Origin of the sequence: Bradyrhizobium sp. ERR14 (assembly GCF_014198235.1) — a bacterium.
In the GTDB taxonomy this organism is placed as follows: Bacteria; Pseudomonadota; Alphaproteobacteria; order Rhizobiales; family Xanthobacteraceae; genus Bradyrhizobium.
In genome coordinates, this window is the sequence record NZ_JACIHD010000026.1 from 1 (window position 1) to 56,037 (window position 56,037).

The 56,037-nt window shown below is 64.9% G+C and carries 52 protein-coding genes (1 of these 52 only partly in view); 25 read left to right on the top strand and 27 right to left on the bottom strand.

What is annotated here, in order from left to right; genetic code table 11:
- Nucleotides 1–364 precede the first annotated feature (364 nt).
- From GGD62_RS36225 to GGD62_RS36235, 3 genes are all read right to left on the bottom strand, one after another.
- Entirely contained in the window at nt 365–1,468 is a 1,104-nt protein-coding gene (locus GGD62_RS36225; protein ID WP_183713237.1) for a murein L,D-transpeptidase family protein, read from the bottom strand.
- A gap of 45 nt (nt 1,469–1,513) precedes the next feature.
- On the bottom strand, nt 1,514–2,191 hold the full coding sequence (locus GGD62_RS36230; RefSeq protein WP_092261356.1) for a nitroreductase: 678 nt from the start codon (nt 2,189–2,191) through the stop codon (nt 1,514–1,516).
- Nucleotides 2,192–2,361: 170 nt separating this feature from the next.
- Nucleotides 2,362–3,300, bottom strand: a complete 939-nt coding sequence (locus GGD62_RS36235; RefSeq protein ID WP_183713240.1) for a LysR family transcriptional regulator — start codon at nt 3,298–3,300, stop codon at nt 2,362–2,364.
- Nucleotides 3,301–3,399: 99 nt separating this feature from the next.
- On the opposite strand from GGD62_RS36235, the gene GGD62_RS36240 reads away from it, so the two are divergent.
- From GGD62_RS36240 to recQ, 6 genes are all read left to right on the top strand, one after another.
- A complete protein-coding gene (locus tag GGD62_RS36240) occupies nt 3,400–4,581 on the top strand; it encodes an MFS transporter (RefSeq protein ID WP_183713243.1) in 1,182 nt (393 codons plus the stop codon).
- Between the two features lie 120 nt (nt 4,582–4,701).
- A complete protein-coding gene (locus GGD62_RS36245) occupies nt 4,702–6,264 on the top strand; it encodes an amidase family protein (protein WP_183713246.1) in 1,563 nt (520 codons plus the stop codon).
- A gap of 392 nt (nt 6,265–6,656) precedes the next feature.
- Nucleotides 6,657–7,958, top strand: a complete 1,302-nt coding sequence (locus GGD62_RS36250; RefSeq protein ID WP_183713249.1) for an O-acetylhomoserine aminocarboxypropyltransferase/cysteine synthase family protein — start codon at nt 6,657–6,659, stop codon at nt 7,956–7,958.
- 12 nt (nt 7,959–7,970) lie between these two features.
- Nucleotides 7,971–8,969 carry a homoserine O-succinyltransferase gene (locus GGD62_RS36255; protein WP_183713252.1) on the top strand — a complete coding sequence of 333 codons (999 nt, stop codon included), beginning with the start codon at nt 7,971–7,973 and terminating at the stop codon, nt 8,967–8,969.
- A 102-nt stretch (nt 8,970–9,071) separates the two neighbouring features.
- Nucleotides 9,072–9,815 (top strand): polysaccharide deacetylase family protein, encoded by a 744-nt coding sequence (locus GGD62_RS36260; protein WP_183258364.1) that lies wholly within the window; start codon nt 9,072–9,074, stop codon nt 9,813–9,815.
- Between the two features lie 220 nt (nt 9,816–10,035).
- A complete protein-coding gene (recQ, locus tag GGD62_RS36265) occupies nt 10,036–11,901 on the top strand; it encodes a DNA helicase RecQ (protein WP_183713255.1) in 1,866 nt (621 codons plus the stop codon).
- 126 nt (nt 11,902–12,027) lie between these two features.
- On the opposite strand, the gene GGD62_RS36270 is transcribed toward recQ, so the two are convergent.
- Nucleotides 12,028–13,044: a 1-aminocyclopropane-1-carboxylate deaminase gene (locus tag GGD62_RS36270; protein WP_183713258.1), complete on the bottom strand. Its 1,017-nt coding sequence runs from the start codon at nt 13,042–13,044 to the stop codon at nt 12,028–12,030.
- A 158-nt stretch (nt 13,045–13,202) separates the two neighbouring features.
- Between GGD62_RS36270 and GGD62_RS36275 the strand changes: the two genes are divergently transcribed.
- The 3 genes from GGD62_RS36275 (at nt 13,203) to GGD62_RS36285 (ending at nt 15,540) form a co-directional block, all read left to right on the top strand.
- Nucleotides 13,203–13,667, top strand: coding sequence for an Lrp/AsnC family transcriptional regulator (locus tag GGD62_RS36275; RefSeq protein WP_179732232.1), 465 nt, complete (start codon nt 13,203–13,205; stop codon nt 13,665–13,667).
- Nucleotides 13,668–13,710: 43 nt separating this feature from the next.
- On the top strand, nt 13,711–14,856 hold the full coding sequence (locus tag GGD62_RS36280; protein WP_183713261.1) for a PLP-dependent cysteine synthase family protein: 1,146 nt from the start codon (nt 13,711–13,713) through the stop codon (nt 14,854–14,856).
- 123 nt (nt 14,857–14,979) lie between these two features.
- Nucleotides 14,980–15,540 carry a carboxymuconolactone decarboxylase family protein gene (locus GGD62_RS36285; RefSeq protein ID WP_179732228.1) on the top strand — a complete coding sequence of 187 codons (561 nt, stop codon included), beginning with the start codon at nt 14,980–14,982 and terminating at the stop codon, nt 15,538–15,540.
- Between the two features lie 16 nt (nt 15,541–15,556).
- Here the strand turns inward: GGD62_RS36285 and GGD62_RS36290 are convergent, their stop codons facing one another.
- The gene (locus GGD62_RS36290) at nt 15,557–17,140 is read right to left on the bottom strand and encodes a diguanylate cyclase (protein ID WP_312014323.1); all 1,584 of its coding nucleotides are present in this window, start codon (nt 17,138–17,140) and stop codon (nt 15,557–15,559) included.
- Between the two features lie 233 nt (nt 17,141–17,373).
- Complete coding sequence (locus GGD62_RS36295; RefSeq protein ID WP_018320519.1) at nt 17,374–18,246, bottom strand: hypothetical protein; 873 nt, start codon at nt 18,244–18,246, stop codon at nt 17,374–17,376.
- A gap of 213 nt (nt 18,247–18,459) precedes the next feature.
- Between GGD62_RS36295 and GGD62_RS36300 the strand changes: the two genes are divergently transcribed.
- Entirely contained in the window at nt 18,460–18,705 is a 246-nt protein-coding gene (locus GGD62_RS36300) for a hypothetical protein (protein ID WP_018320520.1), read from the top strand.
- 9 nt (nt 18,706–18,714) lie between these two features.
- On the opposite strand, the gene GGD62_RS36305 is transcribed toward GGD62_RS36300, so the two are convergent.
- Entirely contained in the window at nt 18,715–19,650 is a 936-nt protein-coding gene (locus GGD62_RS36305; RefSeq protein ID WP_183713264.1) for an alpha/beta hydrolase, read from the bottom strand.
- 219 nt (nt 19,651–19,869) lie between these two features.
- Between GGD62_RS36305 and GGD62_RS36310 the strand changes: the two genes are divergently transcribed.
- Nucleotides 19,870–20,757, top strand: coding sequence for a branched-chain amino acid aminotransferase (locus GGD62_RS36310; protein WP_183713267.1), 888 nt, complete (start codon nt 19,870–19,872; stop codon nt 20,755–20,757).
- A gap of 127 nt (nt 20,758–20,884) precedes the next feature.
- On the opposite strand, the gene GGD62_RS36315 is transcribed toward GGD62_RS36310, so the two are convergent.
- Together GGD62_RS36315 and phaR are read right to left on the bottom strand one after the other, a co-directional pair.
- Complete coding sequence (locus tag GGD62_RS36315) at nt 20,885–21,502, bottom strand: trans-aconitate 2-methyltransferase (protein ID WP_183713270.1); 618 nt, start codon at nt 21,500–21,502, stop codon at nt 20,885–20,887.
- A gap of 188 nt (nt 21,503–21,690) precedes the next feature.
- Nucleotides 21,691–22,287, bottom strand: coding sequence for a polyhydroxyalkanoate synthesis repressor PhaR (phaR, locus tag GGD62_RS36320; protein ID WP_018320524.1), 597 nt, complete (start codon nt 22,285–22,287; stop codon nt 21,691–21,693).
- Between the two features lie 320 nt (nt 22,288–22,607).
- On the opposite strand from phaR, the gene GGD62_RS36325 reads away from it, so the two are divergent.
- The 3 genes from GGD62_RS36325 (at nt 22,608) to GGD62_RS36335 (ending at nt 25,749) form a co-directional block, all read left to right on the top strand.
- A complete protein-coding gene (locus GGD62_RS36325; RefSeq protein WP_026202376.1) occupies nt 22,608–23,786 on the top strand; it encodes an acetyl-CoA C-acetyltransferase in 1,179 nt (392 codons plus the stop codon).
- Nucleotides 23,787–24,039: 253 nt separating this feature from the next.
- Entirely contained in the window at nt 24,040–24,765 is a 726-nt protein-coding gene (phbB, locus tag GGD62_RS36330) for an acetoacetyl-CoA reductase (protein WP_018320526.1), read from the top strand.
- 114 nt (nt 24,766–24,879) lie between these two features.
- Complete coding sequence (locus GGD62_RS36335) at nt 24,880–25,749, top strand: DMT family transporter (RefSeq protein WP_183713273.1); 870 nt, start codon at nt 24,880–24,882, stop codon at nt 25,747–25,749.
- 48 nt (nt 25,750–25,797) lie between these two features.
- On the opposite strand, the gene GGD62_RS36340 is transcribed toward GGD62_RS36335, so the two are convergent.
- Together GGD62_RS36340 and gloB are read right to left on the bottom strand one after the other, a co-directional pair.
- A complete protein-coding gene (locus GGD62_RS36340; protein WP_018320528.1) occupies nt 25,798–26,220 on the bottom strand; it encodes a cupin domain-containing protein in 423 nt (140 codons plus the stop codon).
- An 80-nt stretch (nt 26,221–26,300) separates the two neighbouring features.
- Entirely contained in the window at nt 26,301–27,068 is a 768-nt protein-coding gene (gloB, locus tag GGD62_RS36345) for a hydroxyacylglutathione hydrolase (RefSeq protein ID WP_183713275.1), read from the bottom strand.
- A gap of 108 nt (nt 27,069–27,176) precedes the next feature.
- Between gloB and GGD62_RS36350 the strand changes: the two genes are divergently transcribed.
- A complete protein-coding gene (locus GGD62_RS36350) occupies nt 27,177–27,923 on the top strand; it encodes a methyltransferase domain-containing protein (RefSeq protein ID WP_018320530.1) in 747 nt (248 codons plus the stop codon).
- Nucleotides 27,924–28,013: 90 nt separating this feature from the next.
- Here GGD62_RS36350 and GGD62_RS36355 read toward each other — a convergent pair whose 3' ends face one another.
- On the bottom strand, nt 28,014–28,802 hold the full coding sequence (locus tag GGD62_RS36355) for a DUF4167 domain-containing protein (protein ID WP_018320531.1): 789 nt from the start codon (nt 28,800–28,802) through the stop codon (nt 28,014–28,016).
- A gap of 462 nt (nt 28,803–29,264) precedes the next feature.
- The gene (prmC, locus tag GGD62_RS36360) at nt 29,265–30,161 is read right to left on the bottom strand and encodes a peptide chain release factor N(5)-glutamine methyltransferase (RefSeq protein WP_183713278.1); all 897 of its coding nucleotides are present in this window, start codon (nt 30,159–30,161) and stop codon (nt 29,265–29,267) included.
- A 90-nt stretch (nt 30,162–30,251) separates the two neighbouring features.
- On the opposite strand from prmC, the gene GGD62_RS36365 reads away from it, so the two are divergent.
- Nucleotides 30,252–30,677, top strand: a complete 426-nt coding sequence (locus tag GGD62_RS36365) for an HIT domain-containing protein (RefSeq protein WP_018320533.1) — start codon at nt 30,252–30,254, stop codon at nt 30,675–30,677.
- Between the two features lie 26 nt (nt 30,678–30,703).
- Here the strand turns inward: GGD62_RS36365 and GGD62_RS36370 are convergent, their stop codons facing one another.
- The 4 genes from GGD62_RS36370 to GGD62_RS36385 all read right to left on the bottom strand — a co-directional run bounded on the left by GGD62_RS36370 (nt 30,704) and on the right by GGD62_RS36385 (nt 35,563).
- The gene (locus GGD62_RS36370; RefSeq protein ID WP_018320534.1) at nt 30,704–31,402 is read right to left on the bottom strand and encodes an ABC transporter ATP-binding protein; all 699 of its coding nucleotides are present in this window, start codon (nt 31,400–31,402) and stop codon (nt 30,704–30,706) included.
- Nucleotides 31,399–33,237 (bottom strand): ABC transporter permease subunit, encoded by a 1,839-nt coding sequence (locus GGD62_RS36375; protein ID WP_183713281.1) that lies wholly within the window; start codon nt 33,235–33,237, stop codon nt 31,399–31,401. The genes GGD62_RS36370 and GGD62_RS36375 overlap by 4 nt, the downstream gene beginning before the upstream one ends.
- Before the next feature lie 11 nt (nt 33,238–33,248).
- Entirely contained in the window at nt 33,249–34,124 is an 876-nt protein-coding gene (locus GGD62_RS36380) for a branched-chain amino acid ABC transporter permease (RefSeq protein ID WP_026202378.1), read from the bottom strand.
- A gap of 104 nt (nt 34,125–34,228) precedes the next feature.
- Nucleotides 34,229–35,563, bottom strand: coding sequence for a substrate-binding protein (locus GGD62_RS36385; protein ID WP_018320537.1), 1,335 nt, complete (start codon nt 35,561–35,563; stop codon nt 34,229–34,231).
- A 390-nt stretch (nt 35,564–35,953) separates the two neighbouring features.
- Here GGD62_RS36385 and GGD62_RS36390 point away from each other — a divergent pair, with 390 nt between their 5' ends.
- Together GGD62_RS36390 and GGD62_RS36395 are read left to right on the top strand one after the other, a co-directional pair.
- Nucleotides 35,954–36,433, top strand: a complete 480-nt coding sequence (locus GGD62_RS36390; RefSeq protein ID WP_246800427.1) for a hypothetical protein — start codon at nt 35,954–35,956, stop codon at nt 36,431–36,433.
- A gap of 121 nt (nt 36,434–36,554) precedes the next feature.
- Nucleotides 36,555–37,025: a MarR family winged helix-turn-helix transcriptional regulator gene (locus tag GGD62_RS36395; RefSeq protein ID WP_018320539.1), complete on the top strand. Its 471-nt coding sequence runs from the start codon at nt 36,555–36,557 to the stop codon at nt 37,023–37,025.
- 8 nt (nt 37,026–37,033) lie between these two features.
- Here the strand turns inward: GGD62_RS36395 and prfA are convergent, their stop codons facing one another.
- The 3 genes from prfA to GGD62_RS36410 all read right to left on the bottom strand — a co-directional run bounded on the left by prfA (nt 37,034) and on the right by GGD62_RS36410 (nt 42,075).
- Nucleotides 37,034–38,119: a peptide chain release factor 1 gene (gene prfA / locus GGD62_RS36400; protein WP_018320540.1), complete on the bottom strand. Its 1,086-nt coding sequence runs from the start codon at nt 38,117–38,119 to the stop codon at nt 37,034–37,036.
- Between the two features lie 57 nt (nt 38,120–38,176).
- Entirely contained in the window at nt 38,177–40,444 is a 2,268-nt protein-coding gene (gene ptsP, locus GGD62_RS36405; RefSeq protein WP_018320541.1) for a phosphoenolpyruvate--protein phosphotransferase, read from the bottom strand.
- 374 nt (nt 40,445–40,818) lie between these two features.
- Nucleotides 40,819–42,075 carry an aspartate kinase gene (locus tag GGD62_RS36410; protein ID WP_018320542.1) on the bottom strand — a complete coding sequence of 419 codons (1,257 nt, stop codon included), beginning with the start codon at nt 42,073–42,075 and terminating at the stop codon, nt 40,819–40,821.
- Nucleotides 42,076–42,224: 149 nt separating this feature from the next.
- Between GGD62_RS36410 and GGD62_RS36415 the strand changes: the two genes are divergently transcribed.
- From GGD62_RS36415 to GGD62_RS36430, 4 genes are all read left to right on the top strand, one after another.
- Nucleotides 42,225–42,692, top strand: coding sequence for a PH domain-containing protein (locus tag GGD62_RS36415; RefSeq protein WP_018320543.1), 468 nt, complete (start codon nt 42,225–42,227; stop codon nt 42,690–42,692).
- Between the two features lie 14 nt (nt 42,693–42,706).
- Nucleotides 42,707–43,480, top strand: coding sequence for a bifunctional 2-polyprenyl-6-hydroxyphenol methylase/3-demethylubiquinol 3-O-methyltransferase UbiG (gene ubiG / locus GGD62_RS36420; RefSeq protein ID WP_018320544.1), 774 nt, complete (start codon nt 42,707–42,709; stop codon nt 43,478–43,480).
- A gap of 100 nt (nt 43,481–43,580) precedes the next feature.
- Complete coding sequence (locus GGD62_RS36425; RefSeq protein ID WP_183237823.1) at nt 43,581–43,862, top strand: GIY-YIG nuclease family protein; 282 nt, start codon at nt 43,581–43,583, stop codon at nt 43,860–43,862.
- 461 nt (nt 43,863–44,323) lie between these two features.
- The gene (locus tag GGD62_RS36430; RefSeq protein WP_018320546.1) at nt 44,324–45,223 is read left to right on the top strand and encodes an EamA family transporter; all 900 of its coding nucleotides are present in this window, start codon (nt 44,324–44,326) and stop codon (nt 45,221–45,223) included.
- Here GGD62_RS36430 and GGD62_RS36435 read toward each other — a convergent pair.
- Genes GGD62_RS36435 through GGD62_RS36450 form a run of 4 tightly spaced genes read right to left on the bottom strand, consistent with a single transcriptional unit; the run spans nt 45,220 to nt 47,694 of the window.
- Nucleotides 45,220–45,702, bottom strand: a complete 483-nt coding sequence (locus GGD62_RS36435; protein WP_018320547.1) for a DUF1178 family protein — start codon at nt 45,700–45,702, stop codon at nt 45,220–45,222. The two genes, GGD62_RS36430 and GGD62_RS36435, sit on opposite strands and share 4 nt — an antisense overlap.
- Nucleotides 45,699–46,577, bottom strand: coding sequence for a carbon-nitrogen hydrolase family protein (locus GGD62_RS36440; RefSeq protein WP_018320548.1), 879 nt, complete (start codon nt 46,575–46,577; stop codon nt 45,699–45,701). The genes GGD62_RS36435 and GGD62_RS36440 overlap by 4 nt, the downstream gene beginning before the upstream one ends.
- Nucleotides 46,574–46,849, bottom strand: coding sequence for a glutaredoxin 3 (gene grxC, locus GGD62_RS36445; protein ID WP_018320549.1), 276 nt, complete (start codon nt 46,847–46,849; stop codon nt 46,574–46,576). The genes GGD62_RS36440 and grxC overlap by 4 nt, the downstream gene beginning before the upstream one ends.
- A 35-nt stretch (nt 46,850–46,884) precedes the next feature.
- Complete coding sequence (locus GGD62_RS36450) at nt 46,885–47,694, bottom strand: ComF family protein (protein WP_179732200.1); 810 nt, start codon at nt 47,692–47,694, stop codon at nt 46,885–46,887.
- A gap of 145 nt (nt 47,695–47,839) precedes the next feature.
- On the opposite strand from GGD62_RS36450, the gene GGD62_RS36455 reads away from it, so the two are divergent.
- A complete protein-coding gene (locus GGD62_RS36455) occupies nt 47,840–48,709 on the top strand; it encodes a methyltransferase domain-containing protein (RefSeq protein ID WP_177237385.1) in 870 nt (289 codons plus the stop codon).
- 95 nt (nt 48,710–48,804) lie between these two features.
- Here GGD62_RS36455 and mutT read toward each other — a convergent pair whose 3' ends face one another.
- On the bottom strand, nt 48,805–49,215 hold the full coding sequence (mutT, locus tag GGD62_RS36460; RefSeq protein ID WP_018320552.1) for an 8-oxo-dGTP diphosphatase MutT: 411 nt from the start codon (nt 49,213–49,215) through the stop codon (nt 48,805–48,807).
- Nucleotides 49,216–49,352: 137 nt separating this feature from the next.
- Between mutT and GGD62_RS36465 the strand changes: the two genes are divergently transcribed.
- Nucleotides 49,353–50,678: a TadE/TadG family type IV pilus assembly protein gene (locus GGD62_RS36465; RefSeq protein ID WP_018320553.1), complete on the top strand. Its 1,326-nt coding sequence runs from the start codon at nt 49,353–49,355 to the stop codon at nt 50,676–50,678.
- Nucleotides 50,679–50,869: 191 nt separating this feature from the next.
- On the opposite strand, the gene argJ is transcribed toward GGD62_RS36465, so the two are convergent.
- Both argJ and GGD62_RS36475 read right to left on the bottom strand, forming a co-directional pair.
- A complete protein-coding gene (gene argJ, locus GGD62_RS36470; RefSeq protein ID WP_183713287.1) occupies nt 50,870–52,111 on the bottom strand; it encodes a bifunctional glutamate N-acetyltransferase/amino-acid acetyltransferase ArgJ in 1,242 nt (413 codons plus the stop codon).
- A gap of 130 nt (nt 52,112–52,241) precedes the next feature.
- Nucleotides 52,242–53,156, bottom strand: coding sequence for a peptidylprolyl isomerase (locus tag GGD62_RS36475; RefSeq protein ID WP_092261324.1), 915 nt, complete (start codon nt 53,154–53,156; stop codon nt 52,242–52,244).
- 352 nt (nt 53,157–53,508) lie between these two features.
- Here GGD62_RS36475 and secA point away from each other — a divergent pair, with 352 nt between their 5' ends.
- Nucleotides 53,509–56,037: the 5' portion of a preprotein translocase subunit SecA gene (secA, locus tag GGD62_RS36480; RefSeq protein WP_092261323.1), read on the top strand. 312 nt of this gene lie beyond the right edge of the window; only the first 2,529 of its 2,841 coding nucleotides appear in the window; the start codon lies at nt 53,509–53,511; the stop codon falls past the right edge of the window.

A 56,037-nucleotide genomic window follows, 5' to 3' on the forward strand; every position in this document is an offset into this window, starting at 1 on the left:
TCGCGGCAGACCTCGGACATGGCTTCTCCTTCCAGAAGCCGGGCGACAAAGCGAAGGCGTTCTTCCATGACCGAACTCGCTCTCCACGGCATCGCAACCTCCCGCAGAACAAAAGCGGAAAGTGTAACCCATGTGTCCGGTACGTTCTGTCACCTATGTCTCGGGCCGCTCACAAACAAAGTTTGCGCAAGGCTGTCGCGCCGAAGCCCGCGGGGCGGAGGCGGACTCGTTGCCGTTTGCTTTGGTTCAGCAAGCCGGGACGAACTTTTTTCAAGGTCTCGCTCCGACGCCGCCAGCATTCCCTGGACGGAATGCCGGTGCCAGTCATTGTCTACCGATGATCCATCGGACGCCGCGAGAGCGTTCAGCACCGACCTGACGGGAAGCCGACACGCGTCGGATTACACTCCGGCGGCTTGTCCAGTGAGCTGCCAAACCATCTACTCGTCAACGATCCGTCATTGTCGATCCAGGGGATCGGTGGCAATTGTGGCAGGTAGGATGCATACGGCATGACTTTCGCAAGCGTCACTCTGCCCGGAAATTGTGTGAGAAATGCCTTGTTCATTCCGCCGTCCAGTCCGCTGTATATCGGGGCAGCCGGCAAATTGTCTTCGAGCAATCGCGCGTATTCGAGCTCGTCGGAGCGCCTCTTCTCCAGCGCCCGCCGCGCGATTTGCGGGTTGACGACGAAGGGGGGACATTTTTCGGCAGGGTTGAACACTGGAGGCGACGGCGAATTCGGGGGAGGTTGCGCATCGAACACATAGCGGCGGTCGCACACATCCACCCTTGGTTCGAGTCGCGTCGTCTCGAAATGATCGTTGCCGATCTTGAGCATTTTCCAAAAGGCCAGGTTGGGACTATTTCGATGCCGCGCCAGGTTTGCCGGCGTCAGGCGGAACGGATAGGCCTGGACCTGGAACGAGGGCCGGCCGCCGAGGAATGAGTCGCGTGCCAGCGAATAGATTTCGCTGATCTGTTCGTCGGTCATGGCATAGCAGCCGCTCGACCAGCAGTCGCCGTGGATCATGAGGAAGCTGCCGTTGCGCTTGTTCGCCCTGTCGAACGTGTTGGGGAAGCCGAGGTTGATCGAAAGATGGAAGTTGGAGTTCGGATTCATCAGCTCGGGCGTAATCGTATAGAACCCTTCCGGAGCCTGTCGGTCGCCCTCGTACAATTTCGGCCCGAGATCGCCCGACCACCGACAGATCGGATAGGTCTTGAGGATCTGGAAAAGGCCGGTCGCGTCCTGCTTCCAGACCTCGAGCTCGGCCTCCTCCTTGAACACGCGCACGACGATAGGTGAATATTTCGGCATCTTCTTCTGTTCGAGCAGCGAGAGCAGCTCGGCAGGTAGTTCCCTCGTTGCCTTGGCCGGCAACGGCTTGCTGCTTTCGCCGAGACAAATGACCGGCGTCAAGGCAGTGGCAAAAGCCGCCACCAGCACGAATACACGTCGGACCATGGCGCGGATCACTGCTGTGCCTCCAGCCCTTCCGACCGCGCGCCGCTACGTCTCGAACCCGACGAACACCGTCGCTTCCTCGATGGACTTCCGCTCCGACACCACCGCATTCGCCGGAAAAGATTCATCCGGCCAGCCCAGCGCGATGCTTTTCATGATGACTTGATCGTCGGCTATGCCTGCGTGCTCGCGCACCACGGGGGATTGCATGATGCCCTGGCTGTTGATCACGGCGCCGAGCCCGCGGGACCACGCGGCATTGACCAGGGCGGTCGCCACGGCGCCGCAGTCGAAGGGCGTATCGTCGCTGCCGTCAAGCACGCGGTCATAGGTGATGATCACGCAGACGGGCGCGTCGAACTGGCGGAAGCCGCGCAGCACCCAGTCCTGGCGTTTTTCCATGTTGTCGCGCTCGATTCCCATTGCGGAGAATAATTGCTTGGCGACGCCGACCTGCCTGTCGCGGTGCTTGCCCGCAAAGGCCTGGCCCGTGCGGAACTCGCGCGACTGCGGGATGCCCGCCACCATCCGTTCGGTGTTGCCGGCGCGGATCCGATCGAGCGGTTCGCCGGTGATGACATAGAAATTCCAGGGCTGGGTGTTCATCGACGACGGAGCGCGCATCGCCAAGCCAATGATTTCCGCAATCAGCTCCTTGGGGACCGGATCGGGTTTGTAGCCTCGGATACTCCGGCGACCGAGGATGACGTCATCGAACTGCATGTGTGTGGAATTCCCTGACAAGTTCTGAAACAGTTGGGACTTTCGCGGTTTCGGCACCCTCGCGCAAGCGCCGGCGGCGTGTCCTCAACGGTCCAGCCACGCGAAACACGATCGCATCAGTCTGGATTGACTGACGCTCTCTCGGCCATCACGCCTCACCCCACCAATTTTCACCTCCCGTCCGCCGCCCGCTTCAGCGCGGGATCGCTCACCCGCACGTGCTCGGCGAGAAAGTCGATGAACGCGCGGACGCGCGCGGGCAGGGGGGCGGTATGGCCGACATAGACGGCGTGGATGTCTTCGCGGTCGCCGGGATTGTAGCCTTGCAGCACCGGCACGAGCCTGCCGGATTCGATGTCGGCGCCGATATGGAAGAGGGCGAGGCGCGCGAGGCCGACGCCGCCGAGGCAGAGGCGTCGGGCGGCTTCGCCGTCGCTGGCGCGCGCGACCGGCGGCGGCACGGCTTCCTCGGTGCGATCGCCGCGCTTGAACGGCCAGCCGCCGCGGATGCGCGGAAAGGTCCAGCCGATGCCGCGGTGATCGGCGAGATCCGCCGGCGTTCTGGGTGTGCCAAAGCGCGCCAGATAGTTGGGGGTGCCGACGACCACCATGCGGCTGCTGCCGAGCTTGCGGGCGATCAGGCGGGACGCTTTCAGAGGTCCTACCCGGATCGCAACGTCGGCGCGCTCCTGCATCAGGTCGATCGTCGTGTCCGTCAGCACGAGATCGAGCGTCACGTCGGGATGCTCTTTCAGAAAGCGCGGGATCAGCGGCATCAGATGCAGCATGCCGAACGGGATGTTGCTGTTCACCGTGAGGCGGCCGCGCGGCGCCGCGCCTGACGCCGCCTCGCGCTCGGCTTCCTCCATCTCCGCGAGGATCCGCACGGCCCGCTGATAGAACGCCTGGCCTTCCTCGGTCAGGGTCAGCTTGCGCGTGGTGCGGTTGACGAGCCGCGAGCCGAGCCGTGCCTCCAGCCGCGACATCAGCTTGCTCACGCCCGATGGCGTGAGGCGCAGTTTTCGCGCGGCCTGGGTGAACCCGCCGAGATCGACGACACGGACGAAGACCTCCATCTCGGCGGAGCGGTTGGTGTCGAAGCGAGCCATGTTGAATTCACGTCACAAATGATTGGATTGCGGACATTCTAATGATTTTGCGCGGGCACGGCTATCTGCGTGGCTCGTAATCATCCATCGGAGCTACGCATGCCTCCCGCCGTTCTCGCGCTCACCGCCGGTGCCTTCGGCATTGGCACCACTGAATTCATCATCATGGGCCTCTTGCTGCAGGTCGCGGCCGACATGCATGTCACGGTACCGGTCGCGGGCCTGCTCATCTCCGGTTATGCGCTCGGCGTGTTCGTCGGTGCGCCCGTCCTGACGCTGGCGACGCGGCGGATGCCGCGCAAAACCGTGCTGCTCGCGCTGATGGCGATCTTCACGCTCGGCAATGCGGCCTGTGCGCTGGCGCCGAACTACGAATTGCTGATGACGGCGCGCGTGCTGACCTCGCTTGCCCATGGCACTTTCTTCGGCGTCGGGTCGGTGGTGGCGACGAGCCTCGTCGCCGAGGACAAGCGGGCCTCCGCGATTTCCACCATGTTCATCGGTCTCACCGTCGCGACGCTGCTGGGCGTTCCCTTCGGTGCCTGGTTCGGCCTGATGCTCGGCTGGCGCGCAGCGTTCTGGGCCGTGACGGTCATCGGCGTGATCGCCTTTGCCGTGGTCGCAGCCCTCGTGCCCGGCCATGTCGGCAACGCCGACAAGCCGGTCTCGCTTGCCGAGGAAGTATCGGTGCTCGGCCGCCCGCAAGTGCTGCTGGGTCTTGCCATGACCGTGTTCGGCTTTGCCGGCCTGTTCGTCGTCTTCACCTACATCCAGCCGATCCTGACGCGCTTTACCGGGTTTTCGGAAGCAGCGGTCTCGCCGATCCTGCTGGTGTTCGGCGTCGGGCTCGCGATCGGCAACGTTGCCGGCGGCAAGCTCGCCGACCGTGGCCTCGCCGGCGCGTTGATCGGAACGCTCGCCGCGCTCGCCATCGTGTTGCTTGGCCTCGCCGCCGTGCTGCCGGTCAAGATCCCGGCGATCGTGCTGATCCTGCTGCTGGGCATCGCGGCCTTTGCGACTGTCGCCCCGCTCCAGCTTCGCGTGTTGGAAGCGGCCGGTCCCAGCGGCCGCACGCTCGCCTCGAGCCTCAACATCGCCGCGTTCAATCTCGGTAACGCTCTCGGTGCCTGGGCGGGTGGGGTCGCCATCGACCGCGGGCTCGGCCTCTCGGCGCTGCCTCTGGTCGCAGCCGGCATCACTGCTGTCGGTCTGTTGCTGGCGCTGTGGAGCTTGCGGCTCGACCGCGCTCCGGCGGCCGTCGTGGCCTGCCCCGCGGAATAGCGCAAGCGGCGCGACCGCGGACAATTCGCCGCGTCGCGCCGTTGGCCCATGCATAAAACGCACCTGTACACTTCCTTTCGCCATCCGTAACTTCCTCGGCGCAATTCTAGGAGATGCGACGTGGCGAAGAAGACGGCCAAGAAGACAGCCAAGAAGAAGACTGCTTCGAAGAAACCGGCGAAAACCTTGAGCAAGACCAGCGCAAGCCGCAAGGCCGTCGTTGCGAAGAAGGCCGCGGGGCTCAAGCCGGCTTCATCGCGCCGCCCCAAGGGACCGGCCTGGCAATGGTCGGCGGTGGAGACCGCGGCTGCAATCCGCTCCGGCGCAATCTCCGCCGTCGAGACCGTCGAGGCGCATCTCGAACGGATGCGCGCCGTCAATCCGAAACTGAACGCGGTCGTCGTCGATCTCTCGGAAGAGGCGTTGAAGGCCGCGCATGCCGCGGACAAGCAGCGCGCAAAGGGCGGCGAGCTCGGCCTTCTGCACGGCGTGCCGATCACCATCAAGGAAAACGTCGACTACGAGGGCCGGCCGAACTTCAACGGCGTGCCCGCCAACAAGGACCTGGTCGCGCCGTCGGATGCGCCCGTGGTGCGCAACCTGAAGAAGGCCGGAGCGATCGTCATCGGGCTGACCAACACACCGGAATTCTCCTTTCGCGGTTTTACCGACAATCCCCTGCACGGGCTGACGCTCAATCCGTGGGATCCTGACATCACCTGCGGCGGGTCGTCGGGCGGTGCGGGTTCGGCGGTCGCCGCCGGCATTGGCACCATCGCCCATGGCAATGACATCGGCGGCTCGCTGCGCTGGCCCGCGCATTGCAATGGCGTTGCCACCATCAAGCCGACGCAGGGACGCATCCCCGCGTTCAACGCAAGCGCAACGGCCGAGCGGCCGATGCTGGCGCATCTGATGTCGGCGCAGGGGCCGCTCGCCCGCCATGTCGGCGACGTTCGCCTTGCGCTCGAGGTGATGAGCCGGCGCGATCCGCGCGATCCCTGGTGGGTGCCGGCGCCGCTGGTCGGCGAGAGGCCGAAGGGGCCGATCAAGGTGGCGCTGGCCAAGATCCCCGAAGACATGGACGTCGATCCCTCCGTAGGCGCTGCGCTGCGCCAGGCCGCGGACCATCTCGAACGTTCCGGCTATCGCGTCAGCGAGGTCGAGGTGCCCGACATCAACGGCGTCTGGCAGACCTGGTGCGACATCATCACCAACGAGACCGTGGTGATGCAGGAGGCCGGCATGCTGAAGGTCACCTCCGAGGATTTCCACAAGGCCTGGGGCGGCATGAAGGGCAAGGCCAACGTGCTTGATCTCAAGGCCTGGATGCAGGCGACGGCCGCGCGCAACAGCCACATTCGCGCCTGGCAATTGTTCTTCGAGGAGTATCCGGTCGTGCTGGCGCCGACCACGGTGAAGCCGACGCCGGGCCCGCGCGAGGATACCGTCAGCCCCGAGCGCGTGCGCGAGATCTTCTGGGGCGAGATCCGTTTCATCTCCGCGATCAACGTGCTGGGCCTGCCCGGCGCCGTGGTGCCGGTGGCCCTCCACGACGGCAAGCCGATCGGCGTGCAGCTCATTGCCGGGCGCTATCGCGAGGACCTCGCGCTCGACGCAGCGGCCGCGATCGAGAAGCGCGCCGGCGTGCTCGCGCATCGGCTGTGGGAGAGCATGGCCTAGTCCAAGCCGGTTATCGCCGCATTGACAGTCTCACCCTCTTCCCTTGTGGGAGAGGGTGGCTCGCAGCATAGCGGCGAGACGGGTGAGGGGTCTCTCTCCGCGAACTCTATGGAAATTACTTCGCGGAGAGAGACCCCTCATCCGGCGCTTCGCGCCACCTTCTCCCACAAGGGGAGAAGGAAGGGACCTCGCGAGGCGCACCAAAGCAGCACTTCGTTAATCGGCTTTAACCCGGATTCCGGCCAATTCGCCGACAAGCATTAGGGTTACTTCCTCGATCTCTAGGCGAATTATTGTCCGCTTTACCACCCGGCTCTAACACGGGGCGGCGGACAACGCACATGCCTCATACAGGCCAATAAGTGCGGCCCGCCCCACGCGGAGGTGGCCCGATGCGCAACGAGACGATCGCTATTCACGCCGGCTACGAACCCGAAGCGACCACGCACGCGGTCGCCGTGCCGATCTACCAGACCGCGGCCTACGCTTTCGACAGCGCCGATCACGGCGCGGCGCTCTTCAATCTCGAGGCCGAGGGTTTTCGCTACAGCCGCATCGCCAACCCCACCAGCGCGGTGCTGGAGAAGCGCATCGCGCAGCTCGAAGGCGGCGACGGTGCACTCGCGGTCGCGACCGGCCAGGCGGCGCTGCATTTCGCCTTCGTCAACGTCGCCGATCACGGCGGCAACATTGTTTCCATGCCGCAGCTTTACGGCACCACGCATACGCTGCTCTCGCACATCCTGCCGCGGCAGGGCATCACCGGCCGCTTCGCCGAGAGCGACAAGCCGGAGGCGGTCGAGAAGCTAATCGACGAGAATACCCGCGCGGTGTTCGCCGAGACCATCGGCAATCCCGCCGGCAATGTCTGCGACATCGAGGCGCTGGCCAAGGTCGCGCATGCGCATGGCGTGCCGCTGATCGTCGACAACACCGTCGCAACCCCGATCCTGCTGAGGCCGTTCGACTACGGCGCCGACATCGCCGTGCACTCGTTGACCAAGTTCCTCGGCGGTCACGGCACCACGCTCGGCGGCGCGATCGTCGATTCCGGGAACTTCCCGTGGGCGAAATACGCCGACCGTTTCCCGGCCTACAACAAGCCGGATGCCTCCTATCACGGCCTCGTCTATGCCGAGCGCTTCGGTCGCACCGCCTATATCGAGCGGGCGCGCAGCGTCTATCAGCGCACCATGGGCTCGGTGCTGTCGCCGTTCAACGCCTTCCTGCTGCTGCAGGGCATCGAGACCGTGGCGCTGCGCATGGAGCGCCATGTCGAGAACGCGCGCAAGGTCGCCGAATTCCTCCGCCAGGATCCGCGCGTCGCCTGGGTCAATTACACCGGCTTTCCCGACAGCCCGTATTATCCGCTGGTGCAGAAATATCTCGATGGCAACGCCTCCTCGCTGTTCACCTTCGGCATCAAAGGCGGGATGGAGGCGGGCAAGTCCTTCTATGATGCGCTGAAGCTGATCACGCGCCTCGTCAATATCGGCGATGCCAAGTCGCTGGCCTGCCATCCGGCCTCGACCACCCATCGGCAGATGTCGGCAGAGCAGCAGCGCGTCGCCGGCGTGCTGCCGGAGACGATCCGTCTGTCGATCGGCATCGAGCATGTCTCTGACATCATCGAGGACATCGACCAGGCGCTGGACAAGGCCTGCCGGTCAGCGCGCCTCGAGGCCGCGGAGTAGGCGACGGCGCCAATGACGATCTTGATCGACAGGGATCAAGTCATCTCGAGCCCGGCGCTGGTGCCGGCCGAGCGCGATCTTGCGCGCGATCACGGCGGCGAGCTCACGATCGGGCTCGTCAACAACATGCCGGATCCGGCGCTGAAGGCGACCGAGCGTCAGTTCTTGAAGCTGCTTCAGGCTGCGGCCGGTCCGCGCCGCATTCGCTTCCACTGCTTCTCGCTCCCCAGCGTGAAGCGCTCGCCGGAAGCGAAGTGGCATGTCGAGAGCGAATATTCCGACCTCTCCGATCTCAAGCGCCATAAATTCGACGGGCTGATCGTGACGGGCGCCGAGCCGGTCGCGCCCGGGCTCGACCAGGAGCCGTACTGGCGCGACCTCACCGACCTCATTGACTGGGCCAAGGCCAACACGCGCTCGACGATCTGGTCGTGTCTTGCCGCGCATGCGGCGGTGCTGCATCTCGACGGCATCGAGCGGCGGCGGCTGCCAGCCAAATGTCACGGTATCTTCGATTGCGACGCCGTGACGAGCGATGCGCTGACGCGCGCCGCGCCGGCGCCTTTGAAGGTGTCGCATTCGCGCCTGAACGAGATCGCGGAGAGCGACCTGGTGCAGGCCGGTTATCAGGTGCTGACACGCTCGGCTGAGGCCGGCATCGACGTTTTCGTGCGCCAATATGCCAGCCGGTTCGTGTTCTTCCAGGGGCATCCGGAATATGACGCGCTGTCGCTCCAGCGCGAATATCTGCGCGACATAGGTCGCTATCTTGCGCGGGAGCGTGAGAGCTATCCGCGGCTGCCCGTGAGCTATTTTGACGCAGCGACGGAAGAGAAATTGGTCCGCTTCGAGAAGAAGGCGGCGCACCAGCGCCATCCGGCGCTCACCAACGAGTTACCCGGGCTGAGTTTGCGCGCCGACATCGGCGCCGGCAGCGCCGCCGCGGTGCTTTTTCGCAATTGGTTGCAATATCTCAGTATGGAAGCCGAAGCGCCGGTCCTTGCGCGTTAGCCGATATTGGTGCCGCGTTAGGATTACCCAAGCGTTAGGCTTGCCTGGACCAGCGCGCGAATGTTTCAGTACAGACATACGTCAATCACGGGAAACGCAGTCGTGTGGTCGGCACTCCAGGGACGCGTGAGCAATCGGCTGGCCCGGCATTTCCGCGCCGCGCCGCATCGGCTGCCCGCGCATGCGCCGATCGTGAGCTTCACCTTCGATGATGCCCCGGATAGCGCTGCAGGCGAAGGCGCCGCGCTCCTGGAAGAGCATGGCGGCCGCGGTACGTTCTATCTCGCCGGCAGCCTGATCGGCCAGCCGTCAGATCATTGGCACGGCCTGTCGGATGACGCAATCGTGCGGCTTCACCGCGCCGGTCACGAGATTGCCTGCCACACCTTCTCGCACCAGAGCTCGGCCAAGCTCGACGAGGCCGCGATGGCTCGCGAGATCGAGCGGAACCGCACTTATTTTCGTAGTATCGATTCCTCGATCAATCTGGAGAACTTCGCCTATCCCTATGGGATTGCCTCTGTCTGGCGCAAGCCGCAGCTCGCCAGGGCCTTCCGTTCGGCGCGCGGCATCCTTCCCGGCGTCAACAGCGACGTCATCGATCTCCAGTTCCTGCGTGCGTCGCCTTTGGTCGATTGCGAGATCGACACGGCAGGCGTCGATCGCTATTTCGACGAGGCGGTGGCGAGCGGCGGATGGCTGATCTTTTACGGCCATGACGTCGCGGATGCGCCGAGCCCCTATGGCTGCACCCCCGATCTGATGCGTCATGCGCTGGAGGCGGCTGGACAGCGCAACATGCCGATCGTGACGGTCGCGGAAGCGCTGCGCAGGATCGGGGCGTAGCTTTCTTTTCACCTCTCCCCGCTTGCGGGGAGAGGTCGGATTGTATCGAAGATGCGATCCGGGTGAGGGGGACTCTCCGCGAGTCCTCCCTTGCGGAGACTCCCCCTCATCCCAACCCTCTCCCCGCGAGCGGGGAGAGGGAGAAGATGGGCTTGCCACGCCCGCGCCGCCATGCGACTGGCCTTGTGACGAATCTCACGGCCCTGGTTCCAGCCCTCTCATGTCAGCCCCTTCCACCGCTCCGCGACCTGCGCCGGCCAACGGCCGTGACGCGCTGTCGGTGCTGCATTCGGTATTCGGCCTGCCGGGTTTTCGTGGCGCGCAGGGCGAGATCATCCGGCACGTCACCGACGGCGGCAATTGCCTGGTGCTGATGCCGACCGGCGGCGGCAAGTCGCTGTGCTACCAGCTGCCGTCCCTGCTGCGCGAAGGCTGCGGCATCGTGGTGTCGCCGTTGATCGCCTTGATGCGCGACCAGGTCGCGGGCCTGATCGAGGCCGGCGTCAACGCCGCTGCGTTGAACTCGTCGCTGAGCTTCCAGGAAGCCTCCGACATCGAGCGGCGCCTGCTCGCGGGCGATCTCGATCTGCTCTATGTTGCGCCGGAACGCCTGGTGACGCCGCGCTGCCTCTCGATGCTGGCGCAGGCCAAGGTGGCGCTGTTCGCGATCGACGAGGCGCATTGCGTCTCGCAATGGGGCCATGACTTCCGCCCCGAATATGTCGGCCTCTCCATCATCGCCGAGCGCTTCCCGGACGTGCCGCGCATCGCGCTGACCGCGACCGCCGACGAGTTGACGCGAAAGGAGATCGTGGCGCGGCTTCAGCTCGCGGACTCGCCGCAATTCGTCTCCAGCTTCGACCGGCCCAACATCCGCTACGAGATCGTCGACAAGCGCAGTGCGGTGTCGCAGCTGAAGGAGTTCATCCGGGAGCGCCATGCCGGCGACGCCGGCGTGGTCTATTGCCTGTCCCGCAACCGTGTCGAGGAGGTCGCCGCCGCGCTCGACGAGGCCGGCATTGCCGCGCTGCCCTATCACGCCGGGCTCGACAGCGGCGTGCGATCGCGCAACCAGGACCGCTTCCTCAACGAGGACGGCATCGTCATCGTCGCGACCGTCGCGTTCGGCATGGGCATCGACAAGCCCGATGTGCGCTTCGTCGCCCATCTCGACCTGCCCAAGAGCATCGAGGCCTATTACCAGGAGACCGGCCGCGCCGGCCGCGACGGCAAACCGTCGGCGGCCTGGATGGCCTACGGTCTCTCCGACATCGTGCAGCAGCGCCGCATGATCGACGAATCCAGCGCCTCCGATGAATTCAAGCGGGTCTCGATCGGCAAGCTCGATGCGCTGGTCGGCCTTGCCGAAACGCCGCACTGCCGGCGCCGGCGGCTGCTCGCCTATTTCGGCGAGATCGTGATGGGCGAAAGCTGCGGCAATTGCGACAACTGCCTGACGCCGCCGAAGATGCGCGACGGCAAGGTGCTGGCGCAGAAGCTGTTGTCCTGCGTCTATCGCACCGGGCAACGTTTCGGCGCGATGCACCTGATCGATGTGCTGGTGGGGCGCCTGACCGAGAAGGTGACGCAGTTCGGCCATGACAAATTGTCCGTGTTCGGCATCGGGCGCGAGCTCAACGAAAAGCAGTGGCGCACCGTGCTGCGGCAGCTGGTGGCGATGGGCCATTTGCAGAGCGACAGCGAAGCCTTTGGCGCGCTGAAGCTGACCGAGACCGCGCGCGGCGTGCTGCGCGGTGAGACCGAAGTGTGGCTGCGCGAGGAAGCGCCCGGCACGCGCATTCGCGCAAGCCGCGGCAAATCCCGCCGCGGCGACCTTGCGCCTGCGACCGGCGCCCCGGAAGGTGATGTCGATCCTGAACTGCGCGCGCGGCTGCGCTCATGGCGCTCGGAGGTCGCGCGCGAGCGCGGCGTGCCGGCCTATGTGGTGCTGCACGATGCCACCATCGACGGCATCGTCCGGGCCTGGCCGACGACACTCGACGAGCTCCGCAACGTGCCCGGCATCGGCGACAAGAAGCTTGAGCATTACGGCGACGAGCTGCTGCAGATCGTCAGGACAAGGTAGGAATAGATGACGTAGCCCGGATGGAGCGTAGCGCAATCCGGGGCAGTCTTTCCGCATTCGCGAGTCCCGGATTACGCTGCGCTCCATCCGGGCTACGAAGATAGCGGGCGAGAGCTATGTCCTCACTCACCCATTCCGGAACGCGTAAGCGTACCCGTTCAGTGCCGGCGCGCCGCCGAGATGCGCGTACAGGATCTTCGCGCCCTTCTCGAAATAGCCCTTCTGCGCGAGGTCGATCAGGCCCTGCATCGACTTGCCCTCGTAAACGGGGTCGGTGATCATGCCCTCGAGACGCGCGGTCAGGCGGATCGCTTCCTTGGTCTCTTCCGACGGCACGCCGTAGGCGGGGTAGGCGTAGTCCTCGATCAGCACGACGTCGTCAGCGACGAGCTCCTTGCCGAGTTCGACGAGTTTTGCGGTGTTCTGCGCGATCTCGAGCACCTGCGCTTTCGTCTGCGCCGGCGTGAACGAGGCATCGATGCCGATCACTTTGCGCGCACGGCCGTCGGCGGCGAAGCCGACCAGCATGCCGGCATGGGTGGATCCGGTGACGGTGCAGACGACGATGTAGTCGAACTTGAAGCCGAGCTCCTTCTCCTGCTTGCGCACCTCTTCGGCGAAGCCGACATAGCCGAGGCCGCCGAACTTGTGCACGGAGGCGCCGGCCGGAATCGCGTAAGGCTTGCCGCCCGCGGCTTTCACTTCCTCGATCGCCTGTTCCCAGCTCTTGCGGATGCCGATGTCGAAACCGTCGTCGACCAGGCGTACGTCGGCGCCCATGATGCGCGAGAGCATGATGTTGCCGACGCGGTCATAGACGGCGTCCTCGTGCGGCACCCAGGCTTCCTGTACCAGGCGGCACTTCATGCCGATCTTGGCGGCGACGGCGGCGATCATGCGGGTGTGGTTCGACTGCACGCCGCCGATCGAGACCAGTGTGTCGGCGTTGGAGGCGATCGCATCGGGGATGATGTATTCGAGCTTGCGCAGCTTGTTGCCGCCATAGGCGAGGCCGGAATTGCAGTCCTCGCGCTTGGCATAGACCTCGACATTGCCGCCGAGATGTTTTGACAGCCGCTCCAGCTTCTCGATGGGCGTGGGGCCGAAGGTCAAAGGATAGCGCGGAAATTTGTCCAGCTTCATGGGTCATCCCGATTGGCGTTGGCGTCGGCAGCTCCCTAGCATCGCGTCGGAAAAATGTGCTCTCGAATATTGCGCACATATTACGCGACTTCTTGCGGAAAGAGGGCCAAGTGCTAAGAATTCTTCCAGAATATCGTCCGTTAATGGAAGCTCCTTTCATGGCTGCCAGGCTCGACCGCACCGATCTTAAGATCTTGAGATTGCTGCAGAATAACGGTCGGCTCAGCAATGCTGAGCTGGCCGAAAATGTCGCAATCAGCCCTGCCACCTGCCACCGCCGCACCCAGCGGCTGTTCGAGGATGGCTTCATCGCCGCCGTGCGCGCCATGATCGCGCCGAAGAAGGTGGCCAAGGGCACGCTGGTGATGGTCGGCGTCGTGCTCGACCGCTCGACGCCGGAGAGCTTTGCCATCTTCGAGCAGGCGATCGCCAGGCTGAAATTCGTGCTGGACTGCCACCTCGTCGCCGGCGACTTCGACTATTTCCTCAAGATCCGCGTCGGCGACATGGAGGATTTCAACCGCATCCATGGCGAGCAGCTGATCGCGCTGCCCGGCGTGCGCCAGACCCGCACCTTCTTCGTGATGAAGGAGGTCGTCGACAACGCGCCGCTGGAGTTTTGAGCGCGCCCTTGATGCGCAATGCGTGTCGTGAGAGATTCGCTTGATGCAGACATTTCCCTTCCGCCAGCACAATCCGGCCGGGCCGGCCTATCGGCGCGGCTGGGTCGACGAGGCCGTGGCCGCGATCGAGGCCGACCAGTGCCGCACCGCCGACACCCATCTGATCCGGCTGATCGTGCCGGCGCTATCCGGCATCGACATCTATCTGAAGGATGAGTCCACCCATCCGACCGGCAGCCTGAAGCACCGCCTGGCGCGCTCGCTGTTCCTCTACGCGCTCTGCAATGGCCACATCCGCGAAGGCACGCCTGTCGTCGAGGCGTCGTCGGGATCGACCGCGGTCTCGGAGGCCTATTTCGCGCAGATGATCGGCGTGCCCTTCTACGCCGTGATGCCGCGCACGACCTCGGCCGAGAAGATCGCCGCGATCGAGCATTATGGCGGCAATTGCCACCTGATCGACGACGGCCGCGCGCTCTATGCGGAAGCAGCCGCGCTCGCCGCGCGCCTGAACGGCCACTACATGGACCAGTTTACCTTCGCCGAGCGTGCAACGGACTGGCGCGGCAACAACAACATCGCCGAATCGATCTTCACGCAATTGCAGGGCGAGCCGCGGCCGTTGCCGGATTGGATCGTGATGGGCGCGGGCACCGGCGGCACCTCGGCCACCATCGGACGCTATCTGCGCTACCGACAGTATCCGACGCGGCTGTGCGTCGCCGATGTCGAGCATTCCGCCTTCTTCGATTGCTTCCGCTCGCAGGACCGCTCTCGTGTTTGCGACCGCCCGTCGCTGATCGAGGGCGTCGGCCGTCCGCGCTGCGAGCCCTCCTTCGTGCCTGGTGTGGTCGACCGCATGATGAAGATCCCGGATGCGGCCACGATCGCGGCGATGAACGTGCTGTCGCGTCGGCTGCGCCGCCCGGTGGGCGGGTCCACCGGCACCAATTTCCTGGCGCTGTGCCGGCTCGCCTCGGAGATGCGGCAGGCGAACGCGACAGGGTCGCTAGTGACGCTGATCTGCGATTCCGGCGAGCGCTATCGCCAGACCTATTACGAGCCCGCTTGGCTGAAGGCGCGCGGGCTCGATCCGGCGCCGTTCGAGGCCAGTTTGTCGTCGTTTCTCGAGACAGGTGAGCCGCTGACGCTCGCCGTCGACGATTTCGCAAATCCCCAGAGCGCGTAGGGCCGATACGACATAGTCGAATTTTGTCGGAATGCCCGCTTGGCGTGCCATGTCACGGCAACTTCACTTGCGTTGCGCGCACCTGCGGGCAAGCCTCACCCCTTCTCAACGAGGAGATCTCCCGTGCGCCTTCCCATTCTCGATCTCAAAGATCTGACAGACGAGCAGAAGCCGCTCTATGACGACATGCGAGCGGGCATCAAGGACCACTTCAAGGGTTTTGTGAACATGCGCGACGACGGCGCGCTGCTCGGGCCCTGGAATCCCTGGATCCGCGAGCCGCGCTTCGGCAAGCCGGTGTGGGAGCTGGTCAAGGCGATCGCGTCGAACCCGCTGCTGCCGGCACCGGTGCGCGAGGTCGCCATCCTCGTCACCGGCTCGCATTTCCGCTCCGGCTACGAGCTCTATGCCCATGTGCTGGTCGCCGAGCAGCGCGGCCTGTCCGACGAAAAGCTCGCGACCATCGTCGCCGGCCAGCGGCCGGTGGATCTCACCAGGCAGGAGGCCATCGCATATGACGTGGCGTCCGCGCTGGTCGGGGGTGGCGTGCTGCCGGAATTGACCTGGCGCGCCGCGGTGAAGGAGTTCGGCGAGCACGGCGCGGCCGAGCTCTCCTATCTCGTCGGCGTCTATTGCATGGTCTCGGTCACGCTCAACACCTTCGACGTGCCGGTACCGGACTAAAAGCTGCGTCCTTCGATCACTCCGCCGCCTTGCTTGCGGGCGGCGGGGGCGCGAAGGCGATGCAGCGGTTGCGGCCCTCAGCCTTGGCTTGATAGAGCGCGTGATCGGCCGCGCCCATCAGCGCGTCGATGCCGGACATGCTGACCGCGGCCTCGGCGATGCCGACGCTCACGGTGAGGCCGAACTGAATCTGGCCGGCGACGATTTGCGCGCTCATCACGCGCTTGCGGATGCGATCGGCGACAGTCCTCGCGCGCGACAGGCTGGTCTCGGGCAGCAGAACGGCAAACTCTTCACCGCCGATGCGACCGACGATGTCCGACTTGCGCTTGCCGTCGAGGCATGCTGCCGCAACCGCCCTGATCGCGGCGTCGCCCACGGCATGGCCGTAGCGATCGTTGACCGACTTGAAGTGGTCGATGTCGAGCATCAACACCGAGACGGAGCGATAATAGCGCTGAAACCGGCTCCATTCCGCATCGAGGTTCTCGAGGAAGTGGCGGCGGTTGTAGAGGCCGGTGAGCGGGTCGGTGGTCGCGAGCGTCTCCAGCATCGCAGCCTTTTCCGTCAGGTCGGTGATGTCGACATAGGTCAGCATGCGGCCGCCGTTCGACATCGTGGTGCAATGGGCCCTGATGCGCCTTCCGTCCGGCGTCTGCAAATCGCGCACATGGTCGCCGGCCATGACCTCTGCGACGCGCCGCGCTGGAAATCTCGCGAGCTCGTTGGTCGGAAGATTGGGCGCGCTGGCACGGTGCAGGCGTCGGACAAGCGACGAATAGGCCGGCCGGTCCGTCGCCTCGGCTTCACTGACCTCCCAGAAGCGCCGCATGCGCCGGTTCATGAAGGTGGCGTGCAGTTCGGGGTCGAGAAGCAGCACCCCGTCCTGAACATTCTCCAGCGCGTCCCGCAGCAGCTTCAGCTCGTCCGAAGCGCGAACGATGTCGGTGACGGGGGTATAGGTCAGCATGCGTCCGCCATCGGGCAGGGGCGTGACCTGGACGCGCACGACATCGCCATTGGTCCGGCGCAGATCGATCGGCGTTGGATCGCCCGCCTCGATCACCCGGACGCGTTCCGCCACCAGGGCATCAAGCTCGGGGTCGGGCACCTCATAGGCGCCGGTGTCACGACCGTGATGGAGCAGCGTGAGGATGGATGGATTGCTGTCGGCGACCTCGTCAGGCAGGCGCCACATCTGGCGAAACGACCGGTTGATGAGGCGCGCCCTGAGGCTGGAATCCAGCAACACGATGCCGGTCGGCACATGATCGAGCGCGGCGCGCAGCGCCAGCATTTGGCTGCGCATCAGCGCATCGGACGAGCGCCCGCGCTCCTCGCCGGCGATGCGCTCGACGCTGCCCGATTGCTCGAAGGCGACGCCGGCCTGACGATCCGATCGCCAGATCACGCGGCAGGTCAGGACATCTCGCCCCGCGAGCCTGAGCTGGAAGCGCTCGGGCACGCCGAGGCCGCTCTCCATTTCGAGCGTCGCCGCCTCCTCGGTCAGCCGGCGCACGACGCAATCGATCGACGACTGGCCGAAATTGAAGAAGATCTTTCCAGCAAGCAACGTCCGTTCCGGGACCAAATGGGACACTCGCAGCCTCCCGCGTGACTCCGGCCCAGTCTGTCGCAAGCATATTGCCGAGAGGTAACTGGATGGGCACTCTGACGAGAGGACCGACGTGTAGCCCATGGCCCGGGAGGACCGCGGGCGGCCCCGCGGCGAATGCGAAAGTCCTTCATCGTCAATGCCGGGCTATTGCGACCGCTGTACCGATGTCGGGAAAACGGGAGATTCGGTTTACCTCCTATCCACCATGATCCCAGTCAGTTCCGGACCGCATAGAGCGGCGTTCGCAAGGTCACCTGGTAGGACGGCTTCGGCGTCCAGGCGATCTGCGCGGTGATGCCGAACAGGCGGTTGTCGTTGTCGTCCATGCGATCGAGGTCGAGCCGCAGGAACGGTTGCGTGAAGGGCTCCGCCAGCGTCCGGCCCGCGAGCTGCGCGCCTCCGAACGATTGCATGCCGAGGCGTCCGGTGAACTTCCAATTGCTCGGCCATTGGTAATAGCCGCCGGCATAGAGGATCGTGTTGGGCCGGATGCTGGCGAACGGGCTGGCGATGGTGGTGTAAGTGTATTGCATGCCGGCGAGCCAGCCCCGCGTCTCGTCCTCGTCGAGCGCGTAGTCGAATTCCAGGATGTTGTTCAATGAATTCGTCATGCCCTGATCGTTCGGCACCGACTGCGTCAGGGTCGATTGCAGCGTGATGGTCGGGATCGTTCCGCCATTCTGCTGATAGAGGTCGGCCTGCACGCCGATGTTCCAGCTCGTGACGTCGAACGTCGACCAGCCGCCGCCAATGTCGGTCGTCGAGCCCGACACGCCGCCATAAAGCGAGACGCGGTCGTTGACGTCGACGGTCAGCGGCAGATCGACAGCCATCGATTTGGTGGCCGGCAGGCCGTTCGGCAGCGTTGCGCCGCTGCGCACCGCCAGGGCTTCGAGCGCAGCCGACAATGACGTGGTGCCGAAGCCGAGCCCGAGCGTGCCTGCCGGGATCGACGCATAGGTCGTGCGCAGATCCAGATAAAGGTTCGGGACCGCTGGCTTCGCCGGCCCGTCCTCTTCATCTTCGGCGGCGAAGACGGCGCTGGCCGAAACCATCAGGCAGGCCAGTCCCATCGCGACAGCGCGCAAGGTCGGGCGATACGATGGGCTGCGATGGGACACGTGACAATCCGGCGCGCGGGGACTGTATGGCGAAATCGTGCGCTAGATGGAACGTGATCGTTCCCGCGGTCAAGCGCTATCCGCAAACCATGGACTGCATCGATAGGCGCGGTTACCTTGTCGCGATTGCACCGACTCGCTCGGCGGCCGGAGGAGGCCGGACAATGGAGGACGACAGCCATGACCACGTCACGCCGCATCCTGCTCGCCGGAATGGCGGGGCTCGCCGTCGCTCCGACCGCTGTCGCGGCCGCATCTTCGCCAGTGCCCGATGACACGACGGTTGCCGAAGAGCGCTTCGCGCGCATGATCGCCGCGGCGCATGCGCCCGACGTCACCTGCGCCCGGCAGGCCGAACGTTATGCGGACGCCCATTGGCCTGACTATGTTGTGGCAGCCAGGGCCGTTATCGATGCGCGCGCCTGATCCGCGCTCTTATCTCGCAACCGCGCGCCGCACCTGCTCGCCGATCTGCGACAGCACCAGCTGCGCCTGCGGCAGGATCGCGCCCATGGCGTGGAAATTGTGAACCATGCCGTCGTGGCAGACATGCTCGACAGCGACGCCCGCGGCGAGCAGCTTGCGGGCATAGGCATTGCCTTCATCGCGCATCGGGTCGTACTCGGCCGTGTGGATGATCGCGGTCGGCAGACCCGTCAGCCGTGTTGCCCGCAAGGGAGACACGCGGGGATCGGCGGTGTCGATGCCGTCAGGCAGATAGTCGGCAAGATCTGCCTCGATCGTGACGCGGTCGATCAGATGGCCCTCGGCAAAGGCCTCGCGTGAGGGCGAGGTTTCCTCGAAATCCAGCACCGGGCAGATCAGGCATTGCGCGGCGATGGCGAGGCCGGCGGTCTGCGCCGCCTCCTGGCACACGATGGCAGCGAGCGTTGCACCCGCGGAATCGCCGCCCACCACCAGACGGTCCGCATCGATGCCGAGCGATGCGGCCTCGCGCGCAACCCATTCGGTGGCGGCAATCGCGTCGTCGACGGCGGCAGGGAATTTGTGCTCCGGCGCGAGCCGGTAGTCGACCGAGACGAGGCGGCAGCCGGTGGCATGCGCCAGCGCCGCCGCGACGCGATCATGCGTGGCAATGCCGCCGGCGACGAGGCCGCCGCCATGGAAGAATACGAAGCCCGGCGCGCGCTCATTGGCATTTGCAGGCGTGTAGAGCCGATAGGGCAGTTCGCTGGCGCGGCCGGGCAGCATGCCGTCGCGCGCCGTCACATCCGGCGCATCGGTGCGTGCGAACTGCATCAGCTTCGCCAGCGATTGCCGCCGCGCCTCCACGCTCGGCCGGCCCCCCGCCCGCGGCCCGGCCGCAGCCATCACGGTCAACAAGCGCTTTGCGAGCGGATCGAGCGACATGGATCTTCCCTTCTCCCCTTGTGGGAGAAGGTGGCGCGTAGCGCCGGATGAGGGGTTTTCTCCGCAGATGAGATCGCGGATAGATACCCCTCACCCGTCTCGCCGCTACGCGGCGAGCCACCCTCTCCCACAAGGGGAGAGGGTAACTCACCTCATCCCCGCAGCAAATCGTTTAGGAATTGGGACAATAGTGCGGGGATATGCAAGGGGAGGCCTGATATGGCCGAGATCAGGAAGCCGATCGAATATTCGCCGAGCTGGACCTTCTTCGAGGGCAAATGGCACGACGGCAATGTGCCGATCATGGGCCCGCGCACGCATGCAGCCTGGCTCGGCTCGATCGTGTTCGACGGTGCACGCGCGTTCGAGGGTGTTGCGCCCGATCTCGACCGTCACGTCGCCCGCGCCAATCAATCCGCGATCAATTTTGGCCTGAAGCCGGTGGTCGACACCGGCACCTGGCTCACGCTTGCGAATGAGGGCATTGCGCGCTTTGCGGCCAATGCCGAGCTCTACGTCCGTCCGATGTATTGGGCGGAGAACGGCTCGGGCGGCGGCGTGCTGTTCGACCCCGAGACCACCAATTGGTGCCTGTGCATCTACGAGGCACCGATGCCCAAACCCGTCGGCAACGCCATCACCCTGTCGCCGTTCCGCAGGCCCACCGCCGAATGTGCGCCGGTCGAGGCGAAGGCGGCCTGCCTCTACCCGAACAATTCGCGCGCGCTCGCGGAAGCTGCGTCCCGCGGCTTCCAGAACGCGCTTATGCTCGACATGCTCGGCAACGTCGCCGAGTTCGGCAATTCCAACGTGTTCATGGCCAAGGACGGCGTGGTCTATACGCCGGTGCCGAACGGCACCTTCCTCAACGGCATCACGCGCCAGCGCGTCATCACCCTGCTTCGCGGCGACGGCGTCACCGTGGTCGAGAAGACGCTGCGCTATGCCGACTTCCTGGCTGCCGACGAGATCTTCTCGACCGGCAATTTCGCCAAGGTCGCCCCGGTGATCCGCATCGACGAGCGCGAGCTGAAGCCGGGCCCGTTCTACGCCAAAGCGCGGAAACTCTATTGGGATTTCGCGCATGCGGTGAAGCTGGCGGCGTAGCTGCCATTGACTCCGCTGTCATCGCCCGACTTGATCGGGCGATCCAGTACTCCAGAGCCAGTTGTGATTTCTCGATAAGCCGCGGCGTACTGGATGCCCCGGTCAAGCCGGGGCATGACACCCGTTTCTAAAGGCTTCGCTTAAACCGGCTGAACTGAAACGCCTGCGCCGAATTCCACGGCGTATGATGTGTCTCGCTGCGCGTCTCGACCAGCTCGAACTCCGGCCCGAGCTCTGCAGTAAGGCTGGCGCTGTCATGGCGTTGCACCGGCAAGCCGCTGCATCTCTCCGGACCATCGGGCGCAAAGGTCGCAATGATGATCTGGCCGCCGGGCGCAATCGCGGATCGCAGCCGCTCGACATAAGCCGCCCTGTCGCGGGGCTCGGTCAGGAAGTGAAAGGCCGCGCGGTCGTGCCACACATCGTAAATCCTGGCCGGCCGCCAAGCCGTGGCATCGGCGATGATCCAGTCGACCGCGGAAGAGGCCTGACCGATTCGCGTCTTCGCCGCGTCGAGCGCGTTGGCGGAGAGGTCCAGTACGGTGAGATCGCGATATCCGTCTTGAAGAAGAGCGTCGACCAGCCGCGAAGCGCCCCCGCCGATATCGATGATCGCCGCGTCGTGATCCGGATTGGCCGCGCGAATCATGTCGTGCGAGATCGTCGGGCTGTCCTGAAACCAGCTGACCTCGGTCTCGCCCTTGGTGGCGTAGACGTTGTCCCAATGCATGGTGCGATCGGACATGGCGCGCTCCGTGCGTGTCAAGCCGTCACCCTGAGGCGCCGGAGCGGAGCGGCGGCCTCCAGCGACAACGGCTTCGCCGTTGCGCGGGGATGACTGGGCTAAAGCCGATGAGGAAGAAATGGTAGGCGCGCGCGAAATTGCCAATCGCGCGTCCGTCGCTGCGGACGCGCTGGTCGGCGCGAAAGGTCCTACTCGTCCTTCTTCGACATGCGCTCGAGACGCTCCTGCATGTCCTTCATCTGCTGGCGCAAATCGTCGATGTTGGTGTCCTTCGGCGCCTCGGCGTTCGCGTCGGGCTCCGGCTCCGGGCTGGTCGCCGGACGGCCCGCATTGGGAGCAAACGGCTTGAACATCGAGAAGGTCTGCTGGAACAGCTCCATGTTACGGCGGACTTGTTCTTCCAGAGGAGCAAAAGGAGTGCCGGACAGGGTGTTGGCGATCTGCTTGCGGAACTTCTCTTGCTCCTGGGTCAGGGTCGCGATCGACTGCTCCAGATATTTCGGCACCACCATCTGCATGCTGTCGCCGTAGAAGCGGATCAGCTGGCGCAGGAAGGTGGTCGGGAGCAGGTTCTGGCCGGCCTTGTTCTCCTGCTCGAAGATGATCTGGGCGAGCACGGAGCGGGTGATGTCGTCGCCGGTCTTCGCGTCATAGACCAGGAAATCTTCGCCATCCTTGACCATCGCGGCAAGGTCTTCCAGCGTGACGTAGGTACTCGTCCCGGTGTTATAGAGCCGGCGGTTCGCGTATTTCTTGATGGTTGTGGGTTGGTCTGATTTCGCCATGGGCTCTCACTTGCAAGGAACGCGGAGAACGGGAACCCGGCGGGCTATGCCGCAGGGCGGGAAGAGTACGCAACGCAACAAAATAAGCATTTTCAAAGGGCTCACGCTACCGTTTTGTGCGGCACGGTTAATCGCGGAGCAAAATCGTGCTTGCGAAAGCGCCAAGAACGCTATTTTGAATGCGCTGCGGCATGAATTCGGTCGCCGGCCGATTGACATGCCTCAACGACGTTAACAGGATGGCTGACGAGACTGGCGAGCCGTTTTCTCAAAGCCCCGCCTGCCCCCTTTCAAGAAACCTCAAGCCTCAGGAGATGCCCATGTCAGACGATGTCGTCATCGTCAGCGCCGCCCGCACCCCGGTCGGAAGCTTCAACGGAGCGTTCGCGACCCTTCCCGCCCACGATCTCGGCGCCGTCGCCATCAAGGCCGCGCTGGAGCGCGGTGGCATCGAGCCCGGCCGGGTCTCGGAAGTCATCATGGGGCAGATCCTGACCGCCGCCCAGGGCCAGAACCCGGCCCGCCAGGCCTCGATCGCCGCCGGTATTCCGGTGGAGAGCCCGGCCTGGGGCGTCAACCAGCTTTGCGGCTCGGGCCTGCGCACGGTCGCGCTCGGTTACCAGGCGCTGCTCAACGGCGATTCCGAAATCGTCGTCGCCGGTGGCCAGGAATCCATGAGCATGGCCCCGCACGCCCAGTATCTGCGTGGCGGCGTCAAGATGGGTGCCGTCGAGTTCGTCGACACCATGATCAAGGACGGCCTGTGGGATGCCTTCAACGGCTACCACATGGGCAACACCGCCGAGAACGTCGCACGGCAGTGGCAGATCACCCGCGCCCAGCAGGACGAGTTCGCGGTCGCCTCGCAGCAGAAGGCCGAAGCGGCGCAGAAGGCCGGCAAGTTCAACGACGAGATCGTCCCCGTCACCATCAAGACCCGCAAGGGCGACATCGTCGTCAGCGCCGACGAATATCCGCGTCATGGCGCCACGCTCGACGGCATGGCCAAGCTCAAGCCCGCCTTCGAGAAGGACGGCACGGTCACCGCGGGCTCGGCATCCGGCATCAATGACGGCGCCGCCGCCGTGGTGCTGATGACCGCCAAACAGGCCGCCAAGGAAGGCAAGAAGCCGCTCGCGCGGATCGTGTCCTGGGCGCAGGCCGGCGTCGATCCGAAGATCATGGGCTCCGGCCCGATCCCGGCCTCGCGCGCCGCGCTGAAGAAGGCCGGCTGGAATGTCGGCGATCTCGACCTGATCGAGGCCAACGAGGCCTTCGCGGCGCAAGCCTGCGCCGTCAACAAGGATCTCGGCTGGGACACCTCCAAGGTCAACGTCAACGGCGGCGCGATCGCGATCGGTCATCCGGTCGGCGCGTCCGGCGCACGCGTGCTGGTGACGCTGCTGCACGAGATGCAGAAGCGCGATTCGAAGAAGGGCCTCGCCACGCTGTGCATCGGCGGCGGCATGGGCATCGCAATGTGCATCGCGCGCGACTGAAGATAGCTGACGCGTAGCTTACGCGCGGTTTGCGCGTGCGCTGCACACGTCAGTGAGTGCGTTGCACGCGACTAAAAAGGCAGCGGTTGCAAATCAAATATTCTTCGCAATCTTGCATGCCTCGACTAAATACAAACGCCCGGCTCAACGCCGGGCGTTTTGTTCTTGATGTCCGTCAAACCAACCGCATAATCCAACGTTAAAAAACAATCGCTTCAGAAACGTCCGAAGAGTCCAAGGGAAGGAATACGACATGGCACGTGTTGCATTGGTCACGGGTGGTACGCGGGGCATCGGTGCTGCGATCAGCAAGGCACTGAAGGCGGCGGGATACAAGGTTGCGGCGAGCTATGCCGGCAACGATACGGCGGCGGAGAAGTTCAAGGCCGATACCGGCATCGCCGTCTACAAATGGGACGTCAGTAGTTTCGATGCCTGCGCCGAGGGCGTGAAGAAGGTCGAGGCCGATCTCGGGCCGATCGAGGTGCTCGTCAACAATGCCGGCATCACCCGCGACACCGCCTTCCACAAGATGACGCTGGAGCAGTGGAACGCGGTCATCAACACCAATCTCGGCTCGCTGTTCAACATGACGCGCCAGGTCATCGAGGGCATGCGTTCGCGCAAGTTCGGCCGCATCATCTCGATCTCGTCGATCAACGGCCAGAAGGGGCAGTTCGGTCAGGTCAATTATTCCGCGGCGAAGGCCGGCGACATCGGCTTCACCAAGGCGCTCGCACTGGAGAATGCCAAGGGCGGCATCACCGTCAATGCGATCTGCCCCGGCTACATCAACACCGAAATGGTGCAGGCGGTGCCGAAGGACGTCCTGGAGAAGAACGTGATCCCGCAGATCCCGGTCAGCCGGCTCGGCGAGCCCGAAGAGATTGCCCGCGCGGTCGTGTTCCTGGCGGCTGACGAGGCCGGTTTCATCACGGGCTCGACGATGACCATCAATGGCGGCCAGTATCAGGCCTGATAGGGCGCCATATCTTCAGGTCAAAAGCCTGTAGCTTCAGGCGCGACAAGGCGATAGTGAAGACGACAATGCCCGGCCTCGTGCCGGGCATCGTTGTCCTCAGAGCCTTCGTCAATGACCCCGCGCACAGCCACGCTGATCGGATTGACCGCGATCCTGATGTGGTCGCTGCTGTCGGTAATGACGGTGGCCACCGGAACGATCCCGGCGTTCCAGCTCGCCGCGATGACCTTCGCGATCGGCGGCCTGGTCGGCTTGCTCACCTGGATCGGCCGGGGCGAGGCGGCGAAGAGCCTGCGTCAGCCGCTGGTCGTCTGGGCCGTCGGCGTCGGCGGCCTGTTCGGCTATCACGCACTGTATTTTCTCGCGCTGCGCTTTGCGCCGCCGGCCGAAGCCGGCTTGCTGAATTATCTGTGGCCGCTCTTGATCGTTCTGTTCTCGTCCTTCCTGCCGGGCGAGCGGCTCGCCCTCCATCACATCGTTGGCGCGGTGCTCGGCCTCGTCGGCACCGTGCTGCTGTTCGCCGGCAACACCTCCGGCTTCGCGGCCGGGCAGGTGCCGGGATTGGCCGCGGCCTTCATCGCTGCGTTCGTCTGGGCGGCCTATTCGGTGCTGTCGCGCCGGCTCAAGGCCGTTCCGACCGATGCGGTCGCTGGATTCTGCCTGGCCACCGCCGTGCTTGCCGCGCTGATGCACGGCCTGCTCGAGACCACCGTCTGGCCGGAGACCACGCTGCAATGGCTCTCGGTGATCGCGCTGGGCATCGGTCCCGTCGGTGCCGCGTTCTACGCCTGGGACATCGGCATGAAGCGCGGTGACATCCGCGTGCTCGGCGCCGCCTCCTACGCGACGCCGCTGCTCTCGACCGGCTTCCTCATCGCCGCCGGATTTGCCAAGGCCAGCGCCAACATCGCGATTGCTGCGATCCTGATCGCCGGCGGCGGCTTGATCGCGGCGAAGGATATGGTGCTGCGGAAGCGATGATTGTCATTCCGGGCGTGCGAAGCGCGAACCCGGAATGACGGTGCGGGCCTACGGCTCCCAGCCCTGTGGTGCGAGCTCGAAGCCTGCGAATTCGAATGCCGGGGCCACGGTGCAGCCGACCAGCGTCCACTCGCCCGTCGTCTCCGCCGATTGCCAGGCCTGTGCCGGCACGATTGCCTGCGGCCGGTCTCCATTCGCAAGGTCAGTGCCGAGCCGCACCTGGTGCTGCGAGCAGCCGTCATGGGCGATGCGCAGCATCAAGGGACTGCCGGCGTAATAGTGCCACGTCTCGACCGCATCGACGCGATGCCAGTGCGAACGCTCGCCGCGTGCGAGCAGGAAGTAGATCAGGGTCGAGCGCGAACGCCCGTTGGCGTCAGTGGTCTGGTCGCGAAATGTCTCGCGATAATGGCCGCCCTCGGGATGCGGACGGAGTTCGAGGCGCGCGATGATCTCGGCTGCAGTCGGCATCGATTCCAGTCAGGACTTTCTTCTGCAGGACTTGGTCTTCAGGACTTGGTCTTCAGGACTTGGTCTTCAGGATTTGTTCTTCAGGACTTGTTCTTGCGCTCGCGCAGCTCGCCGAACACCGCGGCGGCATCCGCGCCCTTCATGTGCAGCCTCGCCGCGACCTGTGGCTCATCGGCGCGCAGGAACACGTTGGCCCGCTTCTCGTCGCCAAGCAGTGTGGGAATGGTGGGCTTGTTCTCGGCCCGGAGCCTCGTCACCTCCGCCACGCGCGCCTGGAGCGCCGCATTGTCGGGATCGACGGTGAGCGCGAACTTGACGTTGGAGGCCGTGTATTCGTGGCCGCAATAGAGCTTGAAGTCGTCGGGCAGGGCACGCAGCTTCAGAAGCGAATCCCACATCATCGGATAGGTGCCCTCGAACACGCGGCCGCAGCCGATCGAGAACAGCGTGTCGGCGGCGAACACCGTCTTCTCGGTGTCGAACACGTAGGAGATGTGGTCGAGCGTGTGACCCGGCGTCTCCAGCACGCGCGCCAGCAAATTGCCGATCTTGACCACGTCGGCATTGGCAACACGCAGATCGACGTCCGCAATCTTCGTGGTCTTGTCGTGCGGCGCGACGACGCGGCAGTTGTATTTCTGCTTGAGTTCGGCGACCCCGCCGACATGATCGCCGTGATGATGGGTGATCAGGATGTCGGTGAGCTGCCAGCCCTCGCGCTCCAGCGCCGCCAGGATGGGGCCGGCCTCAGGCGCGTCGATCGACGCCGTCGCCTTGGTTTCCACATCGTGGATCAGATAGCCGAAATTGTCGTTTAAACAGGTGAAAGTACGAATTTCGGCGGCCATGTCATCTCCATCGGGCTCAGCCCCGCCAGACAAATATGGCGTTAACGTTGCGCAGGCAATGCAATATTCCGCGCGCGGCGGCGGTCTCGCGCATGTTACATTGCCGTCATGACCATCGACGTCGTCGACCTCCGCGAGTTCTATTCCCGCCGCCTCGGGATCGTGGCGCGGCAAATGATCAATCGCGGCATCAGGGAACGCTGGCCGAGGGCGGAAGGCCAGCGCGTGCTCGGCCTCGGCTATCCCACGCCCTATCTGGGGCTGTTCCGCGAAGACGCCGAGCGCTGCCTCGCCTTCATGCCGGCGGCCCAGGGCGTCCTGAAATGGCCGACGGGACGGCCGGCGCTGGCCTCGCTGGTCGACGAATTCTCGCTGCCGCTCCCCGACGCCGCGGTCGACCGCATCCTGCTGGTCCACGCTCTGGAGATGTCGGACGATCCGGCCGCGCTGCTGCGCGAGGTATGGCGCGTGCTGTCGCCGTCCGGGCGCGTGATCGCGGTGATCCCGAACCGGCGCGGGGTGTGGACCCGCACCGACAGCACGCCGTTCGGTCACGGCCGGCCGTATTCGCGCTCGCAGATCACCGACCTGCTGCGCCAGACCTGGTTCACGCCGACCGCCTGGGGCGAGGCGCTGTTCATGCCGCCCTATGCCGGCGGCTGGGTGCTGAAATCGGCGCAGATGTGGGAGCGCGCCGGTGCGGCATTGTCGCTGCCCTTTGCCGGCGTCCATATCGTGGAGGCGACCAAGCAGGTCTACCGCGCGATCCCCGCCAAGCGCGAGCGGGCACGGCTGATTCCGTCGCTCGCGAAGCCCGTGCTGGTCCCGTCTTCGACGACGGCGACGCGCAGTTAGGTCACAAGCGTTGCCGCGACCGGTGGTCGTTAAAAACAAAATCGTCCCGGCGAGGCCGGGACGATTCCAGATCAGTCGATCAGAAGAGACTTACTCGCTGGGCGCAAGGTCATCGCCGGATGCGGCCGGAGCTGCTTCGCGCTCGGGACGCGGGCCATGCGGCCGGCGCCGCCGGCGCGGATAGCGTTCGCCACCGCCGGCTCCGCCCTCGAAACCGGCCTGGCCGCCATTCGCGCCGCCGTTCACCTGCGGCTGCGCGCCGGTGATGAAGGAGGGCAGGCGATCGACGCTGCCGGCGTCGGTGACGACGGGCTGCGGCTGATTCTGCGGTTGCGGCTGGGGCTGATATTGCGGCTGCGGGCGATGGTCGCGCTCGCGGTGCTCGCGCGGCTGCTGCTGATCGCGCTGATAGGGCTGGTTGTCGCGCTGCTGATGATCACGCTGATGATGATCGCGCTGGCCGTCGCGGTCGCGCGCGAAGGGCTGCTGCTGTTGCGGCTGCGGGACGAAGCCCGGCTCCTGGCCGAAATTCGAGAAATTCTCGCCGTCGTCGTCGCCGTCGTCGCTATTGCTGCTGATCGGCTCGTCACCGCGCGGCTGCTGGTTCTGGCGGAACTGTTCCTGGGCCGCGGCGATCAGGCGGAAATAATGCTCGGCGTGCTGGTAGTAGTTCTCGGCTGCAACGGGGTCGCCGGAGGAGCGCGCGTCGCGTGCGAGCTGGAGATACTTTTCAGCGATGTGCGAGGCGGTGCCGCGGATCTTGATGTCGGGTCCGTTGGACTCGTAGACCCGGGTCATCGGGTTCTGGCTGCGCCGGTTGTTGTTGTTATTGTTATTGTTGCGGTTGCGCATCCGCTGCTTGTTCTGACCGTTTCTCATGTCCTGCCTTTAATTCCAGCCCTAAACGTTGCACGCATTACTGATTGCCAGGAGTGACCTGGTGACAGCGGTTCACATCGCTCGCGCGCACCGCGCGCAAGAGCGGATCGAACCCTGCCGATGTTCGTCGACCGTCGCGTTCAACAAGGACGCGTTCCCCACCCGCCAGCACTGATCGCCAGCGAACCCATTCATTTTGCCTGCCGAAACAAGCCCAGCTGTGTTGCGTAAGTCTTCAAGCGCAATATCAGGCTTTCGTTCACTTTTGCGGTCGGAGAGCAGCGCAGCTCCACTGGCTATCGCGCTTCACAGGACCTGCGGCTTGGAACCTTTATCAGTAAAGCTCTCGCCCGAGAGCCCGGCTTTCGCCCGTAGGTCTACGGGGCCGGCACCGATGTGTTGATCGGAACGTAGTCGTTCCCAAGGGATATTCCAAGAGCTTTTTGCAAGCCAATCCGGCTTTTATGGAGGCATTTTTCGGGCCGAAACGGCCCGCGGAATGCCCGCCAGGTCGGCCTTGGGTGGCCTGTCCACCGTTAACGCGCCAGCTATCATCAAGGTTTCAATATTTCTGGCCTGCCCCTGTCCGGCCTCGACGATCAGCGCTCCGCCGGGGGCGAGACGCTCGGCGGCCTGCGGGATGAGGGCGCGATAGGCGTCATATCCGTCATTGCCGCCGTCGAGCGCCAGATGCGGATCGTGGTCGCGCACCTCGATGCTCAGTCTCGGAATTTCGGCGGAGGGAATGTAGGGCGGGTTCGAAACGATGAGGTCAAACGGGCCGCGCAGCGCCGTCAGATAGGAGCAGGCGACGAAGCCGGCGCGGCCGGCGAGGCCGAGGGCGGCCGCATTGTCGCGCGCCGTATCGAGCGCCGTCGGGCTGACATCGGTACCGACGCCGAACGCGTCGGGAATCTCCCACAGCAATGCGAGCAGAATGGCGCCCGATCCGACGCCGATATCGGCGATTCGCGGGCGCCGGCCCGATATCGCCAGCTCGCGGAAGATCTCGAGCGCCAGTTCGACGACGGTCTCGGTATCCGGCCGCGGTACCAGCGTCGCCTCGGACAACCGCAACGGCATGCCCCAGAAGTCTCGCACGCCGAGAATGCGGGCGACCGGCTCATGCGCGAGCCGGCGTTGCGCGTATCGTTCGAGCTGCGTGGTCTCCTCAGGCGTGAGTTGTCGCGATGCCTGCGTCACCATGCCGGTCAGATCGAGCTCCAGCGCGGCGCCGACGAGCAGGCGCGCATCGAGGGCCGCCTCCTCGATGCCGGCCGCTTGCAGCCGTGCCGCAAGCGCGCGCCGGGCACTCTCGACATTATGTCCGGGATAGATATTTGTCGCCAATGGAGCCATCCTGCCTGGCATCGTGGATAGATCGGCCGGCTCGCTTGCGTCAACGGAAAGGAGCGCGTTTGATCGCGCCTCGCAAGCGTGGAGGGGTCCATGACGGCCTATGACGATCAGAACGTCTTCGCAAAGGTCCTGCGCGGCGAGATACCCTGCTTCGAGGTTTTCAGGGACGAACGCAGCCTGGCCTTCCTCGACATCATGCCGCGCGCGCCCGGGCACACGCTGGTGATTCCGCGGGCGCCGGCGCGCGGCATCCTGGATATTGCGGAGGACGATCTTGCCGCCGTCGCCCGGACGGCCAAGCGAATCGCGATTGCGGCGATGAAGGCGTTTGACGCGGAGGGTATCATCCTCCAGCAGTTCAGCGAGCCGGCCAGCGGGCAGGTGGTGCTTCACCTGCACATGCACGTCATGCCTGTCAGGGCCGGCGTCGACCTCTTGCCGGCGCAGACGCGCAAGGAAGATATGGCTGTGCTCGCCGATCATGCCAAACGGATGATCGCAGCGCTCGGCGGCTGAACCTGACAGCCGAGCTCGGCGGCCGACTAAACGCCGAGGTAGCGCTGCAGCAGCTCCGGCTGGGCCTTGAGCTCCTGCGCCGGACCTTCGTGCACGATGTGGCCGTTGTTGATGATGTAGATCCGGCTCGCCAGCGCCAGCGTCGCCGCCAGATTCTGCTCGACCAGCACGATGGTCTGGCCGGCCGCCGCCAGCTCCCGGCAGGCCTTGACGAGATCGTGGACGATGACGGGCGCGAGCCCCTCGAACGGCTCGTCCAGCAGCACGATCTTGGGATCGCGCACCAGCGCCCGCGCAATCGCGAGCATCTGCTGCTCGCCGCCGGAGAGCTCGGTGCCGCGGTTGTTGCGTCGCTCCTTCAGCCGCGGAAACATCTCGTAGATGCGGTCGAGCGGCCAGCGTTTCGGCGCGGTGAACCCGGCAAGGACGATATTTTCCTCCACCGACAGGCTGCCGAAGATGCGCCGCTCCTCGTGCACGAGCTGCATGCCCGCCTGCGCGATTCTGTGGCTCCTGCGTCCGGCGATATCGATACCGTCGAATTTCACGCTGCCGCTGTGCGGCGTCACGACGCCCATCAGGCTCTTCAGAGTCGTGCTCTTGCCGGCGCCGTTGCGGCCGAGCAGCGCCACCACCTCGTGACGTTCGACGTGCATGGCGACGTCGAACAGGATGTGGGAATCCCCGTAATAGCTGTTCAGGCCGTTGACCTCGATCAGGCTCATGCGGCGATCTCCCCATTCACGCCGCCGAGATAGGCTTCCTGCACCGCGGCGTTGGTCCGGATTTCCTCCGGCGTGCCGTCGAGCAGCACCTTGCCCTCCTGAAGCACCGTGACGCGCTCGACCAGCTCGAACAGCGAATCCATGTCGTGGTCGATGATGATCATGGTGCGGCCGCGCGCGATCGATTTGAGCAGCTTGACGGTCTCGACCCGCTCACGCGGGCTCATGCCCGCGAGCGGCTCGTCGAGCAGCAGCAGGCGCGGCGAGGTCGCGAGCGCGAGCCCGATCTCGAGCCGGCGCTTCTCGCCATAGGCGAGTTCGGCGACCGGCGTGTCGGCGCGGCGGGTCAGGTTGACCAGCGCCAGCGTATGCTCCACCTGCTCGGTCAGGCCCTTGACGCCGGAGAGCTTGCGGAAGAGATCGAGTCGGAACTTGCCGCGCAGCTCGGCGAGCGCGGCGATCGTCAGGTTCTGCCGCACCGTCAGCCCGGTGAAGAGCTGATTGACCTGATAGCTCTTGGTGAGCCCGAGCTGGCAAACCTCGGTGACCTTCAATCCCGTGATGTCACGTCCCTCGAACACGATCTGGCCGGAGGTCGGCGCGATCTCGCAGGTCAGCATCTTGAAGAAGGTCGATTTGCCGGCGCCGTTGGGGCCGATGATGCCGCGCAGCTCGCCTTGATTGACGCTGAAATCGATGTCGCTGTTGGCGACGAGGCCGCCATAGCGCTTGGTGAGGCCGGTGGCTTTCAGGATCGGCCCGGAATAAGCGGGGTGCGCGACCTCCTTGGCCTGCATCGGCGCGGGCGCTAGGTGCAGTGTCGTGTCAGTGTCCGGCTCGGCCTCCGTATCGCTCCGCTTACGCCTGCCGGAGAGGAGGCGATAAAGGTCCGCAAGACCGCCGATGATGCCGCCGCGCAGGAAGCAGACCAGCAGCACGAACACGACGCCAAGCACCAGCTTCCAGGCGGCACCCAAGCCCAGCGCGGATTGCAGGAAATCCTGGAGGAACAGCCAGACGGTCGCGCCGACCAGAGGCCCGAACAATGTGCCGCGGCCACCAATGGCGGTCTGCATCACGAGCTGGCCGGACGTGTCGAAGGTGAAGGCGTCGGGTGGCATGAAGGCCTGGAGCACGCCGAGCAGGCCGCCGGCAAACCCCGCATAGGCCGCTGCGATCACGAAAGCAGTTAGCTTGTAGCCATGGATGTTGTGGCCGACCGCGGTGGCGCGCAGCGGATTGTCGCGGATCGCGCTGAAAATGGCGCCGACCGGGGAGCGCACGATCCTCAGCGCGATGATGACGCCGATGAAATAGCACAGTGCGATGAACTGGTAGAGCGACCAGCCGTTGGTGAAGTGGAGGGTGGTGAAGCCGAGATTGAAGCTCGGCGTTGGCACGCCCGGCAGGCCGTTCTCGCCGCCGGTGAAGTCGGAGAGCGGATTGAACTCGACGAAGAAGAACACTTCCGCGATCGCGACCGTGATCATGGCGAAGTAGATACCGGTGCGGCGGAGCGCGATCAGGCCGATCAGGTAGCCGGTCGCGGCCGCCGCGATCATGCCGATGATCAGCGCGCCCAGCACGTTGCCGAAGCCGGCGCGGGTCAGGAGGTAGGCCGCGACGAAGCCGCCGGTGCCGTAGAAGGCGGACTGGCCGAACGACAGCAGGCCGGTGAATCCGAACAGGATGTCGAAGCCGAGGCCGAACAGGCCCCAGACCAGGATCCGGTTCACGGTGTTGGGCGCGAAGCCGAGATGGGGCAGCACGAAGGGAGCCACGATCAGGCCGATCGCCGTCAGTGTTTCGATCAGGAAGGGGCGTTGCTTGAGCATCAGGAGATCACTTACTCGCGGCCCTGGACGCCGAGCAGGCCATGCGGTCGCACCACGAGCACGAGCGTCATTGCCGCAAACAGCATCACATAGGCGTAGCCGGGGTTGAACATGGAGGTGACGCTGATGATCTCGCCGGCGATCAGGCCGCCCAGGATGGCGCCTGGGAACGAGCCGACGCCGCCGATCACCACCACCACGAAGGTCTGGACCAGGATGTCGTCACCGATGCCCGGTGTCAGCGACACTACCGGCGCGTTGACGATGCCGGCAAAGCCGGCGGCCATCGCGCCGATGCCGAACACCACCATGAAGACCCGGTAGACATTGATGCCGAGCGAATCCACCATCACGGAGTCCTCGATGCCGGCCCGCACGATCATGCCGAGCCTTGTCCGGTAGAGGATGATGAACAGCGCGCCGAGCGCGATCGCGACGATGCCGACCACCGCGAGGCGGTAGGTCGGATAGAACATGAAGCCGAGATTGGTGATGCCCTGGAATATCGCCGGCGGCGGGACCAGCTGCGACTGGCTGGAGAAGATCAGCCGGATGATCTCGACGAAGCAGATGCCGAGCCCGAAAGTCACGAGCAACTGATCCTCGTGCGGCCGATGATAGAAATGGCGGATGATGACGCGTTCCATCGCAACGCCGAGCAGCATCACGAACAGCGAGCCGGCGATCACGGCGAGGATGAACGATTCCGTGTACTGGTAGGCGACGAATCCGGCATAGCCGCCGATCATGAACATCGCGCCATGCGCGAGGTTGAGCACGCCGAGCGTGCCGTAGATAATGGTCAGGCCGGAGCTGATCAGCGCGAGCAGCGCGCCAAGCGCGAGCCCGTTGAAGAGCTGCGAGACGAGGTTGGGCCAACTAATCATGCAGGGATCACGGTTGTGGCGGCGCGTTCCGGCGATGCGCAAAAAATGGGTGACGCCGCAGGAGCCGGAAGCGACCTACGGCGTCACAGGGGGTTAGCGCGAGCTCAGCTGTAGTCGCCGGGATGGCAGCCGAAGGCGTCCGGCTTCTGCATCAAGCCTTCGCCCGGGACGACCTCGACCACATCGTACCAATCTTCCTTCGTCTTCATGTCCTTCTGCTGCTTGCCCTTGACGATGATCACCGGGCGGACGCACTGATGGTCCTCGGGGCGGTAATGCACGTCGCCGACCAGGGACGGCAGCGTCTCGCCCTTCTCATAGGCCTTGATCACGTCGGGCGGGCTGAAGCTGCCGGCCTGCTCGCACATGCGGGCCCAGTGTGCGAAGCTGACATAGGCGTTCTCCGCGCCCCATTCCGGCTTGTAGCCGTACTTCTTCTCGAAGGCTTCGTTGAACATCTTGGCGAGCGGGAATTTGTCCTCGAGCGTCCACCAATAGTCGGTGGCGGCGTAGACGCCCTGCATCAGCCCGCCGGTCTCGCGCGCGATGAAGGGCACCTGGTAGGGGACGACCAGCTTCATCTTGTCGAGCACGCCGAACTGCTTGGCCTGCTGCGTCGACAGCACCGCGTCGTGGCCCCAGTTGACGTTGATCAGCACGTCGGCGCCGGAATTCGCGACGTTCAGCAGATAGGAGGAATAATCGGGCGCGCCGAGCGGCGCGACCTGGTTGGTGACGGTGGTCCAGCCGGCGGTCGCAAGAAAGTCCTGCATCGACTTGGTGACGGTGTGACCGTAGGTGTAATCAGGCGTGAGATACGCAGCCTTCTTGCCCTTGCCGAACTCCTTGACCATGACGGGGCCGATCGCCGCCGCGGCGGTCTGGCCGAAGAAGTTCTGGCGGAAGCCGTAGCGGACGCAGTCCTTGCCGGTGGTGTCGTTCGAGCCGGAGATGCCGCAGACGAAGATCACCTTCTCGCGCTGGGCGAGCTTGTTCAGCGCGACCGCAACGGCGCTCGAGGTGCCGCCGGTGATCATGATCGCCTTGTTCTCGCTGATGAAGCGCTGCTGCGCCTGCACCGCCTCGTTGGGCTTGGCCGCGGAATCCGCGACGCCGAATTTCAGCTCCTTGCCGAGCACGCCCTTGCTGGTCTTCGGCGAGATCTTCTTGATCAGGTCGTGACCGCCGTTGATGTGCTCGATCGCGAGTTGATAGCCCTTGAGCTCGTCCTCGCCCTGCACGGCATAGGTGCCGGTGCGCGGCACCGAGATGCCGATGAAGGCGGTGGAACCCGAAACGCCCGCGGGATAGGAGCCGATCGCCGGCTTGTCCTCGGCGAAGGCCGGCATCGCAGGCAGCACCGAGCCGCCGATGAGGCCTGCCGTGGTCTGGAGCAGGCCGCGGCGCGAGAGGCCACGGCGAATGAGATGGTCCGTCATGATCGTTTCCTCCGGATATCGTTCTTGTTTGCAGGCAAAAGACGACCTGTCCGGCGGCAACCGGCCTCGAAGGGCCTGCCTGCACCGGGCACGTCACATCCGCGTGTAGCTCCTGGACGTAAACATTGCTCGTGAACACCTTCTGTCAATTTCGCCTTTGGTCGAACGATGAAAATTATCGCGTGAAAACATATCGGATCACGATATATATTAGTCTTTGTGAGTACGAGATTGGCGGGTTCGGCGAGAGAGATGCCGCGGCAGACGACAGTAGCGGGTACCCGGAAGCGACGATCCTGGCCGCAAGAGGCGGAGCTGCAGGAGGCGGCGTGGCCTGCCGGGGAGGGGAGCGACCAGCGCGCATCGCCGCAGCCCGGCGATGCCTCGCGCATGCCGGAGCCGCGTGGCCGGTCCGCCGGTCAGCGAGGGCCGGCCGTCGGCTCCGTTCAGGCCAAGCGCACGCCGGTGCCGATGCAGAGACTGAGCGTGCGGGCCCAGAATGTCCTGAAGGAGCTCGCGGTCGAGCTCACCGGCGAGCAGCCGCCGAAGGGGACCTGGTCGCCCTCGCGCGAGCTGCTGCTCGCGCTGACGGCGGAGCGGCTTGCGACGACGCGCAATTGCGGTCCTCACACCATGCGGGAGATCGTCGACTGGGCGCAGGGTTGCGGCGTGACCATCAAGCCGGTGATCCCGCCCGGCGGCTCGCTGTCGCAGATGTGGGGCGAGTTGATCACGAATGCATCCGAAGGCGCCTTGACCAGCGCCGAGATCGCCAGTGCACTCCAGCGCTCGATCAGGCGGAAGAGCGTTCGTATTCCGATCGCATTTCAGGTCATCCTGGTGAAGATCCTGCTCTCGAACTTCGAATAGCAGGGTTGCAAGGCCTCCTATATTTGTGCATCTGCCAGGCCCGTCGGTGGTTCCGCCCGGCCTTCCTTGCTAGTCTCGGCAGCGCCCGCTCCGCCGGCGGGCGGCGGTCGAAAGGCACGGGATGGCTGACGCGAAGCGGAAGACCGGACGCACGGCGCGCGCTGCGCCCTCGAGGGGCGGCGCGATGCGCGAGGCTGACTACGCGGCGCTCGCCCAATTCCGCTACCAGCTGCGCACCTTCCTCGCCTTCAGCGAAGCGGCGGCCCAGAACGCCGGGTTGACGCCGCAGCAGCACCAGGCACTGCTGGCGATCAAGGGGCTGGCCGACCCCAACGGCGCCAGCGTCGGCGACATCGCCGGCTTCCTCCTGATCCGGCACCATACGGCGGTGGAGCTGGTGGACCGCATGGCGAAGTTGAAGCTGATCGCTCGGGAGGCCGATCCCGAGGATGCAAGGCGCGTCCTGGTCAAGCTAACGGCCAAGGGTGAGCAGAAGCTGCGCTCGCTTTCGCGCATTCACCTGGACGAGCTGAGCGCCGCTGCACCCGCGTTGGGCAAGATCCTGCGATCGTTCCTGGCAAAGGTGCGCTGAGGCAGGGATCAGGCCGCCGCGCCCTGTGCGGCGAGCTGCGCGGCCTGGTGCTCGGTGGTCAGCGCGTCGGTCAACTCGCCGAGCGCTTCGCCTGCGATCACCTGCGGCAGCTTGTAGAGCGTCAGGTTGATGCGATGGTCGGTGACGCGCCCTTGCGGAAAATTGTAGGTGCGGATGCGCTCGGAGCGGTCGCCTGAGCCGACCTTCTCCTTGCGCTCGGCCGACCGTGCCGCATCGACGCGCTGGCGTTCGGCGTCGTAGATGCGCGAGCGCAGGATGTTCATGGCCGAGGCACGATTCTTGTGCTGCGAGCGGCTGTCCTGCATCATCACCACGATGCCGGTCGGAATGTGGGTGATGCGGATCGCCGATTCGGTCTTGTTGACGTGCTGACCGCCGGCTCCTTGCGCGCGCATGGTCTCGATGCGCAAATCGTCGTTCTTGATGTCGACGTCGACGTCCTCGACCTCCGGCAGCACGGCCACCGTCGCGGCCGAAGTGTGGATGCGCCCCTGCGTCTCGGTGTCCGGCACGCGCTGCACGCGATGCACGCCGGATTCGAACTTCAGCTTCGAGAACGCGCCGCGGCCCTGCACCTCCGCGATGATTTCCTTGTAGCCGCCGACGGTGCCTTCGCTGGCCGAGATCACCTCGACCTTCCAGCCCTGCAAGGCAGCGAAGCGCTCGTACATCCTGAACAGGTCGCCAGCAAACAGCGAGGCCTCGTCGCCGCCGGTGCCGGCGCGGATTTCCAGCACCACGTTGCGGTCGTCCATGGCGTCCTTGGGCAGCAGCGCGACCCGGATCTTCTGGACCAGCTCCTCGATTTTCGGCGTCAGCTCGTCGCGTTCGGCTTCCGCCATGCTGCGCATCTCGGCATCGGTCGCGGGATCGGCGATCAGCGCCTCGGTGTCGGCGAGCTCCTTGACCGCGGCACGATAGGCCTTCACCGCCTCGATCAGCGGGGTGATCTCGGCGAGCTCGCGCGTGATCTGCACATAGCGCTCGGAGGCGAGCTGCCCCAGCGATTCGGCCTCAAGAGAGGCATGATGTGCAAGGAGGACGTCCAGTTTGGCTTCGGGGAGTGACGACATCGGTTCAGTCTCAAATGGCGGAAGGAGGCGAGGCGGCAGGGAGCAGCGACAGGCCCGCTACAATGCCAGGCCTTCGGCCTCGGCAAATTCCGTCAGTTTCTGCCGGATCGAGACGCTGCCCGCCGGCGCGTCCAGGAGCGGGCCGAGCACGGCTTCGGCCTTCTTGGCATCGAGGTCGATGACCATGGCCTTGACGGGGCCGAGTGCGGTTGCCGACAGCGACAGCGAGCGGTAGCCCAGCGCAATCAGTGCCAGTGCGCCAAGCGGCTTGGACGCCATCTCGCCGCAGAGCGAGAGCGACTTCTTCGCCGCCTGTGACTTGCGTGCGATCTCGCGCAGCGCGCGCAGGATCGGCGCCGACATGGTGTCGAAGCGCTCGGAGACTTTTGCATTGCCGCGGTCGACCGCGAACAGGAACTGGAACAGATCGTTGGAGCCGACCGAGATGAAGTCGACCTTCTTCAGGAGCTCGTCGAGCTGATAGAGCAAAGCGGGCACCTCGACCATGGTGCCGATGTCGATACGCTCCGGCAGCGTATGGCCGTGCTGGCGCAGATAGGTGAGCTCGCGTTCGACCAGCGCCTTCGCCGAATCGAATTCGGCGACCTCCGAGATCATCGGGAACATGATGCGCAGCGCGCGGCCGCCACCGGCGCGCAGCAGCGCACGGATCTGGCCGCGCAGCAGGCCGGGACGATCGAGCCCGAGCCGGATCGCGCGCCAGCCGAGCGCGGGATTTTCCTCGATCACCGCTTCCATATAGGGCAGCGCCTTGTCGCCACCGATGTCGAGGGTGCGGAAGGTGACGGGCTTGGTGCCGGCCGCATCGAGCACGGTACGATACAGCGCCAGCTGGTCGCTGGTGCGCGGCAGGCTCTGGCCGACCATGAATTGCAGCTCGGTGCGGAACAGGCCGATGCCGGCGCTGCCGGTGTCCTCGATATGCGGCAGGTCGATGGCAAGACCTGCGTTGATCATCAGCTCGACCTTCTGGCCGTCCCTGGTGACGCAGGGCAGGTCGCGCAGCGCCAGATATTGCGCCTGGCGGCGGGCGCGGAAGCGCACGCGCTCGGCGAAGGCCGCCTCGACTTCCTGCGAGGGACGCACATAGATCGAACCGGAGGTGCCGTCGACGATGATGGCGTCGCCCGGATCGGCGATGCCGGGCGCGTTCGGCACCTCGCCAACGGCAGGAATGCCGAGCGCGCGCGCCACGATCGAGACGTGGGAGTTGGCGGTGCCTTCCTCCAGCACGATGCCGCGCAGGCGCTTGCGGTCATAGTCGAGCAGCGCCGCCGGGCCCATCGCGCGCGCGATGACGATCGCGTTGTCGGGCAGCTGCTCGCGCGAGGGCGCGTGGTCCTGGCCGACCAGCTGCCGCATCAGGCGGTAGCCGAGATCCTCGAGGTCGTGCAGCCGGTCGCGCAAGTAGGGGTCGGTCGAGCGCAGCATGCGCGCGCGGGTGTCGGACTGCACGCGCTCGACGGCGGCTTCCGCGGTAAGGCCGGTGGCGACCGCCTCATGCAGCTTGTGCGACCAGCCCTGGTCGTTGGCGAACATGCGATAGGCTTCCAGCACCTCGCGATGCTCGCCGCCCTCGGCGACGTCGCCGCGCTCCAGCATGCGGTCGAGATCGGCCCGGAGCTTGGCCAGCGCGGTGTCGAGCCGCTTGATTTCCTTGGGCAGGTCCTCGGCGATGTAGTCCTTGATGACGACGCGCGGCTCATGCAGCACGACATGGCCGAGCGCGATGCCCTCCGACAGGATGGCGCCGACCTTCTGCGCGGAATGGCGCGCCGCGGGCTCCTGGCCCGGCTGGGCCAGCGCGGAGAGCTCGCCGGAGGCGATCAGCTCGGCCAGCACCATGGCGGTGGTCTGCAGCGCCTCGAGCTCTTCCTCGACATAATTGCGCTTGGCGCGATTCTGCACCACCAGCACGCCGAGCGTGTTGCCGGCCCGCAGGATCGGCACGCCGAGGAAGGAGTGGTAGATTTCTTCGCCGGTCTCCGGGCGGAACGAGAAGGCCGGGTGGCTCTGCGCATCGCTCAAATTGAGCGGCGTCGCCTCGCTGGCGACGAGGCCGACCAGGCCCTCATGGGCGCTCAGCACGGTGTGGTGCACCGCCTCGCGGTTGAGACCTTCGGTGGCGTAGAGCTCCAGCGTGTTGTCGATGCGCAGCACGTAGACCGAGCACACCTCGGCCACCATGTTGGCGGCGATCAGCACCACGATCTTGTCCAGCCGCTCCTGGGCCGAGACCTGCTCCGCCATGGTTTCGCGGAGCCGTCTCAACAAGACGCGGGGACCTCCCGACGCGCTCCGCATGTCCCGTCAATCTCCTCCGTCTGCCTGGCCCGGCGGTATCGGCCGGCGGCTGGCCTAAAATTCCAGAAAAACAACCAAATTGTTTGTCCGGCGCCGGCACAAGCCCAAAATCCCCTTGAGATTTAGCGCCTGCACCGAATCAGCGCCGCCCCGAACTGGGACACAGTCTGCGGCAGCCCACCCTGTTCGCCGTATAGCGAATTGAGGCTTGTTTTGCCAAGCAAAACGCCTGCCAAACGCGAAGGTGTGTACACCTTCGCGTTTGCTGCGACCGCTAAGAGAAAATTAGTCCAGGCATGGTCCGGAAAGTGCGAAGCTGTTTTCCGGAAAGACCATGCTCAAACAACAGCCTGAAGCGCGACGATGGTCGCGTTTCAGGCCTGATCGAGACCGTAGAGCGTGTGCAGGGTGCGCACCGCAAGCTCGGTATAGGCGGTGTCGATCAAAACCGAGAATTTGATCTCGGAGGTTGTAATGGCCCGGATGTTGATATTCCGTCCGGCGAGGGCCGAGAACGCCTGGGCAGCGACGCCGGCATGGCTGCGCATGCCGCTGCCGATCACCGAGATCTTGGCGACATCGGTGGCGGTATCGAGCCGCGCATAGCCGATCTTGCCCTTGGCGGCGGTAATCGTGTCCTTGGCGCGGGTATAGTCGGCCGCCGGCACCGTGAAGGTGAGGTCGGTGGTCTTGCCGTCCTCGGAGACGTTCTGCACGATCATGTCGACATTGATGTTGGCATCCGCCAGCGGGCCGAAGATCGACGCCGCAACGCCCGGCTTGTCCTCGATCTGGCGCACCGAGATCTGGGCCTCGTCCTTGGAGAAGGCGATACCAGTGACGACGTGGCTTTCCATGATCTCCTCCTCGCTGCAGATCAGCGTGCCGGGCGGCTGGTTGGCATGCGGGTCGATATCCTCGGGCTTGTCGAAGCTCGAGCGGACGAAGATCGGCATGTTGTGGACCATGCCGAGTTCCACCGAGCGGACCTGGAGCACTTTTGCGCCCTGGGAGGCCAGTTCCAGCATGTCTTCGAATGCGATCTTGTCGAGCCTCTTGGCCTTCGGCACGATTCGCGGGTCGGTTGTGTAGACGCCATCGACATCGGTGTAGATGTCGCAGCGGTCGGCCTTGACGGCGGCGGCGATCGCCACGGCCGAGGTGTCCGAGCCGCCGCGGCCGAGCGTGGTGATGCGACCCGTCTCCGGATTGATGCCCTGGAAGCCGGCGATGACCGCGACTTCCTTGCGATCCTTGAAACGGCTGATGATCTCGCTGCCGTCGATGTCCTCGATCCGGGCCGAGGCGTGAGCATCGCTGGTCTTGATCGGGATCTGCCAGCCCTGCCAGGAGCGGGCCTGGATGCCCATGCCCTGGAGCGCGATGGCAAGCAGGCCGGATGTCACCTGTTCGCCGGAGGCGACGACGGCGTCGTATTCGCGCGCGTCGTGCATCGGCGAGGCCTCGGTGCACCAGGCCACCAGCTCGTTGGTTTTCCCGGACATCGCCGAGACGACCACGGCCACTTCGTGGCCCGCGTCGACCTCACGCTTCACATGGCGTGCGACGTTGCGGATACGTTCGATGTTGGCGACGGATGTGCCGCCGAATTTCATCACGAGGCGGCTCATGACGACGCGTGCATTCCTTCAAAGGGATCAGTATGGTGGCCCGCGCGAGACGATGCTGCGGGCACCCGACCGCGCGTATACAGAGGGGCGGGGCCGGGGGCAAGCGGGTTCCTGCTGCGGCCAATCCGGGCAATGGGTTATCAGAGGTTATGGCGCGCTATATTGACGAAATCCTGCAGCCCGGCGAGCGGGTGCTGTATTCGACCAATGCGCACTGGATTTTCTATTTTCCGGCCATCCTGGCCTGGATCGCGGCTTTCGCCCTGTTCGTCCTGTCAGGGCAGACCACGGTCAATGGGCTCCTGATTCTCTGTCTCATCGCCTCGGGCGTGGTGGCTCTGGCGGCCCTGTTCTGGACCGTGAAGGGCTGGTTCCATCGCTTCACCACCGAGACCGACGTCACCAATCTCAGGATTGTGCACAAGACCGGCTTCATCAAGCGCCGCACCTTCGAGATGGCGCTGGACAAGGTCGAGAGCGTCGATGTCAATCAGACGATTCTTGGACGTATTCTCAACTACGGCGACGTGACCATCAACGGCGTCGGCGAAGGTCGCGAAACCATCCGGACCATCGCCTCGCCGCTCGCCTTCCGTAGTTCGATCACCACGCGGTAGGACCGCGCGTAACCATGAGCATGCAGCAAAATACTTCCCTCTCCGTCAGCCCGCAGCCGGGCTCGACCGTCGACGCCGCCGAGATCGCAAAGTTCTCGAAACTCTCGGCGGAGTGGTGGGACCCCAACGGCAAGATGGCGCCGCTGCACCGGATCAACCCGCTGCGGCTCGGCTACATCCGCGACGCCGCCTGCCGCAAATTCGAGCGCAACGTGCGCAGCCTCAACTGCCTCGGCGGGCTTCGCGTGCTCGACATCGGCTGCGGCGCCGGCCTGTTGTGCGAGCCGCTGTCGCGGCTCGGAGCGCAGGTCATCGGCGTCGATCCTTCCCAGAGCAACATCGCCGCGGCCAAGCTGCACGCCGACAAGGGCCATCTTGCGATCGACTACCGCTGCACCACGGTGGAGGAGATCGACCCGCGCGAGCGCTTCGACATTGTGCTGGCGATGGAAGTGGTCGAGCACGTCGTCGATGTCGGCGTCTTCCTGAAGCGTTGCGCCGCGATGCTGAAGCCGAACGGCCTCATGGTGGTCTCGACGCTGAACCGCAACTGGAAGAGCTTCGCGCTCGCCATTGTCGGCGCCGAATACGTCCTGCGCTGGCTGCCGCGCGGCACCCACGAATGGAATAAGTTCGTCACCCCCGACGAGCTGACAAAATACCTGCTCGACAACCGCCTCGTCATCACCGAGCAGACCGGCGTGGTCTACTCACCCTTCGCCGACAAATGGACGCTCTCGTCGGACATGGACGTGAACTACATGGTGGTGGCGGAAGGGATGGTGTGAGTGAGATGCGAGTTGCGAGTCCTCTGCCGGTGTCGTCCCTGCGAAAGCAGGGACCCATAGCCACAGGCCCGTCTAGTTAGCCCAATCAGGCGCCCCGAGCATGTACTACGACTACATCCTCGCCAGCCGCCATCATGGGACGCTCTACATCGGCGTAACCAACTCTCTCCAGAAACGCCTGGAGCAGCACCGCGCCGGCAAGGGCTCGGAGTTCGTCAAGCGCTACGGCGTGCACCGCCTCGTCTACACCGAATCCTTCGAGCGAGCGGAAGAAGCGATTGCCCGCGAAAAACAGCTCAAGCGCCGGAAGCGCGACTGGAAGATCGAGCTGATCGAGCGGGAGAACCCCGAGTGGCGGGATCTAAGTGATCTGTTGGTTTGACGGTGTGACGCGGCCTAGAAAATGCTGTCGTCCCTGCGAACGCAGGGACCCATACCGCGTGATCTATCGGTAGCGAGCGGTGTTGGGTGGGCGGGTTAGCAGCTCTCACAAAACTTCTCCCTGGGGTTATGGGTCCCTGCGTGCGCAGGGACGACGGCGGAGTTTGTGACGTGACCTCAGCGATCTCTTGGTTTGACCGTGTGACGCCGCCAAGCGAACGCTGTCGTCCCTGCGAACGCAGGGACCCATACCGCGGAATCTATCGGTGGCGGACGGTGCGAGATGCGCGGGCTGGCAGTCGTCGCAAGACTTCTCCCTGGGGTTATGGGTCCCTGCGTGCGCAGGGACGACACCGAGTTTGTGGCGAGAGCATCGCTCCCATGACGTCCGTGCGGTTGACCGCGCTGGCCTCAACTTGCAGGTTGGCCGCAGTTATTTCCCGCTAATGCCCGCCCCACCCCATGCTCACCATCGCCAGCCTCTGGATTCCCTTCACCCTCGTTGCTGCGCTCGGCCAAGTCGCGCGCAATGCGATGCAGCGGTCGTTGACGAAGCCGCTGGGGACCTGGGGCGCGACCAATATCCGCTTCCTGTTCGGCTTCCCGTTTTCGGTGCTGTTCCTCGGCGTGGTGCTGGTCGCCACCGGCGATCATCTGGGCATGCCGCCGACCGTGTTCTGGCCGTGGCTCTTGCTCGGCGCGCTCAGCCAGATCGTCGCCACCGGCCTGATGCTGCTCGCCATGAACGACCGCTCCTTCGTGGTGACGACGGCGTATCTGAAGACCGAGGCGATCCAGACCGCGATCTTCGGTTTCGTCTTCCTCGGCGATCACCTGACCTGGCTGAAGGTGCTGGCGATCGTGATCGCGACCGTCGGCGTCGTCATCACCGCGCTCAGGCCCGGCGGCGAGAAGAGTTTCGCCGAACTGAAGCCGACCATCACCGGCCTCGTTGCGGCTGCCGCGTTCGCGCTGTCTGCGGTTGGCTTTCGCGGCGCGATCATCAACGTGCCCGGCGTCTCCTTCGTGACCTCGGCCTCGTTCACGCTGGTGCTCGGCCTGTTCGTGCAGACGCTTGTGCTGACGATCTATCTGCTCTGGCGCGCGCCAAAGGTGCTGCAGGCGATCCTCGGCCTGTGGAAGCCGTCGATGCTGGCCGGCTTCATGGGCGCCTTCGCCTCACAATTCTGGTTCCTGGCGTTCGCGCTGACGGCCGCCGCCAATGTCCGCACGCTCGCTCTGATCGAGGTGCTGTTCGCGCAAGCGGTGGCGTATTATTCGTTCAAGCAGCCGATCGCACCACGCGAGCTTGCAGGTATCGCGCTGATCATCATCGGTGTGGCGGTGCTGGTGGGGGCCTAGTTCCGGTCTTCCGGCAATGTCGGCAGCGGCGACACCTCGATGCCCTCGTCGATCAGCGACTTCGCCTCCTCCGGCGAGGCCTCGCCGTAGATCGGACGGTGCTCCTTGTCGCCGTAATGCATCGCGCGAGCTTCGTTGGCGAAGCGCTCGCCGACATTGTCGGCGTTCTTCACGATGTGATCGCGCAGCTCCTTCAACTTCGTGCGCAGCTCTTTCTCCTGCGCCATCAACAGCGAGGTCGGACCTGATGGCGCGGCCTCGGGCGTGGGAGTAGTGGTCGCTTCCGGCGGCGGCGTCGCGCGCCCGCGGCCCTTCTTGCCGACGATGCGCGGGGCCATGATCGCCTTGTCGACCTTGGCGGATCCGCAGATCGGGCAGGTCACGAGCTTGCGCTTCACTTGCGAATCATAGGCCGACGAGCTCTGGAACCAGCTCTCGAACGCGTGGTTTCGATCGCAATGGAGCGCGTAGCGGATCATGCTGATCCCCGCACGAGGTGCAAATGATCCGGCCCGGCCTTGGGATCGGACACGCCGAAGCGGCGGCCGTGCTGGAGCGAGGGGATCGCGCGGCGTGCGGTCTCGACCTTGGCGGGGTCGATCTGGGCCATGATGATGCCGGGCTCGACGTCGCCTTCGGCGAGGATCTCGCCCCAGGGATCGATGATCAGCGAATGGCCATAGGTCTCGCGCTTGTTCTCGTGGGTGCCTGCCTGGGCAGCTGCGAAAATGAAGCAGCCGGTCTCGATCGCGCGCGAGCGCAGCAGCACATGCCAGTGCGCTTCGCCGGTCTTGCGGGTGAAGGCGGACGGGACGGTGATGAAGTAAGCGCCGCTCTCGGCGAGGGCGCGGTAGAGCGCGGGGAAGCGCACGTCGTAGCAGATCGTCAAGCCCACGCGGCCCCAGGGCAGATCGGAGATCACCGCGGTTTCGCCCGGCTGGTAGTTGGCGGATTCGCGATAGCTCTCGCCGTCCGGCAGCTCGATATCGAACATGTGGATCTTGTCGTAGCTCGCGAGCACGTTGCCCTCGGGCCCGATCAGGAAGGAGCGGTTGACCGCCTTTTCGGCCGAGAAGCGCAGCGCCAGCGAGCCGACATGGAGATGGATCTTCAGTTCCGCCGCGAGCGCCCGGTAGGCCTTCAGCGAAGTGTCGTCCTCTTCGCTCTGCAGATGCTCGAACAGGGCCTTGCGGTTCAGCTGCATCATGTTGCTGACTTCAGGCGTTTGCACGTAGTCGGCGCCATTGGCCGCCGCCTGCCGGATCAGCTTCGTGGCTTGTTCGAGGCTCGGCCCGGGCATCAGACCCGTGCGCATCTGCACCATGGCGGCCGTAAATGTGCGGTTCTCGCTCATGAGTTGGCCTTCACACCTTCCAGCATGCCGTCAAGCTTGCCTTCGCGGTCGAGTGCGTAGAGATCGTCGCAGCCGCCGACATGAGTTCCACCGATCCAGATCTGCGGGAACGTCGAGCCCTCGCCGGCGCGGTCGTACATCTCCTCCCGCCAGGAGGGGTTCTTGGCGACGTCAAATTCGGTAAAGATTGCCTTCTTGCGGGTCAGCAGGGACCTCGCCGCGGAACAATAGCCGCAGCCCGGCCTGGTGTAGATCTCGACAGCAGAAGTCATGGCGTCCGACGCTCTCATGTCATGAAGTCATTGAATTATATGGGACGGGGGCCGCTCTCGACAACCCGGGCGAAGACCAGCACGTCGACCTGGGCGGCCTTGGCCCGGAGCAGGACCCGCGCGCAGGCATCCAGCGTCGCCCCCGACGTCAGGACGTCGTCGATCAGGACAATGCGGCGGCCCTGGATTTCGGCCTGACGGTCGGGGGATACCTGGAACGCGCCCTGCACATTGGTGGCGCGCTGGGCCCGCGACAGGCCGATCTGCTGCTCGGTGGCGCGCACCCGGCGCAGCACCTCAGCCCTCGCCTTGACCCCGCTCTGCCGCTCGATGATCTGCGCCAGGGCCCCGGACTGGTTGTAGCGGCGGCGCCAGGCCCGCCGCCAATGCAGGGGCACCGGCACCAGCATGTCGGCCCCCGCCAGCAGCTCGCCGCCCGCGCGCGCCATCCACCGGCCCATGGCGGGCGCCAGATCGGTGCGGTCCTGGTATTTCAGCGCATGCACCAGAGTGCGCGCGACGTCGTCATAGCGCACCGCTGCGCGGGCGCGCTGGTAGGCCGGCGGGCTCGCGATCGCCTCCATCGACAGCATGTCGGGGCCGGGATCATAGACGAAGGGAATGCCGAGCCGCGGGCAATAGGGCCGCTCGATGAATGACAGCCGCGCCCAGCACGAAGCGCAAACGCCCTCGCCCTCGACCGGTTCGCGGCAGGATACGCACTGCGTCGGCAGCGCGATGTCGAGCGCGAGCCGTGCCGCGCGCGACAGCGCGTGGCGGCCGGCCGTCCATGCCGCCCGGAAGGGGGCGGCGAGGGAACGGGTGGGGGCGGCGTTGGCGTCCATGCGGGAAGGCTAGCGTTCCGCTTGGCGGCGCTCAAGCGACTCATTCTCGTGCCCCGAATCTGCAGCGCCACGCCGGCGATGCGAAGCATCGCCAGGGGCGCTGCGGCGCGTCCGGGACACGAGAGGGGAGATTGCAATGACCTGCATGATCGGCGTAACCAGCGGCATGGCCCAGACCCCGCAAACCCCGCCCGCGTTGTTCGATCGCGCCTTGCTGCACGCGCGGCAGCGGCGTGCGCAGGCGCAAGATGCCGTGAGCTTCCTGCTCGATCGTGTTGCCGAGGACATGTCCGACCGGTTGGCTGCGGTGATGCGGGAGTTTCACGCCCCGGCCGATCTCTGGACGCCCGGTGAGGGGCTGGCGGAATTGCGTGCGCGGCTGCCTTCCCTCCAGCGGATCGCGCTTGATGCTGCGGGTTCAGAGGTGCTGCCCTTCGCGCCCGAAAGCCTTGATCTCGTCGTGTCCGCGCTGGCGCTGCAATTCGTCAACGATCTGCCGGGCGTGTTCGCGCAAATCCGCCGCGCGCTCAAGCCGGATGGCCTGCTGCTCGCCGCGATGATCGGCGGCGACAGCCTGACCGAGCTCCGCCAGGCCTTTGCCGCCGCGGAAGCCGAATGCGAGGGCGGCGTGTCGCCGCGCGTCGCGCCGTTCGCGGATCTGCGCGACATCGGCGCGTTGCTGCAGCGGGCGGGCTTTGCGCTGCCGGTGACCGATGTCGACCGCGTCGTGGTGCGCTATTCCAACGCATTCGCGCTGATGCAGGATCTCCGGCGCATGGGTGCTGCCAATGTGCTGATCGAGCGGCGGCGAACACCGAGCCGGCGCGCGACGCTGCTGCGGATGGCCGAGATCTACACTGAGCGCTTTGCCGATGCCGACGGCCGCATCCGCGCCACCTTCGACATCATCTGGCTCTCCGGCTGGGCCCCGCATGCGAGCCAGCAGCAGCCGCTGAAGCCGGGATCGGCGAAAGCGAGTCTGGCGGAGGCGGTGAAGAAGGCGGGGAAGACTTAGGCTACTAGCACCGTCATTCCGGGGCTCGCGCAGCGAGAACCCGGAATCTCGAGATTCCGGGTTCTCGCTGCGCGAGCCCCGGAATGACAGGGGTCTCACATCAGCAGATCAATCAAATGCGGGATCAGCGGAATGTCCGCCGGAGGCATCGGGTAGTCGCGCAGCTTGTTGGCGCGGACCCAGGCCAGGGTCTGGCCTTCGCGCGGCGTCACCTGTCCCTCCCAGCGCCGGCAGATGTAGAGCGGCATCAGGAGGTGGAAGGTCTCGTAGCCGTAGCTCGCGAAGGTCAGCGGGGCCAGGCACGGCTCGGCGACGGTGATGCCGAGCTCCTCGTGCAGCTCGCGGATCAGGCTCTGCTCCGGCCGCTCGCCCACCTCGAGCTTGCCGCCGGGAAACTCCCAGAGGCCGGCCAGCGTCTTGCCCGCGGGGCGCTGCGCGATCAGGACGCGCTTGTCGGCGTCGATCAGCGCGCAAGCCACAACCAGTGTCAGTTTCAGATCGGCCATACGTGATGTCGCTCGCTGAAGATCATCCGCAACGGTTTATTAACCCTGTTGCGGCCCGTGTTTCCGAGGTTCCCATAAGTCATATTTAATCGACGGTTCCTAGAGTGGGAACGCTTAAACCACTCCGGGCCCCAATCATGCGCGCTGCGCTTTCCACCATCATCCGCCGGTTCGTCAACGACCGGCGCGGCAATATCGCGGTGATCTTCGCGCTCGCCTGCGTCCCCCTGATCACTGCGGTCGGCTGCGCGGTCGACTACTCGCGCGCGACGCAGACCCGGGCCAAGCTTCAGGCCGCGGCCGATGCCGCCAGCGTCGGCTCGATCGCCAAGGCCTCACCAGCCTTCAAGGCCGCCGGTACCATGACGTCGGATGGGTCGATTTCCGTCGGCGTCACCGACGCCCAGAACATCTTCGACGCCAATCGCGCCAATCAGACCGGCTACACTCTCAACAGCGTCACGCCGACCGTGGTCAAAACCGGATCGACCGTCACCTCGACCGTTGCGTTCAACGCCACCATGAACACCATGTTTCTCGGCCTGATTGGCAAGTCCGCGCTGACGCTGTCCGGTACGTCGAAAGCGACGGCCAGCATGCCGCTCTATATCGATTTCTACCTTCTGCTGGACAATTCGCCGTCGATGGGTGTCGGCGCGACGCCGACCGACGTGCAGACGATGGTCAACAACACATCGGACAAGTGCGCTTTCGCCTGCCACGACCTCAAGGACAAAAACAATTACTACGACCTTGCCAAGAAGCTTGGCGTGACCACCCGGATCGACGTGCTTCGGACCGCAACGCAGTCGTTGATGGATACGGCGAGTGTGACCCAGACCTATTCAAACCAGTTCAGAATGGCGATCTATGATTTCGGCGGCTCCGCAAGCACGCTCGGCCTGCGCAATCTGTTTTCGTTGTCGGCCTCTCTCTCCAGCGCCAAGACGGCGGCGGGCAATATCGACCTGATGTCGGTGAACGGTCAGAACGAGAATAACGACCAGGACACGGCATTCACCGCGATATTCCCTGCGATCAACGGCGAGATCAGCTCCCCCGGAACCGGCACGCCGTCCAGCCCGCTCAAATATCTGTTCTTCGTCTCCGACGGGGTTGCTGACGAGAGCAATACCGGATGTCTGAAACCGCTCTCCGGCACCACGCGATGCCAATCGCCGCTCAATGCTGCGCTCTGCAAGACGATGAAGGACCGGGGCGTCAAGATTGCCGTGCTGTACACAACGTACCTCGCGCTGCCCACCAACAGCTGGTACATGAAATGGATCGCTCCGTTCAATACCGGCCCCTACGGGCCGTCGCCGAACAGCGAGATCGCGCAGAACATGCAGAGCTGCGCGTCGTCCGGGCTCTATTTCGAGGTGAGCCCGACGCAAGGCATCTCGGACGCCATGAACGCGCTGTTCAAGAAAGCTGTCGCGGACGCGCGGATTTCAGGGTGATTTGAAGCACGGCTCTCGCGCTCTCTTACCGTCACCCTGAGGTGGCCGCTCCTTCAGCGGCCCTCGAAGGGCGACGGCCCGGCTCTCTCCACGCGGCTGTAGCGGTGGCCCTGCATCCTTTGAGGCTCCCGATGGGGCGCTCCGCGCCCCATCCCTCGCACCTCAGGATGACGAAGAAGGCGTCGTGAGCCCTACGACCTGTAATCGCCGTTGATCGCGACATATTCCTTAGTGAGGTCGCAGGTCAGGACGCGGTCGCGGCCCTTGCCGAGGCCGAGCGAGACCTTGATCGCGATCTCCGGCGCCTTCATCGCTTCCGAGACCTGCGCCTCGTCATAGTCAGGATCGCGAGCGCCGCTCTTGGCGACGCGGATGCCGTTGAAGGAAATCGAGAGCTTGTCGCGATCGGCCGGCTCGCCGGCCTTGCCGACTGCCATCACGACGCGGCCCCAATTGGCGTCCTCGCCGGCGATCGCGGTCTTGACCAGCGGCGAGTTGGCGATCGACATCGCGATCTTGCGCGCGGAGGCCTTGGTCTTGGCGCCCTCGACGGTGATCTCGACCAGCTTGCGCGCGCCTTCGCCGTCGCGGGCGACCTGCTCGGCGAGGTTGGCGAGCACCTGGTTGAACGCCTTGACGAAGGCCTTCAGGCGCGGATCGCTGGCGCGGCTGATCTTCGGTGCGCCGTGCCCGGCGGCAGCGCCGGTGGCGAAGGCCAGCAGCGTGTCCGAGGTCGAGGTGTCGCCGTCGATCGTCACCGCGTTGAAGGTGTCCTCGACGCCGCTCTTGAGCAGCGCCTGCAAGGCCGCAGGCGCGATCGGTGCGTCGGTGAAGATGAAGGACAGCATCGTCGCCATGTCGGGAGCGATCATGCCGGCGCCCTTGGCCATGCCGTTGATGGTGACCTTGGCCTTGCCGAGCTTGACGGTCGCGGTCGCGACCTTCGGGAAGGTGTCGGTGGTCATGATCGCCTTGGCCGCGGCGAGGTAGTCGCCGGGCTCGGCGGCTTCAGCCAGTCGGCCCAGCACGCCGTCGAACTTGGTCGCGTCCAGCGGCTCGCCGATCACGCCGGTCGAGGCCAGGAAGATTTCGCCCTCGCTGCATCCGACCGCCTTGGCCGCGATCTTCGCGGTCAGCGCCGTGGAGGCGCGGCCGGTCTTGCCGGTGAAGGCATTGGCATTGCCGGAATTGACGACCAGCGCGCGTGCCTTGCCGCCCTTCAGCTTGCCGCGGCACCATTCCACCGGCGCGGAGGGGCATTTCGACTTGGTGAAGACGCCGGCCACGGCGGTGCCCTTGTCCATCACCGCCAGCAACACGTCGGTTCGGTTCTTGTAGCGGATGCCGGCCTCGGCCGTCGCGAGACGGATGCCCGCAATGGTGGGCATGTCGGGAACTGTTTTCGGGGCGAGCGGGGAGACGGAGGAGGACATCGCGGGGCGCCTTGGTGGGATCTGAATATGCAGATGCCCGGCCCCTCTGTGCGAAGACGCGCTTCGCGCTTGGGGCCGGGCATCACAAAGGCTTAGATACTCTTCACGTCACCGAAGTGACAGCGAATTCTTACTTCTTCGCAGGGGGCGCCATCTTGCTGTCGGAGGGCTTCGCCGCATCAGCCGGCTTGGCGTCCGCCGCCGGCTGGTCCAGCCGCTCGACCTTGGCTTCGGCGCGCAGCTTGGCGACGTAGTCGGCCTGGGCCTTGCGGGTGACGTACTGCTCGATCTGGGCCTTGACCTGCTCGAAGTCCGGCGCCTTGCGGTTGCGCTTTTCCTCGACCTTGATGACGTGCCAGCCGAACTGCGACTTGACGGGGTCGGAGATCTTGCCGGGCTCGAGCGCGAAGGCGATCGCCGAGAATTCCGGCACCATCTGCTCCTTGGTGAAGAAGCCGAGATCGCCGCCGTCGGCCGAGCCCGGATCCTTGGACTTCTTCTTGGCCAGCTCGGCGAAATCGGCGCCCTTGTCGAGCTCGGCCTTCACCGCCTTGGCCTCGTCCTCGGTCTCGACCAGGATATGGCGGGCGCGCACTTCCTGCTCGCCGGTGATCTGCTTGGAGGCCTCTTCATAGACCTTCTTCATGGCGTCGGGGGTGGTGGCGGCCTTGCCCTCGCCCGCGAGCAGGCTGTCCATCAGAAGCCGGTTGCGGGCGAATGCCAGGCGCTTCTTGAATTCCTCGCTATCGGCAACCTTCTTGTCCTCGGCAGCCTTGCTGACGATTTTCATGTCGATCAGGAAGGACAGGACGTTCTCGTCCTTGGTCGCCGGGTCCATCTGGGCGAGGCTCGGCCCGAGCTCCTCCTCGGCCATGGCGACGTCGCTCTTCTTGATTTCCGCGCCATTGACCTTCGCCAGCACCGGATCGTCGGCGGCCCGGAGCGGGCCTGCGAACGCCAGGGACAGCGCCAGAGCGAGGCTGCCAGCCAGGGCGGACGCACTGCGGAAACGCTGGCCGGTGGTTACCGGGAACGAGGTGGTCATGGAAAATCCTTATGTTGAAGCAGGGGGCTGCTCGAGCGGGGCGGACACTCGCCCAATACAGGGGGGCTTGGCAACGCGAAAAGTCTGTCAAAATGATGAATTAGCCGCAATGCGCCCGCCGTTGACAAGGCCCTGACCGGGCCATATCTCTGCCCGGTCGCGACCATGGCGATGGCGTTTATTTTGCTGCGTTTTTGGCCGTTGAACCCAGACTTGCCCAATTCCCACCCATATGGCGGATGACCCCCGCAGTCCGGGCTCTGACGCCACGAGGCGTCACGGTGAGTTGATAGGCAGGCGGGTGACAACTTCTTAGGTCAACGCGGTTGAATCGCGAACACAGGAACCAGGCATGATCGGCGCGCTCGCCCGCAAGTTTTTCGGCTCCGCCAACGACCGGCGGGTGAAGGGATATCAGTCCCGCGTCAACGCGATCAACGCGCTGGAAGGAGAGGTCTCGAAGCTCTCCGACGAGGCGCTCAAGGCCCGCACCGCCGACTTCAAGAAACAGCTCGCCGAGGGCAAGACGCTGGACGACCTGCTGGTCCCCGCCTTCGCCACCGTGCGCGAGGCCGCCAAGCGCACGCTCGGCCAGCGCCATTTCGATGTCCAGCTGATCGGCGGCATGGTGCTGCATGAGGGCGACATCGCCGAGATGAAGACCGGCGAAGGCAAGACGCTGGTCGCGACCCTCGCGGTCTACCTCAATGCGCTCGCCGGCAAGGGCGTCCACGTCGTCACCGTCAACGATTACCTCGCCCGCCGCGACTCCGGCTGGATGGGCCAGATCTACGGCTTCCTGGGCATGACCACGGGCGTGATCGTGCACGGCCTCGACGATGCCGAGCGCAAGGCGGCCTATGCCTGCGACATCACCTACGGCACCAACAACGAATACGGCTTCGACTATCTGCGCGACAACATGAAGTACCGGCTGGAGGACATGGTCCAGCGCCCGCACTTCTTCGCCATCGTCGACGAGGTCGATTCCATCCTGATCGACGAAGCGCGCACGCCGCTGATCATCTCCGGTCCGCTCGACGACCGCTCCGATTTCTACAACACCATCGACGGCTTCCTGCCCAAGCTCGACAAGACCGACTACGAGGTCGACGAGAAGCAGCGCACGGTGACGCTGACCGAAGCCGGCATGGAGAAGATCGAGACCCTGCTGCGCGATGCCGGCCAGCTCAAGGGCGAGTCGCTCTACGACGTCGAGAACGTCTCCGTCGTGCACCACATCAACCAGGCGCTGCGCGCGCACACGCTGTTCACGCGCGACAAGGACTACATCGTGCGCGACGACGAGGTCGTCATCATCGACGAGTTCACCGGACGCATGATGCAGGGCCGCCGCTATTCCGAAGGTCTGCACCAGGCGCTGGAAGCCAAGGAGCACGTGCAGGTTCAGCCGGAAAACCAGACCCTGGCCTCGATCACGTTCCAGAACTATTTCCGGATGTACGAGAAGCTCGCCGGCATGACCGGCACGGCGTTGACCGAAGCCGACGAGCTCTTCGACATCTACAAGCTCGAAGTCGTTGAGATCCCGACCAACGTGCCGATCGGCCGCCTCGACGAGGACGACGAGGTTTATCGCACCCACAAGGAAAAATACGCGGCCATTCTCGCCGAGATCGAGCGGGCCAATTCGCGGCTCCAGCCGGTGCTGGTCGGCACGGCGTCGATCGAGAAGTCGGAAGTGCTGGCCGAGTTTCTGAAGCAGAACGGCTACAAGCAGATCGATTTCGGCAAGGAGAACGCGCTCGACAAGCTTTACGCTGCCGCCCGCGCCGGCAAGCCGGCGAAACTGTTCGCGGTGCTGAATGCGCGCTTCCACGAGCAGGAAGCTTATATCGTCGCGGAAGCCGGCGTGCCCGGCGCGATCACGATCGCGACCAACATGGCCGGCCGCGGTACCGACATCAAGCTCGGCGGCTCGCTCGAGATGCGCATCCCGAAGGAGACCGCGGGCATCGAGGACGAGGCCGAGAAGGCCAGGAAGATCGAGCAGATCAAGGCCGACGTCGAGCGCTTCCGCGAGATCGTGCTGAAGGCGGAAGAGATCGTCGAGATCGAGCCGGCGAAGGGCAACAAGCCCGCCAAGACCGTGACCAAGCCCGGCGGCCTCTACATCATGGGCTCCGAGCGCCACGAATCCCGCCGTATCGACAATCAGCTGCGCGGCCGTTCCGGCCGTCAGGGCGATCCCGGCCGCTCGAAATTCTTCCTGTCGCTGGAAGACGATCTGATGCGCATCTTCGGCTCGGATCGCCTCGACAGCATGCTCCAGCGTCTCGGCCTGCAAGAGGGCGAGGCCATCATCCATCCCTGGATCAACAAGGCGCTCGAGAAGGCGCAGCAGAAGGTCGAGGCGCGCAACTTCGACATCCGCAAGAATCTCTTGAAGTTCGACAACGTCCAGAACGACCAGCGCAAGGTGATCTTCGACCAGCGCGTCGACCTGATGAAGGACGAGAGCGTCGCCGAGACCGTCACCGACATGCGCCACGCCTTCATCGACGACCTCGTCGCCAAGCACGTGCCCGAGCATGCCTATGCCGAGCAGTGGGACGTCGCCGGCCTGAAGGACGAATTGAAGCGCGTGCTCGATCTCGACCTGCCGGTCGACGACTGGGCCAAGGAAGAGGGCATCGCCGACGAGGAGCTGCTGACGCGCATCGAGACCAAGGCCGACGAGCACATGGCGGCCAAGGTGGCGCAATGGGGTCCCGACGTGATGCGTTACGTCGAGAAGACCATCCTGCTGCAGACGCTCGACCATCTCTGGCGCGAGCATCTGATCATGCTCGACCATCTGCGCCAGGTCATTGGCCTGCGCGGTTACGGCCAGCGCGATCCCCTGCAGGAGTACAAGACC

What these genes read in the sequence shown, in the direction of transcription:
- grxC (WP_018320549.1), bottom strand. Translation starts at nt 46,849, where the DNA reads ATGACTTCTGCTGTCGAGATCTACACCAGGCCGGGCTGCGGCTATTGT.
- GGD62_RS36390 (WP_246800427.1), top strand. Translation starts at nt 35,954, where the DNA reads ATGCCGGAGCCGCGTGGCCGGTCCGCCGGTCAGCGAGGGCCGGCCGTC.
- GGD62_RS36475 (WP_092261324.1), bottom strand. Translation starts at nt 53,156, where the DNA reads ATGACCACCTCGTTCCCGGTAACCACCGGCCAGCGTTTCCGCAGTGCG.
- GGD62_RS36375 (WP_183713281.1), bottom strand. Translation starts at nt 33,237, where the DNA reads ATGCTCAAGCAACGCCCCTTCCTGATCGAAACACTGACGGCGATCGGC.
- GGD62_RS36370 (WP_018320534.1), bottom strand. Translation starts at nt 31,402, where the DNA reads ATGAGCCTGATCGAGGTCAACGGCCTGAACAGCTATTACGGGGATTCC.
- GGD62_RS36235 (WP_183713240.1), bottom strand. Translation starts at nt 3,300, where the DNA reads ATGGCTCGCTTCGACACCAACCGCTCCGCCGAGATGGAGGTCTTCGTC.
- GGD62_RS36430 (WP_018320546.1), top strand. Translation starts at nt 44,324, where the DNA reads ATGCTCACCATCGCCAGCCTCTGGATTCCCTTCACCCTCGTTGCTGCG.
- GGD62_RS36425 (WP_183237823.1), top strand. Translation starts at nt 43,581, where the DNA reads ATGTACTACGACTACATCCTCGCCAGCCGCCATCATGGGACGCTCTAC.
- GGD62_RS36380 (WP_026202378.1), bottom strand. Translation starts at nt 34,124, where the DNA reads ATGATTAGTTGGCCCAACCTCGTCTCGCAGCTCTTCAACGGGCTCGCG.
- GGD62_RS36455 (WP_177237385.1), top strand. Translation starts at nt 47,840, where the DNA reads ATGATCGGCGTAACCAGCGGCATGGCCCAGACCCCGCAAACCCCGCCC.
- GGD62_RS36365 (WP_018320533.1), top strand. Translation starts at nt 30,252, where the DNA reads ATGACGGCCTATGACGATCAGAACGTCTTCGCAAAGGTCCTGCGCGGC.
- GGD62_RS36440 (WP_018320548.1), bottom strand. Translation starts at nt 46,577, where the DNA reads ATGAGCGAGAACCGCACATTTACGGCCGCCATGGTGCAGATGCGCACG.
- GGD62_RS36340 (WP_018320528.1), bottom strand. Translation starts at nt 26,220, where the DNA reads ATGCCGACTGCAGCCGAGATCATCGCGCGCCTCGAACTCCGTCCGCAT.
- GGD62_RS36225 (WP_183713237.1), bottom strand. Translation starts at nt 1,468, where the DNA reads ATGGTCCGACGTGTATTCGTGCTGGTGGCGGCTTTTGCCACTGCCTTG.
- ptsP (WP_018320541.1), bottom strand. Translation starts at nt 40,444, where the DNA reads ATGCGGAGCGCGTCGGGAGGTCCCCGCGTCTTGTTGAGACGGCTCCGC.
- GGD62_RS36275 (WP_179732232.1), top strand. Translation starts at nt 13,203, where the DNA reads ATGGCTGCCAGGCTCGACCGCACCGATCTTAAGATCTTGAGATTGCTG.
- gloB (WP_183713275.1), bottom strand. Translation starts at nt 27,068, where the DNA reads ATGGCCGCCGAAATTCGTACTTTCACCTGTTTAAACGACAATTTCGGC.
- prfA (WP_018320540.1), bottom strand. Translation starts at nt 38,119, where the DNA reads ATGTCGTCACTCCCCGAAGCCAAACTGGACGTCCTCCTTGCACATCAT.
- GGD62_RS36315 (WP_183713270.1), bottom strand. Translation starts at nt 21,502, where the DNA reads ATGTCCGATCGCACCATGCATTGGGACAACGTCTACGCCACCAAGGGC.
- GGD62_RS36310 (WP_183713267.1), top strand. Translation starts at nt 19,870, where the DNA reads ATGGCCGAGATCAGGAAGCCGATCGAATATTCGCCGAGCTGGACCTTC.
- GGD62_RS36280 (WP_183713261.1), top strand. Translation starts at nt 13,711, where the DNA reads ATGCAGACATTTCCCTTCCGCCAGCACAATCCGGCCGGGCCGGCCTAT.
- GGD62_RS36335 (WP_183713273.1), top strand. Translation starts at nt 24,880, where the DNA reads ATGACCCCGCGCACAGCCACGCTGATCGGATTGACCGCGATCCTGATG.
- argJ (WP_183713287.1), bottom strand. Translation starts at nt 52,111, where the DNA reads ATGTCCTCCTCCGTCTCCCCGCTCGCCCCGAAAACAGTTCCCGACATG.
- recQ (WP_183713255.1), top strand. Translation starts at nt 10,036, where the DNA reads ATGTCAGCCCCTTCCACCGCTCCGCGACCTGCGCCGGCCAACGGCCGT.
- GGD62_RS36355 (WP_018320531.1), bottom strand. Translation starts at nt 28,802, where the DNA reads ATGAGAAACGGTCAGAACAAGCAGCGGATGCGCAACCGCAACAATAAC.
- GGD62_RS36465 (WP_018320553.1), top strand. Translation starts at nt 49,353, where the DNA reads ATGCGCGCTGCGCTTTCCACCATCATCCGCCGGTTCGTCAACGACCGG.
- mutT (WP_018320552.1), bottom strand. Translation starts at nt 49,215, where the DNA reads ATGGCCGATCTGAAACTGACACTGGTTGTGGCTTGCGCGCTGATCGAC.
- phaR (WP_018320524.1), bottom strand. Translation starts at nt 22,287, where the DNA reads ATGGCGAAATCAGACCAACCCACAACCATCAAGAAATACGCGAACCGC.
- GGD62_RS36350 (WP_018320530.1), top strand. Translation starts at nt 27,177, where the DNA reads ATGACCATCGACGTCGTCGACCTCCGCGAGTTCTATTCCCGCCGCCTC.
- GGD62_RS36415 (WP_018320543.1), top strand. Translation starts at nt 42,225, where the DNA reads ATGGCGCGCTATATTGACGAAATCCTGCAGCCCGGCGAGCGGGTGCTG.
- GGD62_RS36250 (WP_183713249.1), top strand. Translation starts at nt 6,657, where the DNA reads ATGCGCAACGAGACGATCGCTATTCACGCCGGCTACGAACCCGAAGCG.
- GGD62_RS36325 (WP_026202376.1), top strand. Translation starts at nt 22,608, where the DNA reads ATGTCAGACGATGTCGTCATCGTCAGCGCCGCCCGCACCCCGGTCGGA.
- GGD62_RS36255 (WP_183713252.1), top strand. Translation starts at nt 7,971, where the DNA reads ATGACGATCTTGATCGACAGGGATCAAGTCATCTCGAGCCCGGCGCTG.
- GGD62_RS36270 (WP_183713258.1), bottom strand. Translation starts at nt 13,044, where the DNA reads ATGAAGCTGGACAAATTTCCGCGCTATCCTTTGACCTTCGGCCCCACG.
- GGD62_RS36230 (WP_092261356.1), bottom strand. Translation starts at nt 2,191, where the DNA reads ATGCAGTTCGATGACGTCATCCTCGGTCGCCGGAGTATCCGAGGCTAC.
- ubiG (WP_018320544.1), top strand. Translation starts at nt 42,707, where the DNA reads ATGAGCATGCAGCAAAATACTTCCCTCTCCGTCAGCCCGCAGCCGGGC.
- GGD62_RS36385 (WP_018320537.1), bottom strand. Translation starts at nt 35,563, where the DNA reads ATGACGGACCATCTCATTCGCCGTGGCCTCTCGCGCCGCGGCCTGCTC.
- GGD62_RS36300 (WP_018320520.1), top strand. Translation starts at nt 18,460, where the DNA reads ATGACCACGTCACGCCGCATCCTGCTCGCCGGAATGGCGGGGCTCGCC.
- phbB (WP_018320526.1), top strand. Translation starts at nt 24,040, where the DNA reads ATGGCACGTGTTGCATTGGTCACGGGTGGTACGCGGGGCATCGGTGCT.
- GGD62_RS36410 (WP_018320542.1), bottom strand. Translation starts at nt 42,075, where the DNA reads ATGAGCCGCCTCGTGATGAAATTCGGCGGCACATCCGTCGCCAACATC.
- GGD62_RS36305 (WP_183713264.1), bottom strand. Translation starts at nt 19,650, where the DNA reads ATGTCGCTCGATCCGCTCGCAAAGCGCTTGTTGACCGTGATGGCTGCG.
- GGD62_RS36450 (WP_179732200.1), bottom strand. Translation starts at nt 47,694, where the DNA reads ATGGACGCCAACGCCGCCCCCACCCGTTCCCTCGCCGCCCCCTTCCGG.
- prmC (WP_183713278.1), bottom strand. Translation starts at nt 30,161, where the DNA reads ATGGCTCCATTGGCGACAAATATCTATCCCGGACATAATGTCGAGAGT.
- GGD62_RS36395 (WP_018320539.1), top strand. Translation starts at nt 36,555, where the DNA reads ATGGCTGACGCGAAGCGGAAGACCGGACGCACGGCGCGCGCTGCGCCC.
- GGD62_RS36240 (WP_183713243.1), top strand. Translation starts at nt 3,400, where the DNA reads ATGCCTCCCGCCGTTCTCGCGCTCACCGCCGGTGCCTTCGGCATTGGC.
- GGD62_RS36435 (WP_018320547.1), bottom strand. Translation starts at nt 45,702, where the DNA reads ATGATCCGCTACGCGCTCCATTGCGATCGAAACCACGCGTTCGAGAGC.